Annotated in this window: 52 protein-coding genes and 1 pseudogene (1 of these 53 cut by a window edge); 40 read left to right on the forward strand and 13 right to left on the reverse strand. The window is 63.4% G+C overall.

Annotated elements, in window-relative coordinates; translation table 11 throughout:
• The first annotated feature begins 60 nt into the window (after window positions 1-60).
• From QCE63_RS22845 to poxB, 4 genes are all read left to right on the forward strand, one after another.
• The gene (locus QCE63_RS22845; protein ID WP_309836201.1) at window positions 61-714 is read left to right on the forward strand and encodes an amino acid ABC transporter permease; all 654 of its coding nucleotides are present in this window, start codon (window positions 61-63) and stop codon (window positions 712-714) included.
• The gene (locus QCE63_RS22850; RefSeq protein ID WP_309836202.1) at window positions 698-1,426 is read left to right on the forward strand and encodes an amino acid ABC transporter ATP-binding protein; all 729 of its coding nucleotides are present in this window, start codon (window positions 698-700) and stop codon (window positions 1,424-1,426) included. Before QCE63_RS22845 ends, QCE63_RS22850 begins: the two co-directional genes overlap by 17 nt.
• Before the next feature lie 77 nt (window positions 1,427-1,503).
• The gene (locus QCE63_RS22855) at window positions 1,504-2,301 is read left to right on the forward strand and encodes a transporter substrate-binding domain-containing protein (RefSeq protein ID WP_309836204.1); all 798 of its coding nucleotides are present in this window, start codon (window positions 1,504-1,506) and stop codon (window positions 2,299-2,301) included.
• A gap of 386 nt (window positions 2,302-2,687) precedes the next feature.
• Complete coding sequence (gene poxB, locus QCE63_RS22860; protein WP_309836206.1) at window positions 2,688-4,409, forward strand: ubiquinone-dependent pyruvate dehydrogenase; 1,722 nt, start codon at window positions 2,688-2,690, stop codon at window positions 4,407-4,409.
• Window positions 4,410-4,494: 85 nt separating this feature from the next.
• Here the strand turns inward: poxB and QCE63_RS22865 are convergent, their stop codons facing one another.
• The 3 genes from QCE63_RS22865 to QCE63_RS22875 form a co-directional block, all read right to left on the reverse strand.
• Window positions 4,495-5,157 (reverse strand): hypothetical protein, encoded by a 663-nt coding sequence (locus QCE63_RS22865; protein ID WP_309836208.1) that lies wholly within the window; start codon window positions 5,155-5,157, stop codon window positions 4,495-4,497.
• A 196-nt stretch (window positions 5,158-5,353) separates the two neighbouring features.
• On the reverse strand, window positions 5,354-6,148 hold the full coding sequence (locus QCE63_RS22870) for a DUF899 domain-containing protein (protein ID WP_309836210.1): 795 nt from the start codon (window positions 6,146-6,148) through the stop codon (window positions 5,354-5,356).
• 126 nt (window positions 6,149-6,274) lie between these two features.
• A complete protein-coding gene (locus QCE63_RS22875; protein ID WP_309836211.1) occupies window positions 6,275-6,784 on the reverse strand; it encodes a DUF6622 family protein in 510 nt (169 codons plus the stop codon).
• A gap of 431 nt (window positions 6,785-7,215) precedes the next feature.
• Between QCE63_RS22875 and QCE63_RS22880 the strand changes: the two genes are divergently transcribed.
• A complete protein-coding gene (locus QCE63_RS22880; RefSeq protein ID WP_309836212.1) occupies window positions 7,216-8,175 on the forward strand; it encodes a bile acid:sodium symporter family protein in 960 nt (319 codons plus the stop codon).
• A gap of 82 nt (window positions 8,176-8,257) precedes the next feature.
• Here QCE63_RS22880 and QCE63_RS22885 read toward each other — a convergent pair whose 3' ends face one another.
• Complete coding sequence (locus QCE63_RS22885; RefSeq protein ID WP_309836213.1) at window positions 8,258-8,818, reverse strand: thioredoxin family protein; 561 nt, start codon at window positions 8,816-8,818, stop codon at window positions 8,258-8,260.
• Window positions 8,819-9,455: 637 nt separating this feature from the next.
• Here QCE63_RS22885 and QCE63_RS22890 point away from each other — a divergent pair.
• The 9 genes from QCE63_RS22890 (at window position 9,456) to QCE63_RS22930 (ending at window position 19,625) form a co-directional block, all read left to right on the forward strand.
• Window positions 9,456-10,742 carry a glycine betaine/L-proline ABC transporter ATP-binding protein gene (locus tag QCE63_RS22890; RefSeq protein WP_309836214.1) on the forward strand — a complete coding sequence of 429 codons (1,287 nt, stop codon included), beginning with the start codon at window positions 9,456-9,458 and terminating at the stop codon, window positions 10,740-10,742.
• On the forward strand, window positions 10,739-11,632 hold the full coding sequence (locus QCE63_RS22895) for a proline/glycine betaine ABC transporter permease (RefSeq protein ID WP_309836215.1): 894 nt from the start codon (window positions 10,739-10,741) through the stop codon (window positions 11,630-11,632). Before QCE63_RS22890 ends, QCE63_RS22895 begins: the two co-directional genes overlap by 4 nt.
• Before the next feature lie 76 nt (window positions 11,633-11,708).
• Complete coding sequence (locus QCE63_RS22900; protein WP_309836217.1) at window positions 11,709-12,590, forward strand: glycine betaine ABC transporter substrate-binding protein; 882 nt, start codon at window positions 11,709-11,711, stop codon at window positions 12,588-12,590.
• Window positions 12,591-12,630: 40 nt separating this feature from the next.
• Complete coding sequence (glyA, locus tag QCE63_RS22905; RefSeq protein WP_404990168.1) at window positions 12,631-13,926, forward strand: serine hydroxymethyltransferase; 1,296 nt, start codon at window positions 12,631-12,633, stop codon at window positions 13,924-13,926.
• Window positions 13,927-13,971: 45 nt separating this feature from the next.
• Window positions 13,972-14,859, forward strand: a complete 888-nt coding sequence (locus tag QCE63_RS22910; protein WP_309836219.1) for a dihydrodipicolinate synthase family protein — start codon at window positions 13,972-13,974, stop codon at window positions 14,857-14,859.
• Window positions 14,860-14,865: 6 nt separating this feature from the next.
• Window positions 14,866-16,197 carry an FAD-binding oxidoreductase gene (locus QCE63_RS22915; protein WP_309836220.1) on the forward strand — a complete coding sequence of 444 codons (1,332 nt, stop codon included), beginning with the start codon at window positions 14,866-14,868 and terminating at the stop codon, window positions 16,195-16,197.
• Window positions 16,198-16,214: 17 nt separating this feature from the next.
• Entirely contained in the window at window positions 16,215-17,708 is a 1,494-nt protein-coding gene (locus QCE63_RS22920; protein ID WP_309836222.1) for an aldehyde dehydrogenase, read from the forward strand.
• 16 nt (window positions 17,709-17,724) lie between these two features.
• On the forward strand, window positions 17,725-18,492 hold the full coding sequence (locus QCE63_RS22925; protein WP_309836223.1) for a pyrroline-5-carboxylate reductase: 768 nt from the start codon (window positions 17,725-17,727) through the stop codon (window positions 18,490-18,492).
• A gap of 131 nt (window positions 18,493-18,623) precedes the next feature.
• A complete protein-coding gene (locus QCE63_RS22930; protein WP_309836224.1) occupies window positions 18,624-19,625 on the forward strand; it encodes a LysR substrate-binding domain-containing protein in 1,002 nt (333 codons plus the stop codon).
• A 6-nt stretch (window positions 19,626-19,631) separates the two neighbouring features.
• Here the strand turns inward: QCE63_RS22930 and QCE63_RS22935 are convergent, their stop codons facing one another.
• Window positions 19,632-20,084, reverse strand: a complete 453-nt coding sequence (locus QCE63_RS22935) for a YaiI/YqxD family protein (protein ID WP_309836225.1) — start codon at window positions 20,082-20,084, stop codon at window positions 19,632-19,634.
• A gap of 3 nt (window positions 20,085-20,087) precedes the next feature.
• Window positions 20,088-20,792 carry a GntR family transcriptional regulator gene (locus QCE63_RS22940; protein WP_309836226.1) on the reverse strand — a complete coding sequence of 235 codons (705 nt, stop codon included), beginning with the start codon at window positions 20,790-20,792 and terminating at the stop codon, window positions 20,088-20,090.
• 169 nt (window positions 20,793-20,961) lie between these two features.
• On the opposite strand from QCE63_RS22940, the gene QCE63_RS22945 reads away from it, so the two are divergent.
• The 14 genes from QCE63_RS22945 (at window position 20,962) to QCE63_RS23010 (ending at window position 36,221) form a co-directional block, all read left to right on the forward strand.
• Window positions 20,962-22,236 carry a glucarate dehydratase family protein gene (locus QCE63_RS22945; RefSeq protein WP_309836229.1) on the forward strand — a complete coding sequence of 425 codons (1,275 nt, stop codon included), beginning with the start codon at window positions 20,962-20,964 and terminating at the stop codon, window positions 22,234-22,236.
• Window positions 22,237-22,281: 45 nt separating this feature from the next.
• Window positions 22,282-23,598 (forward strand): MFS transporter, encoded by a 1,317-nt coding sequence (locus QCE63_RS22950; protein WP_309836230.1) that lies wholly within the window; start codon window positions 22,282-22,284, stop codon window positions 23,596-23,598.
• Between the two features lie 107 nt (window positions 23,599-23,705).
• Complete coding sequence (locus QCE63_RS22955; RefSeq protein ID WP_404990169.1) at window positions 23,706-23,891, forward strand: hypothetical protein; 186 nt, start codon at window positions 23,706-23,708, stop codon at window positions 23,889-23,891.
• Window positions 23,892-24,088: 197 nt separating this feature from the next.
• Window positions 24,089-25,687 (forward strand): ABC transporter substrate-binding protein, encoded by a 1,599-nt coding sequence (locus QCE63_RS22960; RefSeq protein WP_309836232.1) that lies wholly within the window; start codon window positions 24,089-24,091, stop codon window positions 25,685-25,687.
• Between the two features lie 11 nt (window positions 25,688-25,698).
• Entirely contained in the window at window positions 25,699-26,679 is a 981-nt protein-coding gene (locus tag QCE63_RS22965) for an ABC transporter permease (protein ID WP_309836234.1), read from the forward strand.
• A gap of 17 nt (window positions 26,680-26,696) precedes the next feature.
• Window positions 26,697-27,629, forward strand: coding sequence for an ABC transporter permease (locus QCE63_RS22970; protein ID WP_309836236.1), 933 nt, complete (start codon window positions 26,697-26,699; stop codon window positions 27,627-27,629).
• Window positions 27,630-27,641: 12 nt separating this feature from the next.
• On the forward strand, window positions 27,642-29,330 hold the full coding sequence (locus QCE63_RS22975; RefSeq protein ID WP_309836237.1) for an ABC transporter ATP-binding protein: 1,689 nt from the start codon (window positions 27,642-27,644) through the stop codon (window positions 29,328-29,330).
• Between the two features lie 39 nt (window positions 29,331-29,369).
• Window positions 29,370-30,581: an acyl-CoA dehydrogenase family protein gene (locus QCE63_RS22980; RefSeq protein ID WP_309836239.1), complete on the forward strand. Its 1,212-nt coding sequence runs from the start codon at window positions 29,370-29,372 to the stop codon at window positions 30,579-30,581.
• Between the two features lie 34 nt (window positions 30,582-30,615).
• Window positions 30,616-31,959 (forward strand): LLM class flavin-dependent oxidoreductase, encoded by a 1,344-nt coding sequence (locus QCE63_RS22985; protein ID WP_309836241.1) that lies wholly within the window; start codon window positions 30,616-30,618, stop codon window positions 31,957-31,959.
• Between the two features lie 113 nt (window positions 31,960-32,072).
• On the forward strand, window positions 32,073-32,333 hold the full coding sequence (locus QCE63_RS22990) for a hypothetical protein (protein ID WP_309836243.1): 261 nt from the start codon (window positions 32,073-32,075) through the stop codon (window positions 32,331-32,333).
• Between the two features lie 119 nt (window positions 32,334-32,452).
• Complete coding sequence (locus QCE63_RS22995; RefSeq protein WP_309836244.1) at window positions 32,453-33,427, forward strand: sulfonate ABC transporter substrate-binding protein; 975 nt, start codon at window positions 32,453-32,455, stop codon at window positions 33,425-33,427.
• Window positions 33,428-33,476: 49 nt separating this feature from the next.
• On the forward strand, window positions 33,477-34,625 hold the full coding sequence (gene ssuD, locus QCE63_RS23000; protein ID WP_309836245.1) for an FMNH2-dependent alkanesulfonate monooxygenase: 1,149 nt from the start codon (window positions 33,477-33,479) through the stop codon (window positions 34,623-34,625).
• Window positions 34,626-34,632: 7 nt separating this feature from the next.
• Complete coding sequence (gene ssuC / locus QCE63_RS23005) at window positions 34,633-35,418, forward strand: aliphatic sulfonate ABC transporter permease SsuC (protein WP_309836246.1); 786 nt, start codon at window positions 34,633-34,635, stop codon at window positions 35,416-35,418.
• Entirely contained in the window at window positions 35,415-36,221 is an 807-nt protein-coding gene (locus QCE63_RS23010) for an ATP-binding cassette domain-containing protein (protein WP_309836247.1), read from the forward strand. The genes ssuC and QCE63_RS23010 overlap by 4 nt, the downstream gene beginning before the upstream one ends.
• Window positions 36,222-36,260: 39 nt before the next feature.
• On the opposite strand, the gene QCE63_RS23015 is transcribed toward QCE63_RS23010, so the two are convergent.
• On the reverse strand, window positions 36,261-36,899 hold the full coding sequence (locus tag QCE63_RS23015; RefSeq protein WP_309836248.1) for an NAD(P)H-dependent oxidoreductase: 639 nt from the start codon (window positions 36,897-36,899) through the stop codon (window positions 36,261-36,263).
• 228 nt (window positions 36,900-37,127) lie between these two features.
• Here QCE63_RS23015 and QCE63_RS23020 point away from each other — a divergent pair, with 228 nt between their 5' ends.
• The 11 genes and pseudogenes from QCE63_RS23020 (at window position 37,128) to QCE63_RS23070 (ending at window position 49,830) form a co-directional block, all read left to right on the forward strand.
• Window positions 37,128-37,721 carry a nitroreductase family protein gene (locus QCE63_RS23020; protein WP_309836249.1) on the forward strand — a complete coding sequence of 198 codons (594 nt, stop codon included), beginning with the start codon at window positions 37,128-37,130 and terminating at the stop codon, window positions 37,719-37,721.
• 82 nt (window positions 37,722-37,803) lie between these two features.
• A pseudogene (locus QCE63_RS23025) lies at window positions 37,804-38,502 on the forward strand (GNAT family N-acetyltransferase); the annotation flags it as partial.
• A gap of 186 nt (window positions 38,503-38,688) precedes the next feature.
• Window positions 38,689-40,041 carry an LLM class flavin-dependent oxidoreductase gene (locus QCE63_RS23030; protein ID WP_309836251.1) on the forward strand — a complete coding sequence of 451 codons (1,353 nt, stop codon included), beginning with the start codon at window positions 38,689-38,691 and terminating at the stop codon, window positions 40,039-40,041.
• Window positions 40,042-40,190: 149 nt separating this feature from the next.
• On the forward strand, window positions 40,191-41,198 hold the full coding sequence (gene deoC / locus QCE63_RS23035) for a deoxyribose-phosphate aldolase (RefSeq protein WP_309836252.1): 1,008 nt from the start codon (window positions 40,191-40,193) through the stop codon (window positions 41,196-41,198).
• A gap of 27 nt (window positions 41,199-41,225) precedes the next feature.
• Window positions 41,226-43,616: an aldehyde dehydrogenase family protein gene (locus tag QCE63_RS23040; protein WP_309836253.1), complete on the forward strand. Its 2,391-nt coding sequence runs from the start codon at window positions 41,226-41,228 to the stop codon at window positions 43,614-43,616.
• A gap of 61 nt (window positions 43,617-43,677) precedes the next feature.
• Window positions 43,678-44,160: an RbsD/FucU family protein gene (locus QCE63_RS23045; RefSeq protein ID WP_309837306.1), complete on the forward strand. Its 483-nt coding sequence runs from the start codon at window positions 43,678-43,680 to the stop codon at window positions 44,158-44,160.
• Window positions 44,157-45,089 (forward strand): ribokinase, encoded by a 933-nt coding sequence (gene rbsK, locus QCE63_RS23050; protein ID WP_309836254.1) that lies wholly within the window; start codon window positions 44,157-44,159, stop codon window positions 45,087-45,089. The genes QCE63_RS23045 and rbsK overlap by 4 nt, the downstream gene beginning before the upstream one ends.
• A complete protein-coding gene (locus QCE63_RS23055; protein WP_309836255.1) occupies window positions 45,086-46,126 on the forward strand; it encodes an ABC transporter permease in 1,041 nt (346 codons plus the stop codon). The genes rbsK and QCE63_RS23055 overlap by 4 nt, the downstream gene beginning before the upstream one ends.
• Window positions 46,127-46,184: 58 nt before the next feature.
• Window positions 46,185-47,189, forward strand: coding sequence for an autoinducer 2 ABC transporter substrate-binding protein (locus QCE63_RS23060; RefSeq protein WP_309836256.1), 1,005 nt, complete (start codon window positions 46,185-46,187; stop codon window positions 47,187-47,189).
• Window positions 47,190-47,242: 53 nt separating this feature from the next.
• Window positions 47,243-48,772, forward strand: coding sequence for a sugar ABC transporter ATP-binding protein (locus tag QCE63_RS23065; protein WP_309836257.1), 1,530 nt, complete (start codon window positions 47,243-47,245; stop codon window positions 48,770-48,772).
• The gene (locus QCE63_RS23070) at window positions 48,769-49,830 is read left to right on the forward strand and encodes an ABC transporter permease (protein ID WP_309836258.1); all 1,062 of its coding nucleotides are present in this window, start codon (window positions 48,769-48,771) and stop codon (window positions 49,828-49,830) included. The genes QCE63_RS23065 and QCE63_RS23070 overlap by 4 nt, the downstream gene beginning before the upstream one ends.
• 171 nt (window positions 49,831-50,001) lie before the next feature.
• Here QCE63_RS23070 and QCE63_RS23075 read toward each other — a convergent pair whose 3' ends face one another.
• Both QCE63_RS23075 and QCE63_RS23080 read right to left on the reverse strand, forming a co-directional pair.
• Complete coding sequence (locus QCE63_RS23075) at window positions 50,002-50,724, reverse strand: DeoR/GlpR family DNA-binding transcription regulator (protein ID WP_309837308.1); 723 nt, start codon at window positions 50,722-50,724, stop codon at window positions 50,002-50,004.
• 143 nt (window positions 50,725-50,867) lie between these two features.
• The gene (locus tag QCE63_RS23080) at window positions 50,868-51,548 is read right to left on the reverse strand and encodes a dihydrofolate reductase family protein (protein ID WP_309836260.1); all 681 of its coding nucleotides are present in this window, start codon (window positions 51,546-51,548) and stop codon (window positions 50,868-50,870) included.
• A gap of 165 nt (window positions 51,549-51,713) precedes the next feature.
• On the opposite strand from QCE63_RS23080, the gene QCE63_RS23085 reads away from it, so the two are divergent.
• Window positions 51,714-52,928, forward strand: a complete 1,215-nt coding sequence (locus tag QCE63_RS23085) for a YeeE/YedE family protein (protein WP_309836261.1) — start codon at window positions 51,714-51,716, stop codon at window positions 52,926-52,928.
• A gap of 58 nt (window positions 52,929-52,986) precedes the next feature.
• Here QCE63_RS23085 and QCE63_RS23090 read toward each other — a convergent pair whose 3' ends face one another.
• From QCE63_RS23090 to QCE63_RS23105, 4 genes are all read right to left on the reverse strand, one after another.
• Complete coding sequence (locus QCE63_RS23090) at window positions 52,987-53,856, reverse strand: pilus assembly protein (RefSeq protein ID WP_309836263.1); 870 nt, start codon at window positions 53,854-53,856, stop codon at window positions 52,987-52,989.
• Between the two features lie 238 nt (window positions 53,857-54,094).
• A complete protein-coding gene (locus QCE63_RS23095; RefSeq protein ID WP_309836264.1) occupies window positions 54,095-55,789 on the reverse strand; it encodes a POTRA domain-containing protein in 1,695 nt (564 codons plus the stop codon).
• Window positions 55,790-55,905: 116 nt separating this feature from the next.
• A complete protein-coding gene (locus tag QCE63_RS23100; protein ID WP_309836265.1) occupies window positions 55,906-57,345 on the reverse strand; it encodes a collagen-like triple helix repeat-containing protein in 1,440 nt (479 codons plus the stop codon).
• A 232-nt stretch (window positions 57,346-57,577) separates the two neighbouring features.
• A protein-coding gene (locus tag QCE63_RS23105; RefSeq protein ID WP_309836266.1) for a Flp family type IVb pilin crosses the window boundary here: on the reverse strand, window positions 57,578-57,671 show its 3' portion. Its footprint extends 77 nt past the window's final position; only the last 94 of its 171 coding nucleotides appear in the window; its start codon lies off the right edge, out of view — the gene reads right to left on this strand; its stop codon occupies window positions 57,578-57,580.

Below are 57,671 nucleotides of genomic sequence, written 5' to 3' on the forward strand. Positions count from 1 at the left end.
GGCCGGCAAGGCACCGCCCGATCCGCAACGGATCGATACGGTGATACCCGGGGGTGCGGCATGAGCGGCGGTTTTACGGCTGCGCACCTGGCCTATCTGGTGCAATCGATCGGCTGGACCGTGGTGTTGTCGCTGCTCGCGTTCGTGCTGGGCGGCATTGGCGGCTTCGTCGTGATGCTCGCGCGCATCTCGCCGCGCACATGGCTGTCGCGCGTCGCGCTGGTTTATATCGAAGCCATTCAGGGCATCCCGCTGCTGATCCTGCTGTTCATCGTGTACTTCGGCCTGTCCGTGTATGCCTATCAGGTGCCTGCGCTGATCGCGGCGGGCCTTGCCCTGATGGTGTATTCGAGCGCGTATCTCGGCGACATCTGGCGCGGCTGCATCGAGGCGATGCCCAAGCCGCAATGGGAAGCCTCGGAGTGCCTGTCGCTGTCGCGCTGGCAGACCTTGCGGCTCGTGATCATTCCGCAAGCCATGCGCCTCGCGTTGCCGCCCACGGTCGGGTTTCTCGTGCAGTTGATCAAGATGACTTCGCTCGCGTCAGTGATCGGGTTCATCGAACTGACGCGCGCGGGTCAGATCATCAACAACTCGATCTTCCAGCCGTTCCTGATCTTCGGTCTGGTAGGCGCTTTTTATTTCGTTCTGTGCTATCCGCTTTCGCGCTGGAGCCAATCGATGGAGAACAAGCTCAATGTCAGCAATCGTTAAGGTCGACGATATTCACAAGAGCTTCGGCTCCAATCATGTCCTTAAGGGCGTGTCGTTCGAAGTCAACAAGGGCGAGATGATTGCTGTGATCGGCGCGAGTGGCTCGGGCAAGAGCACAGCGTTGCGATGCATTGACCGGCTGGAAACCGTCGATCAAGGTCAGATCGAGGTATGCGGCATACGTGTCGACGATCCCAAGGTGGATCTTCATCATCTGCGCCGCGAAGTGGGCATCGTGTTCCAGAGCTATAACCTCTTCCCTCATCTGACGGTGGAAGAAAACATCATGCTTGCGTTGCGTCACGTGAAGAAAATGTCCCGCGACGAGGCACGGCGCATCGCTTTGAATGTACTGGAGCAGGTTGGACTCGGGCCGAAGGCGGACGCATATCCCGAACAGCTGTCCGGCGGGCAGCAGCAGCGCGTTGCGATTGCGCGCTCTCTGGCGATGTCGCCGAAGGTGATGCTGTTCGACGAAGTGACATCGGCGCTCGATCCACAACTCACGGGCGAAGTGCTTCGCGTCATGGAAGATCTGGCCGCGGACGGCATGACCATGCTGCTGGTCACGCATGAAATGGCCTTTGCCAAGCGCGTGGCGGACCGCATCATCTATATGCATCAGGGGAAGGTCTGGGAAGTCGGCGACGGCAGCATGCTCGATTCGCCGCAGACGCCGGAGCTACGAGCCTTTCTCGATAACGGGCTGTGATTCCTGCTGCATGCATGCAAACACGCATTCGATTCACGCATCAATCCACGCAACAACCATAACGACGGAGACGTAACTTGAAAGCCAAGACAATCTTTGCACGCGCGGCTCTTGCCACGCTGATGCTGGCAGGCGCGGTTCACAGCGCAATGGCCGACCAGCTCGACGACATCAAGAAGGCCGGCGTCGTGCGCGTCGCCATCGCAATGGGCACGCCGCTCTTCAGCTATGCCGACGAGAACCTGAAGCCCGCTGGTTCGGACGTGGATACGGCAGCCGCGCTCGCCAAGGACCTCGGCGTGAAACTCGAACTGGTGCAGATCACCAATGCAGCGCGCATACCGACGCTGCAAGCCAAGCGGGCGGACCTTGTGATCGCGGACTTGTCGATTACTCCGGAACGCGCGAAGGTGGTTGATTTCTCGACGCCTTATGCGGTGATCACGATTATCGTCGGCGGCTTGAAAACGATCAAGGTGAAGGACTATGCCGACCTCGATGGGAAGACCATTGGCCTCACGCGCGCAACCGTGAACGACACGCTCACGACTCAACAGGCGAAGGGGGCGCAGATCCAGCGGTATGAAGACGATGCAACGCTCATCACCTCGATGGTGACCGGGCAGATCGACGTGTTCTCGAGCACGCCGTCGAACCTGCAGGAGATGCAGCACCGTGCGCCTCAACGCAACATCGAGATGAAGTTCGAGCAGAAGAATTTCGATCTCGGCATCGCGATGAACAAGGATCAGCCGCGTCTCAAGGAGTGGGTGAACAACTGGGTTGGCACGAACATGAAGAACGGCAACCTGAACACGATCTATAAGAAGTATCACGGCCGCGATCTGCCGGACAACGTTCGCAAGGGCGCCTGACGCATAGCGTCGCGGTAGTCCGTGGGTCCCCCAGGGCCCTGAAGAAGGGCGGATGGCGCGGGGCGATGAGCCTCGACGTTATTCGCCCTTTTACATTTTGCACGCGGAAGGCAATCGGGCTTTACGTATTCAAAATGCCGGATGCATCGGTCTTTTCGATCGTCGCGCAAGGTGAGCTCTCGCTGTGAGCGGTGAAGCGCTGTGAACACGGTACAAGACAAGATTCACAGACCGGGCATACACTTGCGTCTGCATTTTGCATCGTGCATTCAAAGAGCCGTTGCTTGTGCGTGGCGCATCGACACACGAAGCTTCGTGTCTCTCGCCCCCTGAATCTGCACGACTGCGCCATCTCCCGGAACCATTCCCATGCATGGAGCTGCAACATGGCCACGAAAACCATTGCCGATTACCTTGCAAGGACGCTTGCCGCCGCCGGCGTCGAGCGCATCTGGGGCGTCACGGGCGACAGCCTTAATGGACTCGCCTTCAGCCTGGATCGCGTCGGTTCGATCCGCTGGATGCATACCCGGCACGAGGAAGCCGCCGCGTTCGCAGCCGGGGCCGACGCCGCGACGACCGGCAAGCTGGCCGTCTGCGCGGGCAGCTGCGGGCCGGGTAATCTTCATCTGATCAACGGGCTCTACGACTGTCATCGCAACCATCAGCCGGTGCTGGCCATCGCCGCGCACATTCCCTCGACGGAAATCGGCCTCAACTATTTCCAGGAAACGCATCCGCAGGAGCTGTTCAGGGAGTGCAGTCATTTCGTCGAACTCGTGTCGAACGCATCGCAGTTTCCACGCGTGCTCGAACGAGCGATGCGCGCGGCACTGGATCAGCGCGGCGTCGCGGTGATCGTGCTGCCCGGCGATGTTGCGTTGAGCGAGGGCCCAGGTATCGAGCCTCGCTGGACGGCGAGCGCACCGGGCGCGATCGTTCCTTCCGACACCGAACTCGACAAGCTGGCCGGCCTGCTGAACAGTTGCGAAGCGGTGACGATCATGTGCGGCAGCGGCGTTGCAGGATCGCACGATGAAGTGGTCACCTTGGCGGACACGCTCGGTGCGCCTGTCGTGCATGCGCTGCGTGGCAAGCAGTTCATCGAGTACGACAATCCATTCGATGTCGGCATGACAGGGCTCATCGGTTTCAGCTCCGGCTATCACGCGATGATGAACTGCGACACACTGCTCCTGCTCGGCTGCGACTTTCCTTATCGTCCGTTCTATCCGCCGAACGCGAAGATCGTCCAGATCGACTGGCGCGGCTCGCAACTGGGGCGACGCGCGCAACTGGAGATGGGCGTGGTCGGTACCGTCAAGGAAACGCTCACGGCGTTGCTGCCGAAGCTCAGGCGCAAGGATGAACGACGCTTTCTCGACAATGCGCTCAAGCACTATGCGAGCGCCCGCAAGGGACTCGACGATCTCGCGACGCCTTCCGCGCCGGGCCGGCCGATTCATCCGCAGTACCTGACCAAGCTGATCGACGACATCGCTGCCGAAGACGCCATCTTCACGGCGGACGTCGGCACGCCAACGCTGTGGGCTGCGCGCTATCTGACGATGAACGGCATGCGCCAGTTGCACGGCTCGTTCAACCACGGCTCCATGGCCAATGCGATGCCGCAGGCGCTCGGTGCGCAAGCGGCGCATCCGCAGCGTCAAGTGGTGTCCCTGTCGGGCGATGGCGGTCTGGCCATGCTGCTCGGCGATCTGCTGAGCGCCGTGCAGCTCGACTTGCCGATCAAGGTCGTCGTGTTCAACAACAGCCTGCTCGGGTTCGTGTCGCTGGAACTGAAAGCGGCGGGCTATGTGGATACGAACGTGGACCTCAGCAAGACCGATTTTTCGCAGATCGCAAAGGGAGCGGGAATCTGGTCAGTGCGCGTCGAGGAGTCGGAACAACTCGAGAGTGCGCTGCGAGACGCATTTGCGCACCCGGGGCCCGCGGTCGTGGATGTGGTGACGTCCAAGCACGAACTTTCGCTTCCGCCCGCCATCGAGCTCTCACAGGCGAAGGGTTTCAGCCTTTATATGCTGCGAGCCATCCTGAGCGGCCGCGGCGACGAGATCATCGAACTGGCGCGCACCAATCTTCGTTGATCCCGGACGACGAGCGAAAGCCGGGCGCGCATGAAAAGCGCGCCCGGCTCGGCACATCAGCGTGAGAGCAAAGCGCGACCCGCGCTCAGAAGCGATACGTGACGCCGACCTTGACGATCGGGAAGAAGCGCAGCTTGTCCGCCTTGTTCTGCAGATCCTGTTTCTCCGCATCGACGTTTGCCTGTCCTGCTTCGGCGACGATATCGGCGGGCACGTCGAAGTCGATGTGCGGACGGCCGTACGCGACGCCTGCACCGAAGAATGCCGAGAAGCCCTTCTGCGCAACCGGCGTATGGCCGAAGCCAATGCCGATATAAGGACGGACCGTCGGGAAGCGCGCCTTCGCGTGAATGCTCTGCCCGAGTGTCGAGTACTGCACGCCATTGATCGTGTAGGTGCCGCTCATGCTGGTCGCAGTGGCATCGACGTTATCGCCGCCGACGAGCGCGCCGGCCGTGATACGAAAACCAACCGTGTCAGGCGCCGGAAAAAAATCGAAATACAAGCCGCCGTGATAGATGCTCGCCGTTCCGTCGTAGTGCAGGCCGCCGGCATTGAAGCTATGCGAAAAGCGGAATCCATTGAACTCGGCGCGTACATTGTCGCGGGTGCCAAGCGGCTCGGAGTAGCCGAGGCCGACGCCTTCGGTGCCGATCTGGCCATAGATTTCGCGAGCGTGCGCGAGCGGCGTGGCGAGGGCGGCGAGCACGCCGGCGAGGGCCGCGAGCGCGGCCAACGATGTCTTCATTGCAGAAAAAATTCCAGGGATGGATTGGACGGAAGGGCGTCCTGGCGAAAGCGGCGGAGGGTGCCGGCTGGTGCGAGAGGGCCATGCGCGATGAGCTTGCATCGCGGATAGTTTCGATAACGGAAACGTTTGGCGGATTCTTTAGACGAAAAAGGGCGGCTATGAAGCCGCCCTTCTCGTAACCGGTATTTTCGACTTAGTTTCTTTTCTTGGCGCTCTCCGCACGGAACGCGGCTTCGCCCGCGTCCGACACTTCCACCCATTTCTTGTCGGGCTGGGCATCCGCCACGTAGCTGTCATGCCAGTTCCACCACTTATAGGTGGGCGTCTGCGGATAGCCTTCGGGCGAGTCTTCCCAGAGCTCCTGCCGCCCCAGCGGCGTGATGTCGAGATAGTTCCACGTATTGCCCATCTGCTCATCGCCGCGATTGTTGATGAAGTAGGTTCGATACAGGCTGTCGCCGTCGCGGAAGAAGACATTCGTGCCGTGCCATTCGCCCACGGCGAAGTCCTTGTCGAACTGATCCGTGATGGTGACCCACGGTATCTCCCATCCCATACGTTGCTTCAGTCTTGCAATGTTTTCCTGCGGCGCGCGCGATGCGAACACCAGCGTCGTGTCGCGCGCATTCAGGTGTGCAGGATGCGCGACCTGGTCCGCGACCATCGAACAGCCGCGGCAGGCATGCTCGGGCCAGCCGAACACATCGGGCTCGAAGAACGCGCGATAAACGATTAATTGACGGCGCCCATCGAAGAGATCGAGCAGGCTCAGCGTACCGCTCGGGGTTTCGAACCGGTAATCCGTCTCTACAGCCATCCAGGGCATGCGGCGACGCTCGGCGGCAAGCGCATCGCGTGCTCGAGTGTGTTCCTTTTCTTTCACGAGGAGCCGCTCGCGCGCAGCCTCCCATTCAGCCGGCGAGACAACCGCCGGCGTTTGCATGCCCGCTTGCGGGCCATTCCCTGCTGTTTCGTCCGATGCAGTCATGACTTGCGTCTCCTCCTGAACAAGAACGTGAGCGTTGCGCCAGTGTGAGGCTGCGACGCGCGGTTCGGGAGTAACAAGTGTGACGCCATTTGCATCGGACTGTCTGGAGGATGGCGGCGCGTACGCTCACGCGGCGGCTGGCCGGCATGCGCCGAGTCCGCGCCAGTAAGTGATGAAGCGCCCTCCGAACATGCCTGCAACAAGTCCCGATATGGCCGCATCGAGCAACGCATAGTGGACGAGCGAGGTGGCAAGCATCGTCGTGGCCATTTCGAAGCCGATCCAGAACTTGGCGATGAAGATGACGGCGATCAGCACAAGCGGAACGAAGGAGCCCGGCAGCATCACGGTGCGAGCAATCGGATCGACGATGAAACGCGTACGGCTCGCGGTGAACATGCCGCCCGCGATACCTGCTCCGACACCGATGATCCACGCCAGGACGGCGCTCCACCCCGCGTACGGGTCCGACATCAGATGCGCGATACCCAGGCCGGCAAAAATCAGCGGCATCACGGCGAGTTTCGAAAGCGGCGCGGTGTTGGTCTTCAAGGCCCTGATTCCGCGATACAGAAGAAATGCGAGCAGCACCCAGACCCAGGTCGGCGTGCCCTGAAGGATTGCAATTGGCGACATGACGATCTCCTTGTTGTGGTCACGGGACGACTCATGGGGCTGGCATTCGCGCCATGAGTCTTCGTTCTTGCGCAGCATGAAGGAAACGAATTAGCGCGAAATTAAAAAGCGGAACGGCCCGTATCGACGCAAGCGGCGTCGGAATTAAGCGAATTCAGAATAGAACCGCGCTGACAGGTAAAATGCGGCGCCTGATTGATTTTTCTTGCCGCACCGCGCGCGATCCGCGCCTGACGGCACGGCGATCAGGCGGCCCAGGTGCCCAGGCGGCCGCCCCACGAGGGCAATCTTGCTGCACATGGGCCCATTTGTTTCGCGCGAGATCAGACGATCGTTCCTGCGCAGCCGGCACCCCCGGCGCCGCGGCAGCCACCGCGGTTCCGCCAGTAAGGCACGACACGCTACCCACACGACTTTCGAGGATTGTTTCCATGCTTGCCCGCATCACCCGCCTTTTTCCGCTCTGGGCCGTGCTGGTTTCCATCGCCGCCTACGCCGAGCCTTCGTCCGTGACGGGCATCGCACCGCACGTCACGACGCTTTTGACCATCATCATGTTGTCGATGGGCGTCACGCTTTCCCTCGACGATTTCCGGCGCGTGTTCACGCGTCCCGCGCCCGTGATTGCCGGCATCGTTCTGCATTACCTCGTCATGCCGCTCGCCGCCTGGGTGATCGCCAAGGCGCTGCGCATGCCTCCCGACCTGACGGCCGGCATGGTGCTGGTGGGCAGCGTCGCGAGCGGTACGGCGTCGAACGTGATGATCTATCTGGCGCGCGGCGACGTGGCGCTGTCAGTCACGATCAGCGCACTGTCGACGCTGGTCGGCGTGTTCGCTACGCCGCTGCTCACGCGCCTTTACGTCGATGCGTCCATCGTGGTCGACGTGCACGGCATGCTGATGAGCATCGTCCAGATCGTGGCGCTGCCGATCGTCGTCGGTCTCGTCGTCAATCATCTGTTCGGCAAGATCGTGCGCAAGATCGAGTGGGTCTTGCCGCTCGTGTCGATGGTGTCGATTCTGCTGATCATCGCGGCGGTCGTCGGCGGTACGCAAAAGAGCATTGCCTCGGTCGGTCTCGTGGTGGCTCTGGGCGTGGTGCTGCACAACGGCATCGGGCTGCTGGGCGGTTACTGGGGCGGACGTCTGCTCGGTTTCGACGAGGCTGTCTGCCGCACGCTTGCCATCGAAGTCGGCATGCAGAATTCGGGTCTTGCCGCGACGCTCGGCAAGCTGTACTTCACCCCGATCGCCGCGCTCCCGGGCGCCTTGTTCTCGGTGTGGCACAACCTGTCAGGTTCAGTGCTGGCTGGCTATTGGGCAGGCCGTCCCGCCAAGGGCGCGACGCGGGATGAGGATGCCGACGCTGCTGTCGCTCGACATGGCTAAGAAATAGCGGAACCACTTGTTCCGGATAGAAGGCGTGCCGCAACTTGCGGGCACGCCTTTTTTGTACAACCGTGCCTGGTGCTCACGCTCCCAGCAGTTCCCTGATCTTCGCCTCAGTCTCCGCATAACGGCCTTCCCCATAGTGCCGGTACACGATCCTGCCGTCCTGGTCGATCAGGTAGAGCGCGGGCCAGTACTGATTGCCGTAGGCGTTCCACGTCGCGTAGGCATTGTCCTGCGCAACGGGAAAGTCGATGCCGTAGCGTTGAATCGCCTTCTTCAGGTTTCCGGTGTCGCGCTCGAAGCCGTATTCGGGCGTATGCACGCCCACGACGACGAGTCCCTTGTCGCGATAACGCGCATACCAGTCCTTCACATGCGGCAGCGTATGCGCGCAGTTGATGCAGTCGAAGGTCCAGAAATCGACCAGCACGACTTTTCCGTGCATTTGCTTCAGATTCAGTGGCGCGCTGTTGAGCCAGTTGTCGATGCCGGTGAATTCCGGCGCCTGGACCGCGATCTGGCGCGCCGGATCCGGTTCGGACGACGCCCCCGTCGATGCGAAGGCGGTCAGCGCGGCCACCGCTCCGAAGGCGGCAATCATGGCGGCAGCGAAGGCGGCGATCTTGATGCGATCGAACATGAGGATTCTCCTTTCCGGTTGGCGTGGAGCGTATTGAAGCGCGCGGATGTATCGGGCGCTTGTCCCGGCAGGGGTCCTTCGGCATCGCTGTGTATCCGAGGGTGTTGCAGATACATGGCGATACATGGAGCGGGTTCGTTCCGCTATTTCCAAGGCAGTCGTTGCAATAAAAGACCGAACGTTTCAGACCGGTTTTTTCCGGAACGCGGGGCGATTATCGTCACCGCGAGGACCACGTTCGCGCGCGGTTTCCGAGCCCTCAACCTCACGAAAAGTCATGCAGGACAGCCCGTCTAGGTGCATTCCCTAGCGTCGCCGCATCAGCCTCACTCCGCCAGACCCATCTCCGCTCAAGTTCGACGCCCGCAAAGCCGCATCCACACACGCTTCCAGCGATTCACCCGCCCTTGCACCGTTTTCCCGCATCGTCTGCACCACGGGAATCCATTACCAGAAGTATCGGAAAGGGCGCAGAAAATGTCGGTGGATGATCGAAATTGACCAGTTACGCTTCATTCCAACGCAACGAACGCCGGAATGTGATCGGCGCTGTCGACCCGGATCGTACTCGAAGGACGCCCATGGCAGACGTCCCCAACGTTCCGGTTTTCTCGAACTTGCCAGCTGGAATGAATCGATGATTCCGAACCTAACGCTCGCACCGGGCGACCTGTCAAAAGCGGTTTCCGCAGAACCGGACAGCCTGTCGCCGGCCCGATCCGTCGCCGCTTCGAAGACCGAGATCCTCACGGTCAAGAATCTCTCGAAGATCTTCGGCGCCAAACCCGAGCGTGCGCAGGAACTCCTGAACCAGGGCCTCGGCCGCAACGAAATCTTCGCGCAGACCGGCAACATGGTCGCGGTCGACGACGTCAGCCTCGCTGTCAATGCAGGCGAAATCTTTGTCATCATGGGACTGTCCGGCTCGGGCAAGTCCACGCTTGTTCGCTTGCTGAATCGTCTGATCGAGCCGACCTCGGGGCAGGTGATTCTCGAAGGCCGCGACATCGCGCCGATGAACGTGAACGAATTGCGCGCGGTGCGCCGCGAAAAAATGGCAATGGTGTTCCAGTCTTTTGCGCTGCTGCCGAACCGCTCGGTGATCGACAACATTGCATACGGACTCGAAGTCGCCGGCAAGAAAAAATCGGAACGATATGACATTGCCCGCGCCGCGCTGACGCGCGTCGGTCTGGCTTCCTACGAAAAACTGCTGCCGAGCGAACTGTCGGGCGGCATGCAGCAACGCGTCGGACTGGCGCGCGCGCTCGCGGTGAATCCCGCGGTGCTCCTGATGGACGAAGCGTTCTCGGCGCTCGACCCGCTGATCCGCTTCGAGATGCAGAACGAATTGCTGCGCTTGCAAAAAGAGGAGCAGCGCACGATCGTCTTCATCTCGCATGACATCGAGGAAGCCGTGAAGATCGGCGGACGCATCGGCATCATGAAAGATGGCCGATTGATTCAGGTCGGCACGCCCGCTGAACTGATTCAGTCGCCCGCCGACGATTACGTCCGCGACTTCTTCCGCAACGTCGACGTGTCGCGCTTCCTCGCTGCATCCAGCCTGCTCACGAAGGTCGAGCGCGGCCTGATTGCCTGCGACGGCGGCGCACCGTCGGAACGCTATCTGAACAGCCTGATCGACAGCGGCGCCGACTGCGGTTACGTCTGCGATGAAGCCGGACGCTATCAAGGATGTGTGACGCCTGCATCGCTGCACAAGAGCGGCGCGCGTCCGATTCGCGAAGCCATGTTGCGCGACGTTGCCGCCGTGCCGCTCGACGCCGATCTGCATCGGCTCGCGGCCATCGCACTCAGTCAGGAACACGACGTGCCCGTCACCGACGCACAAGGCCGGCTCGCCGGCGTCGTCTCGTGCCGCACGATTCTCAAGCAGGTCATGGAGCGGAGGGCAGCATGAACGGTTCGAGCAGTTCTATTTTCGGCAAGTTCGCCGAGGACGCGGTCAATTTCTTGTTCTCGCATTTTCGCGGCGGCTTCGATGCATTTTCTGCCGCGCTCGGCGCGGTCATCAAGGTGCTCGAAGATGGCCTGGGCGCGGTCCCTTTCATCGCGATGCTGGTGATCCTGATGGCGCTCGCGCTGTGGCGCAAGGGTGTGGTGTTCGCGGCGTTCGTCGGCGTGGCGCTCTATGCGATCAACTACATGGGGCTCTGGGCGCAGACGGTGTCCACGCTCGCGCTGGTGATCGCGGCCACCTTCTTCAGTCTCGTGATCGGCGTGCCGCTCGGCATCTGGGGCGCGCGCAGCAATCGCGCCGAAGTCGTGCTGCGCTCGCTGCTCGACTTCATGCAGACGATGCCCGCGTTCGTCTACCTGATTCCCGCCGTGATCCTGTTCGGTCTCGGCCGCGTGCCCGCGGTGATCGCGACCATCGTGTTCGCCATGCCGCCCGTCGTGCGCCTGACCACGCTCGGCATCCGCCAGGTGCGTGAAGAGCTGCTCGAAGCAGGCCGCGCGTTCGGCAGCACTGACACACAACTGCTGTGGAAGATCCAGTTGCCCAACGCACTGCCGTCGATCATGGCAGGCGTGAACCAGACCATCATGATGGCGCTGTCGATGGTGGTGGTCGCATCGATGATCGGTGCGGGCGGCCTCGGCGAGTACGTGTTGAGCGGTATCCAGCGTCTCGACATCGGCATTGGCTTCGAAGGCGGTCTCGGCGTCGTGCTGCTCGCGATCATCCTCGACCGTCTGACGGAAAGCTTCGGCGTCAAGGCCAGGAAGGCAAAGAAGAAGAAGGTCATCTCCACGCCGGTCACGCCCTCCAAGGCCGCGCAGACCTGACCGAAGAAAGGCGCCGGCAACGACCGGCGCAATAGCAAACCAGACCACACACTGACACACCCCATCCGGAGTCGAAATGAAGAACCTGTCCATCAAGGCAATGCTCGCGAAGGTGCTGATGCCTGCTGTCGTCGCCTTCGGCGTGGCGTCCGCTCCCGCCATGTCCGCCGAGCCGCTCAAGATCGCCGTCACCAACTGGGCCGACGTGCTCGCCGTCGCCAATGTCGCGAAGTATGTGCTCGAGACGCAACTGAAGCAGCCGGTGCAGTTCGTGCAGGCGGACATCGGCATCCAGTATCAGGGCGTGGCGCGCGGCGACCTGGACATCATGGTGGGCGGCTGGTTGCCAGTCACGCACGGTCAGTATGTGGCGCGCTACAAGAACGATCTCGATGACGTCGGCATCATCTACACGGGCGGCAAGAACGGCTGGGCCGTGCCGGCGTATGTGCCCGAGTCGCAGGTGTCGTCCATCGAGGACCTGAAGAAGCCCGACGTGCAGAAGCAGCTCAACGGCGTGATCCAGGGCATCGAACCGGGCGGTGGACTGATGCAGGCATCGGAGAAGACCATCAAGGCCTATGACCTCTCCGGTTATCACCTGCAATCCGCAAGCGAGGCGGGCATGCTCGCCTCCATCCAGCGCGCCTATCAGTCGAAGCAATGGATCGTCGCGACCGTGTGGAGCCCGCATTGGCTGTTCCAGAAATGGCAGATGCGCTATCTGAAGGATCCGAAGGGCACGCTCGGCGGCGAAGAACAGGTGCATGCATTCGCGTCCAAGCAGTTCGCAGGCAAGTTCCCGCGCGCCGATGTCTTCTTCAAGCATCTGAAGCTCGATCTCGCGGATGTGGAAGCGATCGAGTTCGAGGGCAACAGCACGAACGACTATGCGACGGCCGCAAAGAAGTTCGTCGATGCACACCCCGACAAGCTGAAGGCATGGCTGGCGCAATAACGCCCTGCAATTTGCTGCACGATCCACGCGGAGTCTTCTTGTGAACGCATATGCGCGTTTCTTTGGCGAGAGCTTGCAGAGCCACGATCCCGTCATCGCCGCGGAGATCGCGCTCGAACTGCGTCGTCAGCAGAGCCAGATCGAACTGATCGCATCGGAGAACATCGTGTCGTCGGCTGTGCTCGAGGCGCAGGGCACGGTGTTGACGAACAAGTACGCGGAAGGCTATCCGGGCAAGCGCTATTACGGCGGCTGCGAGCATGTGGATCGCATCGAGGCGCTGGCCATCGATCGCGTCAAGGCGCTGTTCGACGCGGGCTTCGCCAACGTGCAGCCGCATTCCGGCGCGCAGGCGAACAGTGCGGTGATGCTTGCGCTGCTCGCACCGGGCGACACCGTGATGGGCATGTCGCTCGATGCAGGCGGCCATCTTACGCACGGCGCGCGTCCGGCGCTCTCGGGCAAATGGTTCAACGCCGTGCAGTACGGCGTGAGCCCGGAGACGCTGCGCCTCGATTACGACGCGGTGCGGCGTCTTGCCGAGACGCATCGGCCGAAGCTGATCATTGCCGGCTTCTCCGCGTATCCGCGTGCGCTGGATTTCGCCGCGTTCCGTGAGATAGCGGATCGCGTCGGCGCGATGTTGATGGTGGACATGGCGCATTTCGCGGGGATCGTCGCGGCGGGCAAGCATGAGAACCCGGTGCCGTTCGCCGATGTGGTCACGTCGACGACCCACAAGACACTGCGCGGCCCGCGCGGAGGCTTCATCCTGACCAATCACGCAGAGCTCGCGAAAAAGATCGACGCAGCGGTGTTTCCAGGCGCGCAGGGCGGTCCGTTGATGCATGCGATCGCGGGCAAGGCAGTGGCTTTCGGCGAGGCGCTGCGGCCCGAATTCGGCGCCTACATCGAGCGGATGCTGCGCAATGCACAGGCGCTCGGCAGGGTGTTGCAAGCAGGCGGCCTGAGTCTCGTCACGGGCGGCACCGACAACCACCTGCTGCTCGTGGACCTGCGTAGCAAAGGCCTCACCGGCATGCAGGCCGAGAAGGCGCTGGAGCGCGCCGGCATGACCTGCAACAGGAACGGCATCCCATTCGATACCGGGAACCCGACCGTCACCTCCGGCATTCGCCTCGGGACGCCGGCCGGCACCACGCGAGGCCTGGGTGTCGCGGAGTTCGAAGAGATTGGAGGCATGATCCTGCAAGTCATCGCGGCGCTCGTGCGCGATCCCCGCGGCGACGAGCAGGTGGAGCGTTCAGTGCGTGCGCAGGTGCGCGAACTGTGCGCGCGGTTCCCTATTTACACGCGTGCGGAAGCACTGGTCTGACGCATCGCAAACGACGACACACGAACCTACTTCAGAGAGACGATCATGAGCTTCGAAGGCGTACATACTGCGCTGGTTACCCCGTTCAAGGCCGACGGCGAAATCGATCACGACATGCTCGGAAAGCATGCGGCGAGTCTTGTCGGGCGGGTGACGGGACTCGGCGTGGGCGGCACGACGGGCGAATACTATGCGCTGAGTTTCGACGAGCGCGTCAAGACATTCGATACCGTGGCGCAAGCGGTGGGCGGCAAGACCTGGCTCACGGCGGGCATCAATGCAACCACCACGAGCGAAGTGCTGCGTCTCGGTCACGAGGCGAAGCGCGCGGGCTACGACGCGTTGCTGGTGGCCGCGCCTTACTACGTGCAGCCGACACAGGACGAATTGCTGACGCATCTGCTGAAGATCGACGATGCACTCGATCTGCCGGTCATGCTCTATAACTTCCCGGCACGCACCGGCACCGCGATCGGCGATGAAGTGCTCACGAAGCTGCTCGAGCGTCCCAACTTCGCTGCAATGAAGGAAAGCACCGGCGATATCGCGCATCTCCATCATCTCGCGACGCAACTTCCCGACCGCTTCGTCCTCAGTTGCGGCATGGACGACCAGGCGCTGGAATTCTTCGCGTGGGGCGTGCGGAGCTGGGTCGCGGGCGCATCGAACTTCCTGCCCGAAGCGCATACGGAATTGCTCGAAACCTGCGTGAAACAGGGCGATTTCAACAAAGGGCGCACACTCATGACGCAGCTCTTGCCCGTGCTCGAACTGCTCGAACGCAGCGGCAAGTTCATTCAGTACGTGCGCTATGGCTGCGAGCTTGCGGGCACGCGTGTGGGTCATGCGCGCGCGCCGCTCGGCACGCTCACCGACGAAGAGCGCAACGCTTTCGCGAAGCTCGTTCAACCTCTGCTGCGCAACGCTCAGTAAACCTGCATGGCCTCGAAACTGGATTTCGCGCATCTGCCTGCTCCGGATGGCGTCAACGGCTGGTGGGAAAGTCTGCCGCCGGCCGCGCCCGCGAGGACCGTGACGGGTGAACTCACCTTCGACTACGTCGTGGTGGGCGGAGGCATTACCGGATTGTGCGCGGCGCGGCGCCTGGCCGAACTCGCACCGGACGCGTCGGTCGCCTTGGTCGAGGCCGACCGCATCGGCCGCTCCACGGCGGGCCGCAACTCGGGCTTTTTCGTGGACCTGCCGCACGACATCAGCAGCGAGAGTTATTCGCGCAGTGTCGAGGCCGACAAGGCCGATGTCCGTCTGCAACGGCACGGCATCGACTATGTGTGTTCGATCGTGAAGCAGCATGGCATCGATTGCGACTGGCGCGACGACGGCAAGTATCACGCGTCGGTCAACAAGAAGGGACATGCAGCGCTCACGCATTTCGCGGAAGGTCTTGCACGCATCGGCGAAGCGTGCGAATGGCTCGATCGAAGCGCCATCGAGAAGGTGACAGGCACGCCGTTCTATGAAAGCGCGCTCTTCACACCGGGATGCAGCACGGTTCAGCCGGCCGCGTTGATGCGTGGCCTCGCAGCGACGCAACCGCCGAACGTGACCGTGTTCGAGCTGAGCGCGGTGAAGGGCATGGATTCGCGCGGCGCGACGAAGCTGCTGAAGTTCGCGGGCGGCAGCATCACGACACCGCGCGTCGTGCTCTGCACCAACGCCTATGCGGCGACCTTCGGCGGCCATCCAAATGGCCTCTTGCCGGTCTATACCTTCGCGTCGATGTCGCGGCCGATGAACCCCGACGAAATCGCGCAGCTTGGCGGCATGCAGTCGTGGGCGCTGATTCCCGCCGACCCGATGGGCACGACCGTGCGCCGGCTCGCGAATCACCGCATCTGCATTCGCAATCACTTCGCGTTCCGGCCGAACCTGTCCGTCTCGGACAGCGATCTCGCGAAGTCGCGACAACTGCATCAACGTTCGTTCGAACGCCGCTTTCCGATGTTGAAGAACGTCGATCTGCAATACACCTGGGGCGGGGCGCTGTGCCTGTCTGCGAACAATGGCGCGCTGTTCGGGCAGCGCGAGCAGGGCGTGTTCGAAGCGATCGGCTGCAATGGTCTGGGACTGAGCCGCGGCTCGGCGTCGGGCAAGCTGATTGCCGAATATGCGCTCGGCGAATCCCATGCGTTGATCGATCAACTGCTGCGACAACCGCATCCGCGTTCCTTGCCGATGCGGCCAATCGCCGACGTCGCGGTGAGCGCCGCGATCTGGATGAAGGAATTCTCGGCGGGCGCCGAGCTTTGAATTGAGAGGATAGACACATGACGACGCATCAGGAATGGCAAAGCAAGGCACACGGTCTCGCGCTCGATGGCAGGGCCCTGATTGCCGGGGTCCGCTGCAACGCAGCGTCGAACGAAAGCTTCGACACGCTCAATCCATCGACGGGCAAGGCGCTCGCCGCGATTGCGAAGTGCGATGCAAAGGATGTGGACCGCGCGGTCATGGCCGCGCGCGAGGCCTTCGAGTCGGGCATATGGTCGAAGGCCGCGCCGTCGCATCGCAAGGCCGTGTTGCAGCGTCTGGCGCAACTGATCGACGACAACGCCGAAGAACTCGCGCTGCTCGAAGCGCTCGAAGCGGGCAAGCCGATCAGCGAATGCATGGGGCTCGACATCCCCGAATCGGCGGCGTGTATCCGCTGGCATGCGGAAGCCACGGACAAGCGTTATGACGCGCTGTCGCCGTCGGGCGCAAGCGTCGTGAGCATGATCACGCGTGAGCCGATCGGTGTCGTCGGCGCGGTGTTGCCGTGGAATTTTCCGGCACTGATGCTGGCCTGGAAGATCGGGCCGGCGCTCTCGGTGGGCAACAGCGTGATCGTGAAGCCGGCCGAGCAGACGTCCCTGTCTACCTTGCGCATCGCCGACCTCGCGCTCGAGGCGGGCCTGCCGTCCGGCGTGCTGAGCGTGGTCACGGGGCTGGGCGAGAGCGCCGGGCAGGCGATCGGCTGTCATGACGACATCGATCTCGTGGCCTTCACCGGTTCAACCGAGACGGGCAAGCGCTTCCTGCGCTATTCCGCCGACACCAACCTGAAGCGCGTGGTACTCGAATGCGGCGGCAAGAATCCGCAGGTGGTGCTGCCGGACGTCGCCAATCTCGATGCAGTCGCGGAACAGGCCGTCGCCGCCGCGTTCTGGAACATGGGCGAGAACTGCAGCGCCGGGTCGCGCATCATCGTGCATGCGAGCCACAAGGAGGCCCTGCTGCACAAGATGCAGGCCGTGCTGGAAGGCTGGAAGACCGGCGACCCGCTCGATCCCGAAGTGAAGCTCGGCTCGCTCATCGAGGAAGCGCACTATCGCAAGGTGCTGGGACACATCGAGAAGGCGCGGGCCGAGGGTGCGCGCGTGGTGTGCGGCGGGCAGGCGACGCTTGCGGAGTCCGGCGGCTGGTTCGTCGAGCCGACCATCATCGACCAGGTCACGCCCGAGATGAGCATCGCGCGCGACGAGGTCTTTGGCCCGGTCGTGTGCTTTATCGAATATGCTGACGTCGACGAGGCCGTGCGCATCGCCAACGATACGTGTTATGGCCTCGCGGCATCGCTGTGGACCGACAACGTCAATCACGCTCACAAGGTGGCGGCGCGCATTCGCGCGGGCACCGTGACCGTGAACTGCTTCGGAGAAGGCGACTTGACGACGCCGTTCGGCGGCTTCGGGCAGTCGGGCTTCGGGGGACGCGACAAGTCGATCTACGCGCACGATCAATACTGCGAGCTGAAGACCACGTGGCTTAAGCTCGACTGACTACAGACGAGGAAGTATGCGGATTGGATTCGTCGGCACCGGCGCGATCACGCGGGCGGTCGTGACCGGGATGATCAGGTTCGAGGTGCCTTTCGAGCGTATCGCGTTGTCGCCGCGCAATGCGGATACGGCGGCGGAGCTTGCGCAACTGGACACGCGCGTGAAGGTCTGCGCCAGCAATCAGGCCGTGCTCGATTCCTCGGACGTGATCTGTCTCGCGGTGCGGCCGCAGATTGCCGCCGATGTGCTCCCCACGTTGACGTTCGAGCCGCGCCATCATGTCATCAGCTTCATTGCCGGCAAGTCACTTGCGCAAGTGCGCGAGTGGATGGGCGACGTGGCCGCGGTGATTCGCGCCATCCCGCTGCCAGCGGTGTCGGAAGGCAAGGGCAGTACCGCGCTGTGTCCACCGGATGCGGTCGCGCGCACGCTGTTCGCGCCGCTGGGCGCGGCCGTGGAAGTCGAGGACGAACATCAGTTCGATGCGCTGTCCGCCGCCACCGCGACCATGGCGAGCTACTTTGCCTTGCTGGAAGAGCAAGCCTCGTGGCTCGTCGCGCAAGGTTTGCCGTATGCATCGGCGCGCTCGTTCCTGTCAGGGTTCCAAGTGGGCCTCGCGCATGAAACCACCAAGGACGCCCGGCCGTACTCGGAATTAATCGGCGAAATGTGTACGCCGGGCGGGCTCAACGAGCAGGTGACCAACGAGCTCGCGCAGCGAGGCACCTACCAGCATTACATCGAAGCGCTCGAACGGATCTTGAAACGCGTGCAGGGACGTTGACGGACGTTGACGGGCGGGCAGCGGGTCGCCATCACCATCAAGACAGGCAATAAAATCAATAAAATGACTCATCAGCGGCGTCCGGTACCGGGCGCTTGCAGATGCCCGCAGGCCCTTCGAAGGTGATCCCGATGCAGAAGAAACAGCAGTTCGCCGACCGGCTGCTCGCGCAGATGCCCTCGTTGCGCGCGCTCCGGTGCTTCGTCACCGCCGCGCGCTACGAAAGCTTCACGCAAGCCGCGGAGGTGCTGTGCGTGACGCAGGCGGCCGTCAGCCGGCAGATCAAGGAACTCGAGGACACGCTCGAAGTGGCGCTGTTCGAGCGCGCGGGCCGTCATATCGCGCTGACCGATGCCGGGCGCATCCTGTACAACGCGTCGTATCTGTCGATCATGAATATCGCGGAGGCGGCGCAGGCTGTGCGGCGCGTGGATCGTCACGCGCTCACGCTGTGCATCTCGCATACATTTTCGGCGCTGTGGCTGTCGGGCCGATTACCTGACTTTCGCCGCCGCTTTCCGGAAATCCGCCTGCACGTGATGGTGACCGAGCAGTTCATGGAACTGGACGATCTCATGGAGCCGGACGTCATCATCACGAAAAATCCGCCGCGCGAAGCCGAGTACGAAGTCGAACCGCTCTTTCACGACATCGTTTATCCGGTATGCAGCGTTCCGTTTCATGAGCGCCATTTCCATGGCCGCACGCTCAAGCCGCTCGATCTGCTTCAGCATCCCACCCTGAGTCTTTCTCTGCTGGGGCGGGCGCAGGTGTGCGAGCACGTCGACTGGCGCGTGTGGAAGAACTGGTTTCAGCAGGGCGACGGCTCGGAACGGCTGGGTCAGAACGATAACTTCGAGAGCAACGACTACCGGCTGCTGGTGGCGCAGGCCGAGGCGGGCGAGGGCACGCTGCTCGGCTGGCATCATCTCGTGCATCGTCAGGTGGAACAGAAAAAACTTGTACGGCCCGTCGATGATGCGCTCGTGTTTCACGACCGCCATCATTATTTGATCACGCATCGCAATGCGCGGGCGCGGCCGGAGTACATGCAGTTCCGTCAATGGCTCGACGATGAAATCGGCGCGATGATGCAGGGCTGGCCGTCCGAGCAGGCGAAGGTCGCGCAGTGATCCGTTTCAGCCGCGCGCGTGCCGGGCAAGAAACCGGTCGAGCTGCGCGGCGAACTGCTTGCCGTCGCGCGGGCTATAGGGTGGCGGTCCGCCTGTCGCGACGCCGCTGCTGCGCAACTGGTCCATCATCGAGCGGATCGAAAGACGCTCCTCGATATTTTCTTCACTGAACCATTCGCCGCGCGGGTCCAGTGCGTGAGCTGTCTTGGCGAGTACGGCTGCCGCGAGCGGAATGTCGGCCGTGATGATGAGGTCGCCCGCCTGCGCCAGCTCGACGATGCGCGCGTCCGCCACATCGAAACCCGCGGGCACCTGGATCGCCCGGATGAATGGCGAAGGCGGCGTGCGCAGGAACTGGTTGGCCACCAGCGTGACAGTGACCTTTACGCGCGGCCCCGCTCGGAACAGGATGTCCTTGACCACGCTCGGGCAGGCGTCTGCATCGACGAGGATTTGCATGCGTCAATGGTCCGTCAGGTAGTCAGGATGGCTCGCGCGGATTTCATCGAGCTGGCTGAGCGTGCCGGACAGATGCGCGCGCAGGGCGGCATCGGCGGCATCGGCGTTGCCTTGCTCGATGGCGTCGACGATGGCGGTGTGGTCGCGCACCACGGCCAGCGTCTTGCCTTCCACAGGTAGATGCAAGCGCCTCAAGCGGTCGATGTGCCCGCTCAGCCGGCGCACCAGATCCCAGAGTTGCGGCACGCCCGCGGCTTCATACATCTGCCGGTGAAACGCATGATCCAGCAGCGCGAACTGCTCGACGTCCTGCGGTTCCAGATAATCCATTTGTTCCGCGATCGTCGCGCGCAACCGCGCGACCAATGACGCCTTGTGCGCATGCGCGAGCGTGCGCACGATTTCGAGTTCGATCGACCGGCGCAGAAAGTGCGCCTGCAACGCCGACGCAACGCTGATCTGGCTCACGACGGTGGCGTGCTGCGGAAAGATGTCGACGAGCCCTTCTTCACCCAGCTTGATGAGGGCGTCACGCACCGGGGTCTGGCTCAGGCCGTAGCGCGTCGCGAGTTCGCTGCGCGACAGTACCGTGCCCGGCGCCAGTTCGAGCGACAGGATCAGTTCCCGCAGACGTTCGAAAACCTGCGGCGCCGCGTGACGCGAGCGGTCCAGGCGATGGGCTGCGCGGGGGGCATCGATATTACTCATATGAATGATAAAGCGTGCTGAAACATTAGTACTATAGCCTGCCTATGCGTCCGTGCGGAGCGGCGCAAGACCATTGGGACGCTTGGTGATTTCCCTACTGACTCACTAATGTATTAGTGCTTTACCATGGCTTCACTCTCGCTTCCGTCCATTCGCAGGAAATATCGCCATGACCCGACAGATCGCCATTACCCACGTGCGCATCACGCCGATCGCCTTCCGCGACGGCCCGCTCCTCAATGCCGCGGGCATTCACGAGCCTTGGGCACTGCGCGCGATCGTCGAGCTGGAGACGAATGACGGACGCGTCGGCATCTCTGAAACGTATGGCGACGAGCCCATGCTGCGCGTGCTGCAACAGGCGAAGGACCTCGTCATCGGCCTTTCCCCGTTTGAACTGAATCAGATGGAAGAGCGCGTGCGCGCGACCATCAGGGCCACGCCGGGCGCCGTGGAGTTCGAACTCGCACCGGGCTCGCACGCCGCGAAGAATGCGCCGAAGGTCATCAGCACGCTGGAAGTGGCGATGCTCGACCTGCAGGGGCAGATTGTCGGCGCGCCCGTGGTGGATCTTCTTGGCGGCAAGGTGCGCGACGCCGTGCCGTATAGCGCCTATTTGTTCTTCAAGTACGCGGAACACATCGACAAGCCTTATGCGCCGGATGCGTGGGGCGAGGGCATCAGCCCGGAGCAAATCGTCGCGCAGGCTCGCCGCATGATCGATCTGTACGGCTTCCAGAGCATCAAGCTGAAGGGCGGCGTGTTCGAACCGGCGCATGAGATTGCCTGCATGCAGGCCCTTGCCGAGGCGTTTCCCGGCATGCCGCTGCGTCTCGATCCGAACGCGAACTGGACGCTCGAAACGAGCATCAAGGCCGCGCCCCAGCTCGACGAGATCCTCGAGTATTACGAAGACCCGTGCCCCGGTCTCGTAGGCATGGCCGAACTGCAAAAGCATACGAAGCTGCCGCTCGCGACCAATATGGTCATCACGACCATGGACGACTTCCGCAAAGGCTGCGAGATGGGTTCAATCAAGGTGCTGCTGTCGGATCACCACTACTGGGGCGGATTGCGCGCCACGCAGACGCTCGCGCGCATGTGCAGGCTATGGGGCTTCGGCATGTCGATGCATTCGAACTCGCACCTCGGCATCAGCCTGATGGCGATGACCCACGTGGCGGCAAGCGTGCCGAACCTGACCTATGCATGCGATACGCATTACCCATGGCAGGAAGAAGAAGTCATCAAGGGCGGCCGCGTGAAGTTCGACAACGGAGCGGTGCGGGTACCGGTCACGCCGGGACTCGGCGTCGAGCTGGATCGGGAAAAACTCGCCGAACTGCATCAACAATATTTGTCATGCGGCGTGCGCAATCGCGACGACCTTTCCCAGATGCGCAAATATCAGCCGGAATTCACCGGTAAAAATCCGCGCTTCTGATTCGAATAAAAAGGCGTTCGCAGCGCTACTCCAGGAGACATCTTCATGAGCACTTCCAGCGCGCTGTCGAGCGCCGTCAGCAAGATCAAGTGGCACGTGTTGCCGCTGTTCGTCGTGATGTTCATCGTCAATTACATCGACCGGGTGAACATCGGCTTCGTGCGTCAGCATCTGAGCGCGGACCTGGGTATCGGCGCCGCGGCCTATGGGCTCGGCGCGGGTTTGTTCTTCGTCAGCTATGCGGTGTTCGAAGTGCCCTCGAACATGCTGCTGCAACGCTTCGGCGCGAAAGCGTGGCTCACGCGCATCATGGTGACGTGGGGACTGGCTGCGGTGGGCATGGCCTTCGTGAAGGGCGAAACGTCCTTCTACGCGATGCGTCTGCTGCTCGGCGCGGCCGAAGCGGGCTTCTTTCCGGGCGTCGTCTTCTACTTCACGCAGTGGCTGCCGCGCGATCAACGCGGCCGGGCCATGGCGGTTTTCCTGAGCGGCTCGGCGCTTGCATCCGTCTTCTCCGGGCCGATCTCCGGCGGCCTGATGCTGATCGAAGGCGCAGGCCTGCATGGCTGGCAGTGGATGTTCATCATCGAAGGCATGGCCTCCGTGGTGCTTGCGGGCTTCGTCTGGTTCTGGCTGGACTCGAAGCCGCGTGACGCGAAGTGGCTCACGCGCGAGGAACAGGATGCGCTCATTGCGGAAGTGGAAGCGGAACAGCGTCAGCGCGATGCCGCGCATACCGTGAAGCCCTCGTCGTGGAGCCTGTTGCGTGATCCGCAGATCCTGATCTTCTGTCTGATCTATTTCTCCGTGTCGCTGACCATCTACGGCGCCACCTTCTGGCTGCCGAGCATCATCCGCAAGATGGGGCATCTGAACGACTTGCAGGTCGGGCTCTTCAATTCGATTCCCTGGCTGATCTCGATCGTCGCGATGTATCTGTTCGCCGCTCTCGCTGGACGTTTCAAGTTCCAGCAGGCGTGGGTGGCATGCGTGCTCCTGATCGCAGCGGCGGGCATGTATGCCGCCGGTCTGGGCAGCCCGGCGTTCTCGTTCGTCGCCATCTGCTTCGCGGCGATCGGGTTCAAGGCGGCATCGTCGTTGTTCTGGCCCATTCCGCAAGGCTATCTGGATGCGCGCATCGCGGCGCCCGTGCTCGCGCTGATCAACTCGATCGGGAATCTCGGCGGCTTCGTGGCGCCCGCGGCCTTCGGCTTTCTCGAGCAGAAGACCGGTTCGATCCAGGGCGGTCTGACGGGCCTGGCGATCATGTCGGTCGTGGCCGCGGTTATCGTCTTCCTGGCGCGCATGGCGCCGCGCGAAGGCCGTGCCGCACTTGGACTCCAATCTCGGCCCACGAAATAACTCGTGACGGCCGGGCGCATTAGCTAAGAGCAAAGCCTTGGTTTGAAGGTCGCGGCACGCGTATTAGCATGAATCGCATCGGGCGCCTTTGCCCTCTGGAAAGCCATATGCGATACAAGGGATACGATGTCGCGCCCTCGGCGCATGCATTGCCGAGCGGCCTCTTCGCCGCCAACCTCATTATCGAAAGCGGCGCGTCGCCGCATGCCGCGTCGTTCACCTTCGACGCGCTCGACTACTTCTTCGAAGCCGATCACGCCGTCGCCTACGCCGCGCGTTGGGCACGGCTGTAGATCGATCAACGAAAGCGCGGATAAGCAGAACGTACCCCCTTCGCTCGTTTCCTCATAAGCTTTTCGCGCCGCCGTGCTTTTGCATATGCGGAACGCTTGGTTCTCTTGCATGTGATGCCGTTCTATCGTGAGCGGCGCGGCAGCATCATGTCGCGCCCCATTCGAACGACCACGGCACACAAGAGGAACGGCAGCACATGGCAGGTTTCAATCGGCGGGACTTCCTGGTTTCATCGGGCGCGGCGCTCGCGTCCGCAAGCCTGTCTTCACTGACATTCGCACAGGGCGCGGCGCCGAAGCGGGGCGGCACGCTCAACATGCTGATCAATCCCGAGCCGCCCGTGCTCGTGTCGATCTTCCAGACCACGGGACCGGCGCTCGTCGCAAGCTCGAAGGTGCTGGAAGGCTTGCTTGCCTATGACTTCGATCTCAAACCGCAGCCGCAACTCGCTACCGCTTGGAAGGTCAGCCCGGATGGCCTCAAGTACACGTTCACGCTGCGCCAGAACGTCAAGTGGCACGATGGACAGCCTTTCACATCAGCGGACGTCGCGTTCTCGATCGAACTGCTGAAGTCGATTCATCCGCGCGGCCGCAGCACCTTCGCGAATGTCGTGCAGGTCTCGACACCGGACGCGCGCACCGCGGTCATCGAACTGTCGAAGCCCGCGCCTTATCTGCTGAAGGCGCTGTCGGCCGGCGAGTCGCCCATGGTCCCCAAGCATCTCTATGCCACGGGCGACCCGTTGTCGAACCCGCATAACAACGCGCCTGTCGGCACCGGCCCGTTCCGCTTCAAGTCGTGGACGCGCGGCGCGAACATCGTGTATGAGCGCAATCCGGACTACTGGGACGCAGGCAAGCCGTATATCGACGCACTCGTCTTCAAGGTCGTGCCCGATGCCGCCGCGCGCTCGGCCGCCTTCGAAACCGGCGCGCTCGATCTCGGCGGAGAGAACCCGGTGCCGTTGTCGGATTTGCCGCGTCTCACGCAATTGCCGCAACTCGCGGTGGAGACGCGTGGCTATCGTTTCCTCGAGCCGCTCTCGGAAATCGACTTCAATCTCGATCATCCGATCCTGAAAGACCTGCGGGTGCGTCAGGCTATCGCGCACGCGGTGAATCCTCAGATCGTGCAGAAGACGATTGCGTATGGTTATGCCGATGTCTCGCCTACACCCATCACGCCTGCTTCGCCGTATCACGATGCGAAGCTTGCGCCTTATGCATTCGATATCGCGAATGCGGAGAAGCTGCTGGACGCGGCCGGTTATCCGCGCAAGAACGGCGGTCCGCGCTTCCAGCTGACGCACGACTATCTTCCCTATGGCGACATGTACCGGCGTCAGGCCGACTATGTGAAGTCCGCGCTTGCGCGCGTGGGCATCGAAGTCACGGTGCGCTCGCAGGATCTGCCGTCGTTCCTCAAGCGCGTGTATGCAGACCGTCAGTTCGATTTCACGAGCATCGGTGTGAATACGTTGTTCGATCCGAGTGTGGGCGTGCAGCGTCTGTACTGGTCAAAGAACATTCGTCCGGGCGTGCCGTTTTCCAATGCACCGCACTACAACAACGCGCAAGTGGATAGCTTGCTCGAAGCTGCCTCGATCGAAACCGACGAGAGCAAGCGCGTGGCGTTGTATCAGCAGTTCCAGCAGATCGTGTATCGCGATCTGCCCATTCTCAATCTCGTCGCGCCGCGGATGGTCACGCTCGCGAACCGTCGGGTACGCAATCACACGGTGTCCGCGCAAGGTCTCGAAGGCAATCTCGCCGATGTATGGCTGGCTGCATGAGGAGCGATGCAATGAACCGCCGCAGCCGCTTCGCCGCGATAGCCAGACGCACGGCATGGCAGGCGCTGCCGCCGATGCTCGCAATCGTGATCGCCAACTTCTTCTTGCTGAAGCTGATGCCCGGCGACGCCGCCGACGTGCTGGCAGGCGAGTCCGGCTCCGCCACGCTGGAAACGGTGCAAGCCCTGCGGGCGAAATTCGGCCTGGACCAGCCGCTGCTGCATCAACTCGGCGCATACCTTGGGCATCTTGCGCACGGCAGCCTTGGCTATTCGCCGCGCTATGACGCGCCCGTCATGCAGTTGATTCTGTCGCGCCTTCCCAGCACGCTGATCCTGATGGGCACGGCGCTCGCGCTGGCGATCATTGCGGGGATCGTACTGGGCGCGGTCATGGCGCATTGGGCGGGCAAATGGCCGGACCGTGTGCTCTCGGTGCTCGCGCTCCTCTTGTATTCGACACCGGGCTTCTGGATCGGGCTGCTGGCCATCGTGCTGTTCTCGGTGCATCTGGGCTGGCTGCCGAGCGGCGGTGATGTGACAGTGGGCGCGAACCTGCATGGCTTCGCTCACCTCGCCGATCTTGCCCGGCACGTGCTGCTGCCGGCCGCGACGCTCGGCTCTTTCTTCGTCGCGATCTATGCACGGCTGACCCGCAGCGCGATGCTCGAAGTCACGCGTCAGGACTTCGTTCGCACCGCGCATGCGAAGGGGTTGCATCCTCTGCGCGTGACGGTGCGCCATGTGTTGCGCAACGCCCTCATGCCGCTCACGACGATGGTCGGCATTCACTTCGGCACGCTGCTGGGCGGCGCGGCCGTGACGGAGACGGTATTCAGCTGGCCGGGCCTTGGCCGGCTCGCGCTCGATGCCGTCATGGCGCGCGATTTCAGCGTGTTGCTCGGCGTGCTGCTGCTGTCCTCGTTGCTGGTGATCGTCGCGAACGTCGTCGTCGATCTGCTTCAGGCGTGGCTCGATCCACGCATCGCTTGACTCACTCACTCTCACGCATGGCTACTCATTCAACCCATTCCGCCTGGCGACGCCAGCTCGCGGGCGCGTTATTCGGCTCGCGCCGTGCGCAGCATGCTCCGTCTTCGGCGGGTTCGCGTGGCGCATGGCATGCGTTGCTGCGCAATCCCTCCGCGCTCGCGGGCCTCGCGCTGCTGGCCGCCTTCATCGCACTCGCGCTTGGCGCGCCGCACTTTTTCCCGGGCGACCCACTTGACATGGTCGCAGCGCCGTTCGAATGGCCGGGTGCTGATCCGCTGTATCGCCTCGGGACCGATTCGCTTGGCCGCGACGTTGCTGCGGGCGTCGCGCATGGTGCGCGCGTGTCCTTGCTGATCGGCGCATCGGCGGCGGCGATCGGACTCGTGATCGGCACGCTAGTGGGCGCGCTCGCCGGCTTCTTCGGCGGGCTGATCGATGACGTGCTCGTCCGCGTCACCGAATTGTTCCAGACGGTGCCTTCATTTCTGCTGGTGATCGTGATCGTTGCGATCGGCAATCCGGGTGTCACGGTCATTGCGTTGGCGATCGGTATTGCCTCATGGCCGACGGTCGCGCGGATCGTGCGCGCCGAGTTCCGCACCTTGCGACAGAGTGATTTCGTACTGGCCGCGCGCAGTCAGGGCTTTAGTCATACGCGGATCATATTCGGGGAAATATTGCCTAACGCATTGCCTCCGGTGATCGTCACGGCGTCGGTGATGGTGGCGAGCGCGATCCTGATCGAATCGTCGCTGTCGTTCCTCGGCATGGGCGATCCGAACGTGGTGACGTGGGGCGGCATGATCGGCGCGGGCCGCGATGCGCTGCGCACCGCGTGGTATCTCACCGCGATTCCCGGGGCGGCGATCGTGCTGGCCGTGCTTGCGCTGAACCTGCTCGGCGACGGTCTCAACGACGCACTCAACCCGCGCATGCGGCCGCTTTCCTGACGAGGTAAAGGCTTGACTCAACTTCTTGAAGTGCGCGGTTTGCACGTGGATTTCGGCGCGTATCGCGCGGTGCGCGGCATTGATCTGGATATCGCCGCCGGGGAGACGCTGGCGCTCGTCGGTGAATCGGGCTGCGGCAAGTCGGCCACCGCGCTCTCGCTGATGCGGCTGTTGCCAGCATCCGGGCGTGTGACGGGAAGCGTGCGTTTCGACGGACGCGACATGCTTGCATTGAAGCCGCGCGACATGCGCGCATTGCGTGGGCGCGACATCTCGATGATCTTCCAGGAGCCGATGACCTCGCTGAATCCGGTGCTGCCGGTCGGCGCGCAGATTGTCGAGACCTTGCGCCAGCATGAATCGCTGTCGCAGCAGGCGGCGCAACGGCGCGCGGTGGAGTTGCTCGATCTCGTGCACGTACCCGAGCCGCAGCGGCGCGTGGCGGATTATCCGCACGAGCTGTCGGGCGGGCAGCGGCAACGCGTGATGATCGCCATGGCGGTGGCATGCCGTCCGCGTCTCCTGATCGCCGATGAACCGACCACTGCGCTCGACGTCACCATCCAGGCGCGCATCCTCGAATTGCTGGACGAATTGCGCCGCGAACTGTCGATGTCGCTATTGCTCATTACGCATGACCTCGGCGTCGTCGCGCAGCACGCGGACCGCGTCGCCGTGATGCTCGCCGGCGAGAAAGTGGAGGAAGGGCCGGTGGAACAGCTATTCACGCGGCCGCAGCATGCTTATACGCGCGGGTTGCTGGGCGCGTCGCTGAATCTGTCGAACGAGGTTCACTATCGCGAATGGAAGCTGCCGGAGATCCGGCACGCGGCTTCTCCCGACGGCAAGGCGGCCTTCAACGTAACACCACTGGTGCGCGTGAACACGCTGCCCGAAAAGCAGGGCGAAGGCGAACCCTTGCTGTCGATAAGCGGCCTGACCGTGGACTATGCGCATCGCCACGGCAAGGGCATGGCGCGCGCGGTGGATGGCGTGTCGTTCGACATCGGACGCGGCGAAACTGTGGGCCTGGTCGGCGAGTCGGGGTGCGGGAAATCCACGCTCTCGAAAGCGATCATGCGCCTCGTGCCGGTCTCGGACGGCGCGATCCGGCTGCGCGGCACGGACCTCGTGCCGCTCGGCGAACGCGCTTTGCGCCCGCATCGGCGGCATGTGCAGATGGTGTTCCAGGACCCGTATGCATCGCTGAATCCGCGCCGCACGGTGGGCGCGATCCTGGAGACGGTGCTGGCGGTGAACGGCGTAGGCGACGCCCGTGCGCGCCGCGTGCGTGCCGCCGCGATGCTCGATCGCGTGGGTCTGCCGAGTACGGCGCTCGCGCGTTATCCGCACGAGTTTTCGGGCGGCCAGCGGCAACGCATTGGCATTGCGCGCGCGCTCATTCTCGAACCCGCGTTGCTGATCTGCGACGAACCGGTTTCCGCGCTCGATGTCTCGATCCAGGCGCAGATTCTCAATCTGCTGGTGGAGCTGAAACGCGATCTGGGACTGGCGTATCTCTTCATTTCGCACGATCTTTCGGTGGTCCGCTATATCGCCGATCGCGTACATGTGATGCATGGCGGTCGCATCGTCGAAAGCGGCCATCACCGTGAAATCTGGCGCGCGCCCCGGCATGCCTATACGCGCATGCTGCTCGATGCCGTGCCGGCCCGACACTTCGACGCGCAGGCCGCCTGACGGCCGGCCGCGCGCCATTCAAAAAAACAGGAAAGAACGATGTCACAAGACTCTCAAGCCCGCAACGCACTGAACGACGCATTGGCCGCATTGCCCACGCTCGCGGAAGCGATCGGCGCGGACGCCGCTGCGCGGGAAGTGCGCCGCGATCTGCCGTTCGAGGCCTTCGCACTGTTTCGCCGCTCGGGCCTGGGCAAGTTGCGCCTGCCGGTGGAGTGGGGCGGACTTGGCGGCTCGCTCGAAGATGTTTTCCATGTGATCTCGACGCTCGCCGCGCACGAGAGCAACGTGGCGCATGCGCTGCGCATCCATTTCGACCAGACCGAAGCGTTGTTGTTGTCGCCGCGCACACCGTTCAACGAAGTGCAGATCCGGCGCGTGGCCGAGGGCGCGATTTTCGGCGGCGCGTCGACCGAAGCCGCCACCTCGCGTCCCGGTGAGATCACGACGCAGCTGCGTCGCGAAGGTAATCAATATCGCCTGAGCGGCCGGAAATATTACTCGACAGGCACGGCGTTCTCGGACTACGCGCGGCTCAACGTGCAGGACGAGCACGGCGATTCGGTCAGCGCGATCGTGCCGGTGCAGCGCGAGGGGCTGCGCGTGATCGACGATTGGGACGGCATGGGGCAGCGCATGACCGCGAGCGGCAGCCTGGAGTTCGACAACCTTGTCGTGCACGAGGACGAAGTCGCGCCGCGCGTGCAATCGACGCTCGTCGGACGTCATGGAAGCGCGTTGCGGCAACTTCATCTGGTGTCGGTCGCGGCGGGCATCGTGCGCAATGTCGTCACCGACGCGAAGCGCTACGTGTTGAAGCATGGGCGTCCCGTGCTGCACAGCGCAGCGCCGAGTGCGCGCGAGGATGGGTTCATCCAGCAGGTCGTCGGCGAGCTATCGGCGCACAGCCACGCGATCGATGCGCTGATCGCCGAGAACGCGCGTGTGCTGGACCGAACAGCTCGCGCCGTCCGCAATGGCGCCGCCGATGCCGAAGCGCACGTGCTGGAAGGCTCGCTCGCGACGGCTCGCACGCAGATCGTCGTCAGCAAGCTCGCGCTGCACGCTGCGGAACGCCTGTTCGAGGCGGGCGGGGCGTCGGCGACTTCGCGCGCGCACAACTTCGACCGGCACTGGCGCAATCTGCGCACGATCTTCAGCCATAACCCGCTGTTGCATAAATCGCGGGTGCTGGGCGACTACGAACTGAACGGCGTGACCACGCATCTGACCGAAGGCCGCGTTTTCTGAACCGGATGTTCCGAATTTTTCTGGAGTTTCATTCATGAGCGCCGCTGCTCCGCGCCAGTTGCACCTGAACATCAACGCGCTGCATTCCGGTTTTGTGCCGTCGGCATGGCGTCTCGCCGATGCCGACCCCGCCGCGTTCATCGACGTGAATCACTACGTGCGGCTCGCGCAGTTTGCGGAACGCGCGTGCCTCGACGCGATCTTTCTCGCCGATAACGCCGCCATCGCCGACCAGCTCGACATGCGGCCGATCACCGCGCTCGAACCAACGCTGCTGCTGACCAGCGTGGCTGCGGCGACCGAGCATCTGGGACTCATCGCGACCGCATCGACGAGTTATAACGAGCCGTACAATCTCGCGCGCCGTTTCGCGACGCTCGATCTCATCAGCGGCGGACGCGCGGGCTGGAACATCGTGACGACGGCGGACTTGCCGTCCGCGCGCAATTTCGGTCTCGACGCCGTGCCCGATCATGCGCAGCGTTACGCACGCGCCGACGAGTTCGCGACGCTCGTGAAGACGCTGTGGAATAGCTGGGAGGATCACGCGCTGATCGCGGACAAGGCCAGTGGCCGCTTCGTCGATCTTGCGCGCGTGCATCCGGCGGCGCATCGTGGACGCTTCTTCGGTGTGCAAGGCGCGCTCAACCTGCCGCGCTCCGCGCAAGGTCATCCGGTGCTGGTGCAGGCGGGCGCGTCCGGCGATGGCCGCGAACTTGCGGCACGTCATGCGGAAGCGGTCTTTTCGGCCTCGCAATCGTTCGATGAATCGCGGGCGTATCGCGAAGATCTGAACCTGCGCGCGGCGCGTCATGGGCGCGGACCGGACGCTGTGAAGGTGCTCGCGGGGCTGACCACGATCATCGGCGGAACTGAAGCTGAGGCGCTGCGCAGGCGCGACGAACTCGTCGACCTGATTCCATGGCGCTACAGCCTGCACCGCCTGGCGGGCACGCTTGGTGTGCCGGCCGATAGCCTGTCGCTGGACCAGCGTTTGCCCGACGACCTTCCGCCGCCGAATAACGGCAACGGCAATCACACTTTTTTCAACGCGACGCTCGCCCAGGCGCGCACGCACGGCTATACGGTGCGCGAACTGGTGCGCGCGCTTGCGGGCGGCGGCGGGCATCGCGTGATCGTGGGCACGCCGGAGCAGATCGCGGACGACATCGCCAACTGGTTCGAACATGGCGCCGCCGATGGCTTCAACCTGATGCCCGATGCGTTGCCGGGCGGGCTGGAAGCATTCACGGAAGGCGTGGTGCCGATTTTGCAGAAGCGCGGGATCTTCCGCCGCGCGTACGAGGGCAAGACGTTACGCAGTCATCTCGGGCTGCGTGTGCCGGAGGGGCGCCATGCGGCGGAGAAGGCGGCCTGAATCGATCCGTGCGCCGAAATCGAGACGTTGGAATGCATTGCAGAAAAGTTTGTTTGCCGGAATTTTTGCAACGGTCTAGATTCGAGATATCGACGCCACGCGGGAGCGCAGCCATGCAGCACATCCTGACTCGTTATTGGCAAACTCTCTCGACTTCCGTGCGGGAGAGGCGCGATCGCAGCCGGATGCGCGCATTCCAGCGTGTGCGCCAGGACTGCGCATGCGGAACACCGTCCGGCAAGGCGCAGCATGATGATCCACCGAGCCGCACCGAGCGGCTGGAAACCATTGCGCTGTATGCGCGCGCGGGCTACTTCAACATGGGCTATACGGTGGACGTGTTTCAGTCGCCCGCCGATCATCCGCCGGAGTGATGCCATTTTCCTGAATTGATTATGACGATTGCTCGCTTAGCGATGGCTGGACGCGTTGCTAAGATCGATGAACCCAGACGGCATCACCGATGTCACCGTTCATCGCCAGAGGAATCCTCATGTTCGTTCCGGAAAATGTGTCGCGCCGCCGCGCGCTTGTCAGGCTCGCCGCGCTGGGCGCGGGTATGACGGGGGCCTTTAGCGCCGGCGGCACGCTTGCCGCTGACGCATCGAAGACCTTGCGTATCGGCTATCAGAAATACGGCAACTTCGTCGTCTTGAAGGCGCGCGGCACGCTCGACAAGCGTCTCGCGGCGCAGGGCGTCACCGTGCAATGGCTCGAGTTTCCAGCCGGGCCGCAATTGCTGGAAGGACTCAATGCAGGCGCGGTCGATATCGGCACGGTGGGTGAGACGCCGCCCATCTTCGCGCAGGCGGCGGGCGTGGACTTTGTCTATATCGCCAATGAACCGCCCGCTCCCAGGGCGGAGGCCATCGTCGTGCCGCAGCAATCGCCGCTTCGCTCGGTCGCAGACCTGCGCGGCAAGAAAGTGGCTTTGAACAAGGGGTCGAACGTTCACTACCTGCTGGTCGAGGCGCTGAAGAAGGCGGGCCTCGGTTATGCCGATATCCAGCCCGTCTACCTCGCCCCCGCCGATGCACGCGCGGCCTTCGTGCAGGGAAGCATCGACGCATGGGTCATCTGGGATCCTTATCTGGCCGCCGTCGAGAAACAGGCGCATGCGCGGCAGCTCGTCGATGGTACGAACCTCGTCAGCAACGTGCAGTATTACCTCGCGACACGCAAGATCGCGAGCACGCAAGCGCCGCTCGTGCATGCGGTGCTCGATGAACTCGATCAGGTCGATCGCTGGGCGCGCGACAACGTGCCCACGGTAGCGGCGCAACTGTCGCCGCTCGTGGGTCTCGACGCGGACATTCTGAAAACCGCGCTCGGGCGGACGGCATACGGCGTGCAGCCGGTCACAAGCGCCACGCTTGCGTATCAGCAGCGGATCGCGGACGTGTTCACGAATCTCAGGCTTATTCCGAAACAGCTCGATGTGAGCGCGGCGCGCTGGAACGTCGCCTGACGCGCTTGCACCGAATAAAAAACGAGACGCTTACGCAAGGTTTATCGCAATGAATGTTTTCTGGTTTATTCCTACACACGGCGACAGCCGCTATCTCGGCACCACGCAAGGCGCACGTGCAGCGGACTACGACTATTTCCGGCAGATTGCAACGGCCGCCGACACGCTCGGCTACGAAGGCGTGCTGCTGCCCACCGGACGCTCCTGTGAGGATGCATGGGTGGTGGCGTCGAGTTTGATTCCGGCGACGAGGCGTCTCAAGTTTCTCGTCGCGATTCGTCCGGGCCTGAGTTCGCCGGGTCTGTCGGCGCGCATGGCCGCCACGTTCGACCGGCTGTCCAACGGCCGCCTGCTGATCAACGTGGTCACGGGCGGCGACCCGTCGGAGCTCGCGGGCGACGGCGTCTTCTACGACCACGATACGCGCTACGAACTCACCGATGAATTCCTGAGCATCTGGCGCGGCCTGCTGGAAAGCGCGCACGAGAACGGCAGCTTCGACTTCGACGGCAAGCATCTGCGCTCGCAGGGCGGCAAGGTGCTGTATCCGCCGGTGCAGAAGGCGCATCCGCCGTTGTGGTTCGGCGGGTCCTCGCCGGCCGCGCACGAGATCGCCGCAAAGCATGTCGATACCTATCTGACATGGGGCGAGCCGCCTGCGGAAGTCGAGAAAAAAATCAACGACATTCGCCGCCGCGCTGCCGCAGCCGGCCGCGACATCAAGTTCGGCATCCGGCTGCATGTGATCGTCCGCGAGACGGAGCAGGAAGCGCGGGCAGACGCGGATCGCCTGATCAGCAAGCTCGACGACGAAACCATCCGCCGTGCACAGGCTTCGTTCGCGAAGATGGATTCGGAAGGCCAGCGGCGCATGGCCGCGCTGCACGGCGGCAATCGCGACGCGCTCGAGGTGTATCCGCATCTCTGGGCCGGCGTCGGCCTGGTGCGCGGCGGCGCGGGCACGGCGCTCGTCGGAAATCCGGAACAAGTGGCCGGATTGATGAAGCAATATTCGGAACTCGGCATCGACACTTTTATTCTGTCAGGTTATCCGCATCTCGAGGAGTCGTATCGCTTCGCCGAACTCGTGTTCCCGCTGCTGCCGCGCGGCCAGAAGGCCAAGTCCACGGGTCCGTTGTCGGGGCCCTTCGGCGAAGTGATCGGCACCTCGGAGCTGCCGCGTGCGGCGCAGGGCTGAACGGGCGATGAAAATCGAAAAAAACATCACCCGTCATCTGTTGCCATGGGCCGTGCCCGTGCTGATCCTGATTGCCTGGGAAAGCGCGGCACGCAGCGGCGGGCTGTCGGTCCGCGTGTTGCCCGAACCGCTTGCGGTCGTGAAGGCGGCATGGACCCTGATCCTGTCCGGCGAACTGTGGGCCAACGTCAAGGTCAGCGCATGGCGGGCGCTCGCCGGTTTTGCGATGGGCGGTTCGGCGGGCTTCGTGCTCGGGCTGGCAACCGGTCTCAGCAGACCCGCGGAAATCGCGCTCGACTCAACCGTGCAGATGATCCGCAACATTCCCGCGCTCGCGTTGATTCCGCTCTTGATCCTGTGGTTTGGCATCGGCGAGGAAGCCAAGCTCGTGCTCGTTGCGCTGGGCGTGTTCTTTCCAATCTACGTCAATACGTATCACGGTATCCGCTCGGTGGATCGTGATCTGATCGAAATGGCGAAGAGTTATGGGCTCTCCGGATGGGCACTGTACTGGCATGTTGTCCTGCCGGGCGCATTGCCTTCGATTCTCGTCGGCGTGCGCTTCGCGCTGGGGCTGATGTGGGTCATGCTGATCGTCGCGGAGACCATCTCGGCGCAATCGGGCATCGGCTACATGACGATGAATGCGCGTGAGTTCCTGCAAACCGATGTCGTGCTGGTCGGCATTCTGCTGTATGCGCTGCTCGGCAAGCTGGCTGACACGGCCGCTCGCCTCATCGAGCGCGCGACGCTGCGCTGGCATCCGTCCTGGCAGAACGAGGCGCGATCATGAGTTCAGTGAAATCGGCCGCCAGTCGGCAAGCGGACCCGCCCGTGCAACCGGCGCCGCGCACGTCGCCGGGTTCACGGCTGCCGGTCGGGCGCGACAATGCGGGCGCCCAGCGCGGCGGAGGCAAGCACTTCGGCGAACGGCGTGTGCTGCACGATCTGGACCTGTCGATCGAGCGAGGGAGCTTTGTGTCGATCGTCGGGCGCAGCGGTTGCGGCAAGTCCACCTTGCTGCGTCTGATCGCGGGGCTGGAGGACAGCTCGACTGGCGTCGTGCAACGTCATGCCGCGACGCCCGGCGACACCCTCGGCATCCGCATCATGTTTCAGGACGCGCGGCTATTGCCGTGGAAAAGCGTGCTTGACAACGTGATGCTCGGCCTGCCGCGCGGCGCTCGCGAGGACGCACGCGCGACGCTCGCCGAAGTAGGTTTGAGTGGTCGCGAACGCGACTGGCCCTCGCATCTCTCCGGCGGACAGAAACAACGGGTGGCGCTTGCGCGAGCGCTGATGCATCGGCCGGACCTGCTGTTGCTCGACGAGCCGCTCGGCGCGCTCGACGCGTTGACGCGCATCGAGATGCAAGCGCTGATCGAAAAACTGTGGCGTGAACATCGCTTCACCGCCTTGCTGGTGACGCACGACGTGCAGGAGGCGGTGTCGCTGGGAAACCGGATCGTGCTGATCGAGGAAGGGCACATCACGCTGGATACGGAGGTGGCGCTGCCGCGGCCGCGCAGTCGCACGGCCGAACGGTTTGCGGAACTGGAGGAAGCGGTGCTGTCGCGGGTATTGCGCCGGACGTGATGATGAGTCGAGACAGGACGCTGTCTCGACTGGACCGGGTCAACCTTGCACGATGCTCACTTCACGCTCCACCGCGTGATACGCGTCGCCGTCATGCGCGCCGAAGGCCAGCGCGAAGTTCGCTGCCTGGCGGCCCACGGTGCGCAACTGTTCGAGCACCTTCGGGTCCGAGCACGTATCCACCGTCTCGAAGCGCGTCTCCAGCGTGTTGACGGTTGCACCGAAAGGCGTGGGCCAGCCACGCAGCGCATGAACGATGGAACGCAAGGAGGTCAGCACCGTGCCCGCGGCCTGCCATCCGTATGCCGTGACAATGCAGCCGACGGCGCGGCCGTCGAGATACGGACGTTCATCGCTGCGCAATTCCTCGAGCGTGTCGAGTGCGTTCTTGACCAGCCCCGAGACGCCGCCGTGATAGCCGGGCGTGGCGATGACGAGGGCGTCGGCGCTGCGGACAGCCTCGATCAATTCATGCTGCTCGTCCGTGAGCTGCCGTGTTTCTGGCGCGTAGTGCGGCAGGCCATGCAGGAATGCGCCGCCGAACAGTTGCACGCGTGCGCCAGCTTCCTGTGCGCCCTTCAATGACAGGGCGAGCGCGCGCTCCGTGGACGAAGCAGGCCGTGTCGTGCCGCCGATTCCAACCACGAACGGGCGGCGCGATGAGTGTTGTCGAGTCAAGATCGATGCTCCAGATGAACGGGCGGTCCGCCACGCAGCGCATGACAGTCCCGCGGATCATTCATGATAACCAGTGGTTACTCGCACAGGAACGCATGATTTTCGCTAAGGTTATGCATCGAACGTTTCATTCCGCTTTTTATCTACTTGAGACGCTTTGCTTGGGGCCAAGGGATTTCCAGGCGAGGCGCTTAAGCTTTTTCATCTCAACTCGCTTACGCATACACCATGACGGATCGACCCGCACAAACCGACCTTCCCATCCATTCGCTGCTCGCCGAACGCTGGAGTCCGCGCGCCTATTCTGACAAGGCCGTCGCACACGATCAGGTTCTCGCGCTCCTCGAAGCCGCGCGCTGGGCGCCCTCGGCGTTCAATGCGCAGCCCTGGCGCTTCGTCGTGTTCGAGAAGGCGGTGGATCCGAACGCCTTTGCGCGCGCCTTCACCACGCTCATTCCGTTCAATCAGACGTGGAATGCGCCGGCTCAGGTGTTGATCGCCGTGCTGGCGGATACGCTGACTTCGAAGGGCACTGTCAACGCGACTGCGAGCTACGACGCCGGCGCCGCCGCCATGGCGCTGTTGCTGCAAGCTCATGCGCTACGGCTCGCGGCGCACCCGATGAGCGGCTTCGACGCCCCGGCCTTTCAACAAGCCTTCGATATTCCCGAGCGCTATGTGCCGCTCAGCATGATCTCGGTCGCGCATCATGGTGACGCCCAGGCGCTTCCCGCCCAACTTGCCGAGCGCGAAGCCGCGCCGCGTGCACGTCTGCCGCTCGAGGGGATCGCGCATTTCGGCGGCTGGTCGGGCGCTGCCTGAATCCGGCGGGCGCTAGGTCCATGGCAAGGTTTGCGGTACCTTAGCGTACCGAGACCCTTTCACGGCCAGGAGCGCCCGACGTATGACGAGAACCAACGAACATCAGCAGCCGATCGGCGATGCGGTGAATGACTGGACGCCGCGCGAGCGGCCGGCCCGCATCGTTATCGAAGGGAAGCATTGTCGCCTTGAGCCGCTCGACGTGGACCGTCACGGCGCCGATCTCTTCGACGCCTATGGCCGCGCGGCGGACGGACGCGACTGGACCTATCTGTTTGCAGGCCCCTTCACGGATGCCGACGCCTTTCGCGACTATCTGACGAAGGCCGCGGCATCCACCGATCCGCTGCACTACAGCGTCATCGATCTTTCCAACGGCAAGGCGGTCGGCACACTTGCGCTGATGCGCATCGAGCCGGTGCATGGCGTCATCGAAGTGGGCAGCGTGACGTTTTCTCCGCTGTTGAAACAGACGCGCATCTCGACCGAAGCGCAGTTTCTGCTGATGCGTTACGCATTCGATGACCTCGGCTACCGCCGCTATGAATGGAAGTGCGACAGCCTGAACGCGCCCTCGCGCAAGACCGCGCTGCGGCTCGGCTTCGAATTCGAAGGCATTTTCAGGCAAGCGATTGTTTATCGCGGACGCAATCGCGATACCGCGTGGTACGCGATCATCGACCGTGACTGGCCGCGCGTGCGCCGTGGTTTCGAGCGCTGGCTGGCGGACGATAACTTCGCCGCGGACGGCAAGCAACGCGCGTCGCTTGCGCAGTTGCGAGAGGACTGATTCCTGCGCGGCGTGCAATGCATTTCACGCGCCGCGCGCTGAGCTATGCAGTTTTGCTTCGTTTGAAGGCCCTTCGCCGGGCTTGAGAATCGGGGAGCGTGACGCGGCCAGTCGCCAGGGCCGCCGTTTCGCTCCCTGGGCTCTCAAGCAAGTTATCAAGCGAAGGACGATTCCGGCATGACTCGACGAAGCGGGCATCTGCATCTTGGCGCATTTCTCTATCCCACCGGTCATCACATTGCGGCATGGCGCCACCCTCAGGCGGTGGCCGACGCAGGCAGCAACTTCGCGCATTACGCGCAGCTTGCCCAAGCCGCCGAGGCGGCGAAATTCGATCTCGTGTTTCTCGCCGATGGCTCCGGCACGCGCGGCGACGACGCGCCGTTCCTCAGTCGCACCGCGCACAGCTACGTGGCCCAGTTCGAGCCGCTCACGCTGCTTTCGGCGCTGGCAGCGGTGACACAGCGCATCGGTCTGGTCGGCACCGCGTCCACGTCGTTCAACGAGCCGTATCACATCGCACGCAAGTTTGCGTCGCTCGATCACATCAGCGGCGGGCGTGCAGGATGGAATCTCGTGACGTCGTCGAGCGAACATGAAGCGCGCAATTTCGGTCACGACGAACACTTGCAGCACGCGCACCGTTACGAACGCGCCGCCGAGTTCGCCGACGTGGTTGCCGGGCTATGGGACACCTGGGACGAGGATGCCTTTCCGCGCGACAAGGCCTCTGGAATCTTCTTCGATCCCGGCAAGCGCCGCGTGCTGAATCACCGTGGCGCGTTCTTCAACGTGCGTGGACCGTTGAACGTCGCACGCGCGCCGCAGGGACATCCGGTGCTCGTGCAGGCAGGATCGTCGGAGGCGGGCAGGACGCTCGCGGCGCGCACGGCCGAGGTCGTCTTCACGGCGCAGCAGACACTCGAAGACGCAGTGGCGTTCTATGCGGACGTGAAGGGCCGCATGGCGCATTTTGGCCGGCATCCGGATTCGCTGAAGATCATGCCGGGCGTGATGCCGATCGTCGGCCGCACGGAAGCGGAAGCGCGAGACAAGTTCGAGGAATTGCAGGCGCTCATCGATCCTGTCGTGGGCCTGGCGATGGTTTCCACGCTGACAGGCGGTTTCGATCTCTCGTCTTTCCCCCTCGACGGACCGATCCCCGAACTGCCTGAAACCAACGCAAGCAAGAGCCGCCAGTCCCTGATGATCGAACTCGCGCGCCGCGAGAATCTGACGATCCGCCAACTCTATCGCCGTATTGCGGGGGCGCGCGGACATTGGCAGATCGTGGGCACCGCCGCGCAGATTGCCGACGAACTGGAACAGCGCTTTCAGCATTTTGGCGCCGATGGGTTCAACATCATGCCGGCGTTGCTGCCCGGTTCCCTGCATGATTTCATCGACGCGGTGTTGCCGGAACTGCGGCGACGCGGATTGTTCCGCAGCGAGTACGAAGGACGCACCCTGCGCGATCATCTCGGCCTGGCGAAACCGCGCGTTCCACTAAAAAGTGGAATCGCAGCCTGATTTTTTCTGCAAGGGCGCCACAACATGCCGAGCCTGTCAAAGCACCCCCGAACTTTCCCTATGTTACGATCGTAACAAAATTGATATAAGCTGAGATCAATCTATCAAAACATGTTGTGCGTCGCACAAGACGCCGGCACACCGATCTCATGCTGGAAACTGCATCGAAGTCCATCGTCGCGTGGCCTGGGAAGGTTCAGGACCACGCTGGCACGCGTAACCCCGGCGTGCCGTTCGACCTTGCGTGGCTGGATGGGCTGCGCGTCAATCAGTCGGCCGTGGCGCGCCGCGCGTCCACACTCGGCACGCGACGGGCCGTGAAGAAAGACGCGCAGGCGGCGTGGCTGCTGAAGGCCATCACCTGCATCGACCTCACCACGCTGAACGGCGACGACACCCACGGCCGCGTCGAGCGATTGTGCGCAAAGGCGCGCCGGCCCGTGCGCGACGACCTGCTTGACGCGCTCGGCATGCCGCCCGCCTCGATCACGACGGGCGCAGTCTGCGTCTATCACCGCTATGTGAAGACCGCCGTGGACGCGTTGCAAGGCAGCGGCATACCGGTTGCCGCCGTGTCCACGGGCTTTCCCGCCGGCCTCAATCCGCATGAATTGAAGCTGCGCGAGATCGAGGCATCGGTGGCGGACGGCGCAGCGGAGATCGATATCGTCGTCACGCGCGAGCACGTCCTGACAGGAAACTGGAAAGCGCTGTACGACGAAATGCGCGACTTTCGCGCGGCCTGCGGACCGGCGCACGTCAAGGCGATTCTCGCGACGGGCGACATCCGCACGCTGTCGAACGTCGCCAAGGCCTCGATGATCTGCATGATGGCCGGCGCCGATTTCATCAAGACCTCGACGGGCAAGGAAGGCGTGAACGCCACGCTAGACGTCTCGCTCGTCATGGTGCGGATGATCCGCGACTATCTGGCGCGCACCGGCGTCCTGATCGGCTTCAAGCCGGCGGGCGGGGTCTCGACGGCCAAGTCCGTGCTCGAATACCAGATCCTGATGAAAGAAGAGCTCGGCCGCGAGTGGCTCGAACCCGAACTGTTCCGCGTCGGCGCATCGAGTCTGCTGGCGGATATCGAACGCCAGCTCGAACATCACGTGAGCGGACGCTATTCGGCGTTCAATCGTCATCCCGTCGCCTGATCCGCACGACTTCACATTCCAAGCCTCATGAGCGTTGCCGACTATTTCTCCTCGATGGACTACGGACCCGCACCGGAAGACGATCGCGCCGCGCGCGCCTGGCTCGATCAACATGAAGGGCGCTTCGGTCACTTCATCAACGGCGCCTGGCGCGACAGCGATGCCGCCGAGCGTTTCGATTCAAGCGAACCCGCCACGGGCCGCGTGCTCGCATCGGTGGCGCAGGGCGAGCAGGCCGATATCGATGCCGCCGTACAGGCCGCGCATGCGGCGCTCGAAGGCTGGCAGGCCATCGGCGGCGCCGGGCGCGCGCGTCATCTGTATGCGCTTTCGCGCATGGTGCAGCGGCATGCGCGCCTGTTTGCGGTGCTCGAATCGCTCGATAACGGCAAGCCGATCCGCGAGTCCCGCGACATCGATATACCCCTTGTAGCAAGGCACTTTCTGCATCACGCGGGATGGGCCCAGTTGCAGGACAAGGAGTTCGCCGACTGGACGCCGCTCGGCGTGATCGGCCAGATCGTGCCGTGGAACTTTCCGCTGCTGATGCTTGCATGGAAAATCGCGCCCGCGCTCGCGCTCGGCAACACGGTCGTGTTGAAGCCGGCCGAGTTCACCTCGCTCACGGCGTTATTGTTTGCTGAACTCGCACACCGCGCGGGCTTGCCGAAAGGCGTGCTCAATGTCGTGACCGGCGACGGCCGCACCGGCGCCGCGCTCGTCGAACATCAGCGGGTCGCGAAGATCGCGTTCACCGGATCGACCGAAGTGGGCCGCCTGATCCGCGCGAGCACGGCGGGCTCGGGCAAGTCGCTGACGCTCGAACTCGGCGGCAAGTCGCCGTTCATCGTGTTCGACGACGCCGACCTCGACAGCGCCGTGGAAGGCGTCGTCGATGCTATCTGGTTCAACCAGGGGCAAGTGTGCTGCGCCGGTTCGCGCCTGCTCGTGCAGGAAGGCATCGAGGCGCGCTTCGTCGAGAAGCTCAAGCGCCGCATGGACACGCTGCGCGTCGGAGCGTCGCTCGACAAGGGCATCGACATGGGCGCGGTCGTCGACGACATCCAGCTCGAACGCATCCGCGCGCTGGTCGCGAAGGGCGCGAGCGAAGGTTGCGAGATCCATCAGTCGACGCGTGTCGGCGTGCCGGAAGGCGGCGCGTTCTTTCCGCCGACACTGGTCACGAAGGTCTCGCCCGCCTCGACGCTCGCCCAGGAAGAAATCTTCGGCCCCGTGCTCGTGACGATGAGCTTCCGCACGCCGGAAGAAGCCGTCGCGCTCGCGAACAACACGCGCTACGGGCTTGCCGCAAGCTTGTGGAGCGAGAACATCAGCCGCGCACTGGATGTCGCGCCGCGCCTGCAGTGCGGCGTCGTGTGGATCAATGCGACGAACCTGTTCGACGCGGCCGTGGGCTTCGGCGGCTATCGCGAGTCGGGCTTCGGCCGCGAGGGCGGACGCGAGGGCATTTACGAATACCTGAAGCCGCGCGCGTGGGCGAAGCTCCCGCTGCGCAGCGAGAGCAAGGCAGCGCCGGCCGAGCCGGATTCACTGACCGATGCGGGCAACATCAGCGCGCTCGACCGCACGGCGAAGCTCTTCATCGGCGGCAAGCAGGCGCGTCCGGACAGCGGCTATTCGCGACTCGTGCGCGCGCCTTCGGGAGAGATCGTCGGCGAAGTGGGCGAGGGCAATCGCAAGGACATTCGCAACGCAGTAGCGGCCGCGCGCGGCATGACGAAGTGGACGTCGGCGAGTGCGCATAACCGCGCGCAAGTGCTGTACTACCTCGCGGAGAACCTGAGCGCGCGCGCCGATGAATTTGCCCGGCAACTCGTGCAGCGCGCCGGCGCCAGCGAACGGGATGCGAAGCGCGAAGTGGAAGCATCGATCACGCGCTTCTTCACATACGCCGCGTGGACCGACAAGTTCGACGGCGCGGTGCATGCGCCGCCGCTGCACGGCGTGGCGCTGGCGATGCACGAAGCGCTGGGCGTGATCGGCGTGGTGTGCCCGGACGAGGCGCCTTTGCTGGGCTTCGTGTCGCTCGTCGCGCCTGCGCTTGCGCTCGGCAATCGCGTGGTGGCGGTGCCCAGCGAGACGTGTCCGCTGATGGCCACGGACTTCTATCAGGTCGTCGAGACCTCGGATGTGCCGGGCGGCGCGCTCAACATCGTCACCGGCGATGCGCGTTCGCTGACGCAGACGCTCGCTCAGCACGACGACGTCGACGCGCTCTGGTGCTTCCATGGCGCGGCGCTTTCGGCGCTTGCCGAACGCGAGTCGGTCGGCAATCTGAAACGGACCTTCGTCGATCAGGGCCGCGTGTTCGACTGGCACGATGCCGCAAGCGAAGGGCTGCCGTTCCTTCGTCAGGCCGTGCAAGTGAAGAACATCTGGGTGCCGTACGGAGACTGATCAAGGAATTGACCGGGCGTAGATCTCGACAGGAGACGCGCCCATGCATGGAGGAGACGCTGTGCTGAAGAACATCGATCCGCTCTTGAACGCCGACATCCTGCACGCGCTCGCCGCGATGGGTCACGGCGACGAAGTGGTGATCTGCGACGCTCATTTTCCCGCCGATTCCGTGGCGCGCAAAACCGCGCTCGGACGCGTGCTGCGCATGGACGGCGCGAGCGCGCCGCGTGCCGTGCGCGCGGTGCTGTCGGTATTGCCGCTCGACACGTTCGTCGATGACCCCGCGGGCCGCATGGAAGTGGTCGGCGACGCCGCCACGCTGCCGGCCGTACAGCGCGAGGCACAACGCGAAGTGGACGACGCCGAAGGCCGCGCGTTGCCTTTTTCTCCAGTCGAACGTTTCGCTTTTTATGACCGCGCCAGACAGGCTTTTTGCGTGATCGCGACGGGCGAAGCGCGCGGCTATGGCTGCTTCATCTTCAAAAAGGGCGTGCTGCTTGCGCCCGATGCACCCCAAGTTTCAGACGGAGGCTCGCGATGAAGAGCGTCGTCATTCTTGGCATCTACGTGACGGACCTCGCGTTTCGCGCGCAACGCATGCCCTTGCTCGGCGAGACCGTGGCGGGCTCCGCGTTCAAGATGGGGCCCGGCGGCAAGGGTTCGAATCAGGCAGTGGCCGCCGCGCGCGCGGGCGCGGACGTGATCTTCTGCACGCGCATCGGCGCGGATGCATTCGGTGACATCGCGCAGGCCACCTGGTCCGCGGAAGGCATTACGTCGCGGGCCACAGTCATGCAGGATGCCGCTACAGGCGCCGCGCACATCTATGTCGATGAAAACACCGGCGGCAACGCGATCATCGTTGCGGCGGGCGCTGCCGGCACGCTTGTGCCGGAGGACGTGGAGGCCATCGAAGAAGATATCGCGCGCGCGGGCGTGTTCGTCACGCAACTGGAACAACCGATTCCGGCCGCGCGACGCGGGCTGGAACTCGCGCGCAAACATGGCGTGATCACCGTGTTCAACCCGGCGCCTGCGCTGCCGCTCACCGACGACATCTATCCGCTGTGTGACTACATCACGCCGAACGAAACCGAAGCGGCGGCATTGACGGGCGTCGAGATCGCATCGGTCGATGACGCGCGGCGTGCCGCTGACGTGCTGCTCGAGAAGGGCGCGCGTGCCGTGATCGTTACGCTCGGTGAAGCCGGTGCGCTGCTGCATACCGCGCAGGAATCGACGCTCGTGCCGGCGTTCAACTGTGGCCGCGTGGTGGAAACAGCGGGCGCGGGCGATGGCTTCACCGGCGGCTTCGCGGCGTCGCTCGCGCGTGGCGACAGTCCGCTCGATGCGGTGCGTTTCGGTTGCGCGCTCGCGAGCCTTTCGGTTACGCGGCCAGGCACCGCGCCTTCGATGCCACGCCTCGACGAGATCACCGCGGTGCTCGAGCAAAGGAGCGTCACGCAATGAAAGGAGCGAAGTGGCTCGCTGACCGCCAGTTCAATTTCCTGATCGGCGTGAACATTCTGGTCGTGCTGGTCGCCACAGGGTTGTCGCACGGCCAGTTCCTCGACATCGACAATCTCCAGTCGATGGGCGGACAACTGCCCGAGCTCGGCTTGCTCGCGCTCGGCATCATGCTCTCGATGGTATCGGGCAATGGCGGTATTGACCTGTCGGGCGTGGGACTCGCGAATCTCTCGGGCATGGTCGCGGCGCTGCTGCTGCCGCACATGGTCTCCGCCGATGATTCCCCTGCGCTTTATACCGGCGTGTTCGCATGCATCGTCGTGATCGTGGGGCTGCTCGGCGGCCTGTTGAACGGTGTCGTGATTGCCAGGCTCAGGCTCACGCCGATTCTCTGCACGCTCGGCACGCAACTGCTGTTCACGGGCATTGCCGTGGTGCTGAGCAACGGGGCATCGGTGCGGGTCGAATATGTCGATCCGTTGTCGAACATCGGCAATGGCACCTTCCTGCAAGTGCCCATCTCGCTGTGGATCTTCATCGCCGCCGTGCTGGTGCTCGGCTGGGTCCTGAAGCGCACGCCGTTCGGCCTGCGTCTGTACCTGATGGGCACGAATCCGAAGGCCGCGTTCTATGCGGGCATTCCGCGCGCGCGCATGCTGATCGTCACGTATGGACTGTGTGGCGTGCTCGCTTCGCTTGCCGGGTTGATCAGCGCGACGCATACGTCCAGCGCCAAATGGGACTACGGCAACTCGTATCTGCTGATCGCGATCCTGATCGCCGTGATGGGCGGCGTGAATCCGGCAGGCGGTTATGGGCGCATCGTCTGCGTGTTCCTTGCGGCGACGGTGCTGCAATTCCTGTCGAGTCTGTTCAATCTGCTCGGCGTATCGCAGTTCTTCGGCGATTGCGCTTGGGGCTTTCTGCTGCTCGCGTCGCTCGCCTTCGCTGGCGGCGAACCGGTGCGCGCGATCTTCGGCATCGGCGGGGCTGCGCCCAAAAGCAAAGCGCCGCCGCCCGCATCGACCGGACGCTAGTGTTGCGTGTGACATATCAAAGAAGCCAATTCAATCGATACCTGAAGGAGACAACGCAATGAAGCTCAACAAGCTCGCCCCCGCGCTGACCGCGGTCGCACTCGCCGCTGGCGCCATCGCCGCGGCGCAGGCCGCGACCAACGAGACCATCGTGACGGTCGTCAAGGTGACCGGCATCAACTGGTTCAACCGCATGGACGAGGGCGTGAAGGAGTTCGGCAAGGAGAATCCGAACATCAACGCCTATCAGACAGGACCGGGCCGCGCCGATGCCGCGCAACAGCTCAAGATCATCGAGGATCTGATCGCGAAGAAGGTCACCGCCATCGCCGTGGTGCCCTACGATCCGCCGACGCTCGAACCCGCGCTCAAGAAAGCAATGGACCGCGGCATCAAGGTTGTCACGCATGAAGCGGACAACGCGAAGAACACGATGGTCGACATCGAAGCCTTCGACAACACCGCCTACGGCGCGGGCCTGAACGAACGGCTCGCGAAGTGCATGGGTCAGCAAGGCAAGTGGGCGGTGCTGGTCGGCTCGCTCGGCAGCCGTTCGCAGGTGCAATGGGCCGACGGCGGCATCGGCAATGCGAAGGCCAAGTATCCGAAAATGGATCTCGTCGAGCCGAAGCTCGAGACCAACAACGACGGCGAGCGTGCCTATCAGGTCGCCAAGGAAGTCTTGCGCAAGCATCCGGACCTGACCGGCTTTCAAGGGTCGTCCTCGCTGGATGTGATCGGCATCGGCCGCGCCGTTGAAGAGGCGGGCAAGGTCGGCAAGATCTGCGTGTACGGCACGGGCTTGCCGACGGAAGCCGCCAAGTTCCTCGAAAGCGGCGCGGTCAACGGCATCGCGTTCTGGGATCCGAAGCTCGCGGGCCTGGCGATGAACAAGGTCGCGCAGATGCTCGTCGAGGGCAAGGAAGTCCAGAACGGCACTGACCTCGGCATCACCGGCTACAACAAGGTGACGGTCACGAAGGGCCCGGGCAAGGGCGTGATCGTGCGCGGCACCGGCTGGGTCGATGTCGACAAGACGAACTACAAGCAATACAACTTCTGATGTGACCTGCGCGGCGTGCTTTTGCGGAAGCGCGCCGCGTGCCCTGGACAGACATGACCACCACGACACCGCTTCTCGAAGTCGTCAACATCCACAAGCGCTTTACCGGCGTGTATGCGCTGCGCGGCGTGAGCCTTGCGTTCGAACGCGGGCAGATCTATCACTTGCTGGGCGAGAACGGCTGCGGCAAGAGCACGCTCATCAAGATCATCTCGGGCGCGCAGCCGCCGGACGAAGGCGAACTCGTGATCGAGGGCGCGCGTCACAGCAAGCTGTCTCCGCTCGAATCGCTTTCAGCAGGTATCGAGACCGTCTATCAGGATTTGTCGCTCCTGCCGAATATGAGCGTGGCGGAGAACGTCGCGCTGACTGCGGAGCTGGCCACGCATCAGGGCAAGCTGGCGCGTACCTTCGATCGCCGCGCGCTCGCGCAGACCGCAGCGCGCGCGCTCGAAGCAGTAGGCCTGCCGGGCGACGCCGCGTTCCAGAAAACGCTCATCGAACAGCTGCCGCTCGCGACGCGTCAGCTCGTTGCCATCGCGCGAGCCATTGCCAGCGAGGCGAAGTTCGTCATCATGGACGAACCGACCACCTCGCTTACGCAGAAGGAAGTGGACAATCTGATTGCCGTGCTCGCGCGGCTGCGTGCGGACGGTGTGGCCGTGCTGTTCGTGAGCCACAAGCTGGACGAATGCTATGCGATCGGCGGCGAGGTGATCGTATTGCGCGACGGCCAGAAAATGGCGCAAGGGCCGATCGAGCACTACACGAAAGCGCAGATCAGCGAGCTCATGACGGGCAAGCATCTTTCGACCGAGCGCTATCGCGCGGAAGGCGAGGACAGTGCGCAGCAGGTCGTGCTCGACGTGCAGGCGCTTGGCCGCAAAGGTCAGTTCGCGGATGTCTCGTTCAAGTTGCACAAGGGCGAGATTCTTGGCGTGACCGGCTTGCTCGATTCGGGCCGCAACGAACTCGCGCGGGCACTGGCCGGCGTGGCGCCCGCCGATCACGGCAGCGTTACGCTCGACGGCATGCGCGTGCGCTTGCATTCTCCCGCTGACGCGAAATTGCAGCGCATCGGCTATGTGCCGGAAGATCGTCTCAACGAAGGGCTGTTTCTCGACAAATCGATTCGCGACAACGTCGTCACCGCCATGATCGCGAGCCTGCGCGACCGTTTCGGCCAGATCGACCGCAAGCGCGCGCAGGAACTCGCGGAGCGCACCGTCAAGGATCTGCAGATCGCGACGCCGGATGTGGACAAGCCCGTGCAGTCGCTTTCGGGCGGCAATCAGCAGCGCGTGCTGATTGGCCGATGGCTCGCCATCGATCCACGCGTGCTGATTCTGCATGGCCCGACCGTGGGCGTGGACGTGGGCTCGAAGGACATCATCTACCGCATCATGCAGCGGCTCTCGAAGGAGGGCATCGGCATCATCCTGATCAGCGACGACCTGCCGGAATTGCTGCAGAACTGCGACCGCATTTTGATGATGAAGAAAGGCCGCATTGCGAGCGAATATCGCGCGGACCGGCTCGATGAAGCCGGTCTCTATCACGCGCTACTATCAGAGGCAGCATGAGCATGAGCGAATCCATCCGCCGCACGGGGAGCGAGACGACGCCGCAGCACGTGGCCGAAGTCGCACCGCGTGTGCGCAAGGGCAATCTTTACGCGCAACTGATGCGCAATCCGGAGTGGTTCACGGTCGGGCTGATCGTGGTGACGTGTCTGGTCGTGGGCGGCCTCAACCCGCGCTTTTTCCAGTTCGCGACGCTGTTCGACATGCTGCATTCCGCCACTACTGTTTCGCTCTTTGCGCTCGGTACGCTGGTGGTGCTCGCCTCGGGTGGCATCGACGTATCGTTCACGGCGATTGCAGCGCTTACGATGTATTCGATCACCAAGGCCGTGTTCGCCTGGTGGCCCGATTGCCCGTTCGCGCTGATCCTGCTCGCGGGCGCTATCGGCGGCGTGATCCTTGGAGTGGTCAATGGCATGCTCGTGCACCGGCTCAAGGCGCCGTCGCTGATCGTCACCATCGGCACGCAATATCTGTTTCGCGGGTTGCTGCTGACGTTCGTCGGCACGCAGTTCTTCATGAACATTCCGCACAGCATGGATACCTTCGGGCGCCTGCCGCTGTTTTTTTATCACACCTCCGATGGCCTGCGCGCCGTGCTGCCCGTTTCGGTGCTGGCGCTGGTGATTGCCGCGGTGGTCACGTGGTGGCTGCTGAACCGGACGATGATGGGCCGGGGTGTTTATGCGATGGGTGGTTCGCTTGCGATCGCGGAGCGGCTCGGCTACAACCTCCGCACGATCCATCTGTTCGTGTTCGGCTACACGGGTCTGCTGGCAGGCGTGGCGGGCATTCTCCATGTTTCCACCAACCGGCTCGCGAATCCGTTTGATCTCGTGGGCACGGAACTGGATGTGATCGCCGCAGTGATCCTCGGCGGCGCGCGCATCACCGGGGGCACTGGAACGGTGGCGGGAACGCTGCTTGGCGTGGTGCTGGTGACGCTCATCAACAGCGTGCTGATTCTGATCGGCGTGCCGAGCACCTGGCAGAAGGTGATCATCGGCGCGTTCATTCTGGTGGCAGGGACGCTGTTCGCGCTGGGGCGGAGGCAGTAGGTCCGCAGGCCTCTGGGGACCGTTTCACGGCTGGCGTTCAGCGAAGGATCCTGAAATCCGAAATGGGAAAAGGCTCGTTCAAGAACTGAACGAGCCTTTGCGTTTTTTATCGGAACGCGGCTTTCCATTGATAAGCGGAACGCCGCTTTCTGCTTTTAATCGGAACGCAGGTCAGGTACGCGCGCGCTGCGCCTGTCCCTCTTCGGTGATGACCGAATCGAACTCCGAAAGCTGCGAGAAGCGCACGGCCTTGACCTTGCCGAACTTGCTCGCATCGACAACAAGATACCGTTCGACCGCGCTCGCCATGGCAGCTTGTTTGATGGCTACCTCGTGGAAATTCCAGCAGGTGACGCCGCGGGCTTCATCGACTCCGCCCGCCGACATGAACGCCTTGTTGATCCCCATGCGTCGCAAGGTTTCGACGCTTTCGTCGCTGGCGAACGATTCCGACGAGGGCACATAGACGCCGCCGAGCAGGATCATGCGCACGTTGGGCTTGCGCCGCAGGATTTCTGCGACGTTCAGGGAATAACACACCACCGTGAGATGCATCTCGATCGGGATCTGCCGCGCGAGCGTGGTGAGCGTCGTGCCGCAGTCGATGAAGATGGTTTCGCTGTCTACGAGCAGCCGCGCCGCATGGTTCGACGCAATCGCCTTGGCCTGTGCAAAGTGATCCTTTTCCTCCTCGATGGTGTAACCCGCGTTCGGTACGTCCGCCGCGCTGACGATATAACCGCCGAGATAAGTGAACTGATGCGGATGGGCAGCGATATCGCGACGGACCGTCATTTCCGATACGCCGAGCAACGCGGCCGCATCGCGCAGACGCATCACATTTTGTTTTACAAGCGCGCCGGAGAGGGTGCGCAAGCGGTCGTTTTTGGCCATCGGGGCGGCGCGACAACGCGCAGTGAGGCTGGCGGCTATCGCGCGGAGAGTGTTAGATTTTGGTCGTTCGTTGAAAGGATTATAACAACGCAGGCCGCGTTTTTTGCGGCTTGCTCGCATCGGAGCGGGTAAATCCCGAGGCGTCAGTCAGCACGTGAATAACGCACCCAGACCACGTCGTGATCCAGTTTTTCGACCGATTCCAGTTTCAGGTAGGCCGGGTTCTTCCACTGTTCCATCGACACTTCGAACGAGGATGTGTGCGCCTCGCGGCCATCGACGAGCGGAATCAGCAGCACGCTGACTTCGTCGGCCAGGCCTGCATTGACGAACGCGCCGGATACATGGCCTCCGCCTTCCACGATCAACTTGCCGATCTTCAATTCACGCTCAAGAGTATCGATGACCCGGTTCAGTTCGATGTCTTCCTTGCCGCCGAATACATACGACACGCCGATCGATTGCAGATACGCGAGATAGTCATCCTCGACGCTCTCCGCCACCACTTCGACAACGTGTGAGTCCAGTGCCGTGTTGTTCTTCCAGGCGACGCGCCCCTTGGGATCGATCGAGATGGCGTACTGGCTCGCATTGCGGGTGGCGAAATGGTCGGTGCGGGGAAGCGGGCCTTTTGCCATGCCGCGCGGATAGTCGCGGTCCTTGCCGTGCGAGATTTCCTGCATGGTGACGCGGCCGCAGACCCAGGCGTCCGCCTTGAAGTTCGCGGCGGTTTCCTCATAGGTGGGTGATGCGTAATCGAGATTCCAATTGTCGGTGAGACTGCGGCCGTCAATCGACGACATCATGTGACAAACGATGTGCATGTGGTTCTCCAGTGCGTGAGAGCAGTTGACTTTCTGCTGCAAGCACCGTGCCGCGTACATGTCATTCCGATAAAAAACGCAATGGCCGCCTGCGGATTTTGCTTAAACACGCGACAATCCCGGGTTGTCTCGTCTTTTTTCAATTTCCGGATTCACTTTTTTGTCATGTCAGATCTCGCCACTTCCCTTTCACGCCGTACCGACATCGATCCAAAGCCGCTCGGCATCGCCGCGCTGCTGATCGTGCTCGGTGTGGTGTACCTCGGGCAAACCGTCGGGGCGCGTCAGGCCGCGTTGTATGCAGTCGGCGCACTGCTCGGCATCACGCTTTATCACGCCGCGTTCGGCTTTACTTCAGCCTGGCGTGTCTTCATCGCCGATGGCCGCGGCGCCGGACTGCGTGCGCAAATGCTGATGCTCGCGGTCGGCGTCGCGTTGTTCTTTCCCGCGCTGGCGGCCGGCTCGCTGTTCGGCATGCCGGTCACGGGACTGGTGTCGCCGGCGGGGACGTCGGTGGTGGTGGGCGCCTTCCTGTTCGGCATCGGCATGCAACTCGGCGGCGGCTGTGCGTCGGGCACCCTGTACACGGTCGGCGGCGGCAGCACGCGCATGATCGTGACGCTCGTCGCGTTCGTCGCCGGGTCGGTCATCGGCACCGCGCACATGCCATTCTGGACCTCGCTGCCGCAATTGCAGCCCGTGTCGATCGTCAAGACGTTCGGCGCAGGGCCGGCGCTCGCGCTCAACTGGCTCGTCTTCGCGCTGATCGCCGCACTGACGGTGGTGATCGAGAAGCGCCGTCATGGCAGGCTCGTCGCGGCGCACGTGCAACCGGCGCACACATCACCGTGGCTGCATGGTCCGTGGCCGCTGATGGCGGGCGGCATCGCGCTCGCCGTGCTCAATTTTGCAACGCTGGCGCTGTCGGGACGGCCGTGGGGTATTACGTCGGCGTTTGCGCTATGGGGCGCGAAGGCGGCGGCACTGATGGGCGTCGATACCGCGAGCTGGCCGTACTGGATGAGCAAAGCCAACGCAGCCGCCCTGGCCGCGCCAATTTCACGCGACGTCACGTCGGTGATGGACATCGGCATCGTGCTCGGCGCCATGCTCGCCGCCGCGCTCGCGGGCCGCTATGCGCCCGTGTGGCGCCTGCCGCTGCGCTCGCTGGTGGCGGCCATCGTCGGCGGCCTGCTGCTTGGTTATGGCGCTCGGCTCGCCTATGGCTGCAACATCGGCGCGTACTTCAGCGGCATCGTTTCGGGCAGCCTGCACGGCTGGTTGTGGCTCGTCGCTGCGTTCTTCGGCAATGTGCTGGGCACGCGCCTGCGTCCCTTGTTTGGCCTCGAAGTGGAACGCGTGCGGCCGACTTCCTGCTGATTATTCCTGCAAGCGCGGCCGTTCCGGCGGTCGCGCATCACCGCAGCGAAGATCGGACTCAGTCGTCCAGCCGCGCCTGGCGAAACAGCAGATATGCGCCGATTCCCTGCATGACGACGGCGGCGTAGACGAGCTTTCTGCCGAGCATGTCGGTCCACATCGAGTCGAAATATTCCGGATTGAGCACGATGACGGCGCAGCCGAGCACCACAGGTATCAGCGCGGGCATCCATGCCAATGCGCGGAGACCCGTCGGCGCCTGCTCGACCGGTTCGAGATCGCGCAAGGTCGACGCCATGCGTTCGAGCACTCGCTCCGAGCCTCCGCCGAATCTCATCGAGACTTGCAGCACCGCGCCGATCAGTTCAAATTCCTGAACGCGATAGGTGCGCGCGGCTGTCGCCAGTGCCTGATCGATGTCCGCGTCGATGCGCAATTGTGGAACGACCCGTTGCAGACATGCGGAAAGTGGCGCCTGCATGCTCGCGGCGGCCGCCTGGAACGCGACCGGAATACTGTGACCCGTATCGACCCGTCGCGTGATCCCTTCGAGGAACGCGGGCAACTGACGCACGATATGCCGCTGGCATTGCCGCGCACGCCAGGCGAGCCACGCGTAGCACGTCAGCGTCGAGGCTGCGAGGGCGAGGGCGGCCGCCAACGGCGCATCTTGCGTGACGCAAAGAATGGCGATTGCCCCGGTAACGAGCGCCCACAGCGCCAGCGCCAGACCCGGATGCCGCACGTTGGAGCGCTGCATCAGATCGTCGAACTCGCGCAACAGGTAAGCGGGCGACGCGAGACATGGTTCGAGGATGCGCTTCGCGAGTCGTGCGTCGTGCCTGAACGCACCGCAGATCCACATCATGACGGCGCTCGCCGCGCACAGCATGGCGAGCGTGAAGATCAACACGATTCCAGTGGGCACCGACGCCTCCGGCAAATGCGCTGCGGCCCGCAAGCGGGCGATTTGTATAGTCGATCAGGCTTTTGCGGTACCCGTCTCCCCGAGAGTCGCGCTTTCACCGCGAAGCAAAGCCTGTCGATCTGGACGATACCGGCGATCGTCTTCGCGATCTGTTTTCTCACGCTCATTTCCATGCGTCGACATTCGGCGTTTCCCGCCAGCTCGAGCGAGGTGGCGGGAAACGCCCGGGCGGGACCGCTCAATACAGCTGATACGAGAACGTCGCATTCACGCGCGGACTGCGTGACGGGCTCTCGATCGGCGCATCGCCGATGGCCCGCGCCACCGACAAATCGATGCTGTAGTGCTTCGCATCCGACACGCGAAAGCCCACGCCTACCGACGACAGCCGGCGCGGATTCGGCGTGCCGCCATGCAGGTAGACGCGCGCCGCGTCGATCGACGCATACGGCGTGAGCGATTTCAGATATGTCCATTCGAGCGCGATCGGGCGGTTGACCTCGAACGACGCACCCCAGCCCGAATCGCCCGATACCTCACCCGGCTGATAACCGAGCGCGAAACGTTGGGCGCCGAACGCAATCTGCTCGGACGTGGGCAGCGTGTCGGGCGAAAACTGGCCTGTCATTGACACCACCGAGCCGATCTTCCAGGGCCATTCATTGGTCTGTGAGAAGCTCGCGCCGGTGCGCAGGAACGTGAGCGACACCGGATTCGTCAGCGCCAGTCCCGTGATATTGGTTTCAGCCGTCTTCGAGGCGCCGAGGATGTTCATCGCTTTAGCCACGTTCAGGCTGGCGCGGCGCGTCATGCCGGTGTCGATGCCCGTGTAGTCGAGCGACAGTTGCGCCACGCGAATCTGCGAGCGGTTCGTGAGCTGCGGATTGCTTGCCACCGCGACGTTCTTCAGGCGATCTTCGTCGTGGGTCGCGTAGACGCTCGCTGTGCCGAGCAAGCTGCGCTTGTTGCTGAGCACGAACGGATAGACCGCCGAGAAAGCGAGCTTGTCGTTGATGACCGTGCGCTCGATGTACGACGGCAGGCCCGGGTTGTCGACCGGATGACCGTAGTAATGCGACGCGTCCACCTTGAAGGCGAAGCCGTCGGCGCCCACGGGCACCATCGCGTTGACGCCGTAGTAAGTCTGATCGTTGCGTCCCGGGGGCGCGAGCGCCGATGCGGTGATCGATTCGCCCAGACCGAGCAGGCCGTTCTCGGTGGCGCTGAAAATGCCTTGCACGCCCGGATGATTCACGTCGATGCCGCTCGACAGATTGAAACGCTTGCGCGTGACGTTGAGTTCGAGGGTAGTCTTGCCATCGGTGTTCTGCGGCGGCGCGATGGTCGCGTCGATCTTCGCGCCGGGAATCATGCCGAGGAGGTTGATCGTGCGCTCGAAGGTGCTCTGACGCAGCGGGCGATCCGCGGCGATATGCTGCGCGACCGCGCGGATCCGTTTCTCCAGGTTGCCGGGTTCGCCCTTGATCTTGATGTCGGCGACGTAGCCTTCGACGATCGTCACACGCACGACGCCGTTCTCGAAGGTCTGCGCGGGCACGAACGCAAACGACAGCGCATAGCCCCGCTCCTTGTAGAGGGCGGTGACGCCGTTGGCCGTCTCCATCAGTTGCGCAATCGTGATGTCGCTGCCGACCAGGCGCTTGAAGCGTTGCGCGACTTCATCGAAAGGCAGGGACTTCACGCCTTCGATCTGGATCGACTGCGGCGTGATGTGCCGCGCGAGCAGGTTCTGGAGTTGTTGCTGCGGCGCCTGCACCTCCACCTCGATCGCCGGCGCGCGTGCCGGCGCGTTGACCTGAGGCAGGGCTTCGAGCGGATTGCCGCCGACACTCGGGCGCGGCGCGTTCTGCGCATGCGCGGCTTGGACGAACGCGAGCGTCGCCGCAACTGCGGCCGCTTTCCAGTTGAACATTTTTTTAGCTTGGATCGTGATTGATTTTTTTTGCAACGCACGGCCCGGACGCCGCACGTCGAATGCGTCATGTCGCGTTCGACGTGCGAGGAACCGGGCCGCTGTGCGCCGTTGCCTTACTTCTTGATTCCGCCGCCGCCGAGAACGCTCCCCAGCGTCGACGTCAGGCCGCCGAGCAGGCCTGTCGGGCCGCTCGTGCCGCCCGTCGTGGTGCTCGCCGTGAGTGCCGTCGTCGCCGAGACGGTAGAGGTCGTGGTCGTGGTTGCGGTTGCCGGGACCGGCGCGGCCGTCGTCATGGTTGCGGGCGCTGCCGGCGCTTTCACGCCGGTCGTTACCGTGTTGACGAGCGACGTGACCGGCGCGAGGGCGCCCGCCAGTGCCGTCGATCCCGTCACGGCCGATACCGCGCCATTGACGGCGCCCGTGACTGCGCCGAGCACCGGCGCCGTGCCGGTTGCCGTGGTCACGCCGGACACGACACCGCTGACCGCAGCGGGCATCGAAGTCGCCGGCGTGCCGCCGACGAGCGTGCCCGCCGATGCCACCGTGGTGCCCGTCGCCGAGACGAGCGAGCCGACGCCCGATGCAACCGGATTGCCGCCGGAGGACAGTTTCTGGCCGCCGCTGACGAGGCCCGCGCCGACGTTCGACAGCAGCGTCGAGACGGGCGCACCAAGGCCGGTCGCGGCGCCGACGGTCTGCGTCGTCGTGCTGACAAGCGAGGTGATCGGCGTGATGGTTGTGCTGACCTGTTGCGTCAACTGCTGCACGGGGGCGCTCGTGAGCGCGGTCGTCAGATTGCCGCCCAACTGGTTCACGCCCGTGCCGACGCCGCTGACCAGCGCGCCGACCGGGGTCGTCACGGCGGCGAGCGGGGCGAGGGCACCCGTGTTCAGGCTCGTCACGGCGTTGCCACCGCTCGTGACCGCGTCGCCGATGCGTTGCACGACGCCGCCGACGCTCGCCACCGTCGTGCCGACCGGATTCGTCGTCGCGCCAATCGAGCCGATGCCGTTGCCCACGCCGTTGCCGAGCGTCGTCACAGCCGCGCCCAGGTTCGAGACCACGCCGCCGAGGTTCTTCGTGGTGTTGTCGCCGAGACCGGTGAGCTTCGTGTCGCCGAGCGCGTTGCCGAGATCGGTCACCGTGCCGCCCGCGGCCGTCACGATGTTGCTTGTCTTGTCGACGACCTGCGCGATCGGTTGCGCGGTCGGACCGGTCTTGATGACGGGCGTGCCGCCACCGTTGCCGCCGTTGCCGCCGTTGCTCGTAGTGGTCGTGACTGGCGTCGTCGGCTTGCCTGCATCGTTGCCGCCGGTGCTGGTTTCGAGCGTCGTGCCGTTGCCGTCGGTGCCGGCCATGCCGGCCGTGTCGCGTGCGCCCGAAGCGGACGAGCCATCTGCGCCAGTGGTGCTGGCGGTATGATTTGCCGCCCCACCAGTCGATTTGTTGACGGAGCCCGAACCGCCGCAGGCTGACAACGCGAGGAGCGCCGCTACAGCCCCGGCCAAGGCAGTCATGCGGATGGTTTCGCTATAAAACGTGGGTGTCTTCATTTCTCAGATATCTGTTTATTGTTTGCTGCACCAATTTCTTCCCGGCATACGCCGAAGAAGACGGCGGACTGCGTAAGAGCACGAATATCAGGACCAGTCGGTTCCTTAATGACGTGCCGAGATAACCGCGAGCCTGCCTGTGCGATTTACACAGGCGAGCGCGGTCCCCCGCGACTTGTGATCGCGGTTTGCCCGAAGGCGAGTTAGTTACCGGCAGGCGCTTTAAAGCGAATCAAACGCTTTTTAGCGCGGTCGAGATATTCTGGAAGGTGCTTTTGAGCTGGTCGGCCACTCCGCCCACGGCAGTCATGATGCCAAGAGCCAGC

This window comes from Caballeronia sp. LZ065, assembly GCF_031450975.1.
GTDB lineage: Bacteria > Pseudomonadota > Gammaproteobacteria > Burkholderiales > Burkholderiaceae > Caballeronia.

Bases quoted from the DNA above. Each gene is read 5' to 3' on its own strand.
- QCE63_RS23085 (WP_309836261.1), top strand. From the start codon at position 51,714: ATGTCAGATCTCGCCACTTCCCTTTCACGCCGTACCGACATCGATCCA.
- QCE63_RS23080 (WP_309836260.1), bottom strand. From the start codon at position 51,548: ATGCACATCGTTTGTCACATGATGTCGTCGATTGACGGCCGCAGTCTC.
- QCE63_RS22850 (WP_309836202.1), top strand. From the start codon at position 698: ATGTCAGCAATCGTTAAGGTCGACGATATTCACAAGAGCTTCGGCTCC.
- QCE63_RS23030 (WP_309836251.1), top strand. From the start codon at position 38,689: ATGACTCGACGAAGCGGGCATCTGCATCTTGGCGCATTTCTCTATCCC.
- QCE63_RS22940 (WP_309836226.1), bottom strand. From the start codon at position 20,792: ATGAGTAATATCGATGCCCCCCGCGCAGCCCATCGCCTGGACCGCTCG.
- QCE63_RS22865 (WP_309836208.1), bottom strand. From the start codon at position 5,157: ATGAAGACATCGTTGGCCGCGCTCGCGGCCCTCGCCGGCGTGCTCGCC.
- QCE63_RS22980 (WP_309836239.1), top strand. From the start codon at position 29,370: ATGTCACAAGACTCTCAAGCCCGCAACGCACTGAACGACGCATTGGCC.
- QCE63_RS22935 (WP_309836225.1), bottom strand. From the start codon at position 20,084: ATGCAAATCCTCGTCGATGCAGACGCCTGCCCGAGCGTGGTCAAGGAC.
- QCE63_RS22915 (WP_309836220.1), top strand. From the start codon at position 14,866: ATGGCCTCGAAACTGGATTTCGCGCATCTGCCTGCTCCGGATGGCGTC.
- QCE63_RS23010 (WP_309836247.1), top strand. From the start codon at position 35,415: ATGAGTTCAGTGAAATCGGCCGCCAGTCGGCAAGCGGACCCGCCCGTG.
- QCE63_RS22895 (WP_309836215.1), top strand. From the start codon at position 10,739: ATGAACGGTTCGAGCAGTTCTATTTTCGGCAAGTTCGCCGAGGACGCG.
- poxB (WP_309836206.1), top strand. From the start codon at position 2,688: ATGGCCACGAAAACCATTGCCGATTACCTTGCAAGGACGCTTGCCGCC.
- QCE63_RS22985 (WP_309836241.1), top strand. From the start codon at position 30,616: ATGAGCGCCGCTGCTCCGCGCCAGTTGCACCTGAACATCAACGCGCTG.
- QCE63_RS22885 (WP_309836213.1), bottom strand. From the start codon at position 8,818: ATGTTCGATCGCATCAAGATCGCCGCCTTCGCTGCCGCCATGATTGCC.
- rbsK (WP_309836254.1), top strand. From the start codon at position 44,157: ATGAAGAGCGTCGTCATTCTTGGCATCTACGTGACGGACCTCGCGTTT.
- QCE63_RS22995 (WP_309836244.1), top strand. From the start codon at position 32,453: ATGTTCGTTCCGGAAAATGTGTCGCGCCGCCGCGCGCTTGTCAGGCTC.
- QCE63_RS23055 (WP_309836255.1), top strand. From the start codon at position 45,086: ATGAAAGGAGCGAAGTGGCTCGCTGACCGCCAGTTCAATTTCCTGATC.
- QCE63_RS22955 (WP_404990169.1), top strand. From the start codon at position 23,706: ATGCGATACAAGGGATACGATGTCGCGCCCTCGGCGCATGCATTGCCG.
- QCE63_RS23100 (WP_309836265.1), bottom strand. From the start codon at position 57,345: ATGAAGACACCCACGTTTTATAGCGAAACCATCCGCATGACTGCCTTG.
- QCE63_RS22880 (WP_309836212.1), top strand. From the start codon at position 7,216: ATGCTTGCCCGCATCACCCGCCTTTTTCCGCTCTGGGCCGTGCTGGTT.
- QCE63_RS22900 (WP_309836217.1), top strand. From the start codon at position 11,709: ATGAAGAACCTGTCCATCAAGGCAATGCTCGCGAAGGTGCTGATGCCT.
- QCE63_RS22910 (WP_309836219.1), top strand. From the start codon at position 13,972: ATGAGCTTCGAAGGCGTACATACTGCGCTGGTTACCCCGTTCAAGGCC.
- QCE63_RS22925 (WP_309836223.1), top strand. From the start codon at position 17,725: ATGCGGATTGGATTCGTCGGCACCGGCGCGATCACGCGGGCGGTCGTG.
- QCE63_RS22960 (WP_309836232.1), top strand. From the start codon at position 24,089: ATGGCAGGTTTCAATCGGCGGGACTTCCTGGTTTCATCGGGCGCGGCG.
- QCE63_RS22875 (WP_309836211.1), bottom strand. From the start codon at position 6,784: ATGTCGCCAATTGCAATCCTTCAGGGCACGCCGACCTGGGTCTGGGTG.
- ssuC (WP_309836246.1), top strand. From the start codon at position 34,633: ATGAAAATCGAAAAAAACATCACCCGTCATCTGTTGCCATGGGCCGTG.
- QCE63_RS22945 (WP_309836229.1), top strand. From the start codon at position 20,962: ATGACCCGACAGATCGCCATTACCCACGTGCGCATCACGCCGATCGCC.
- QCE63_RS22930 (WP_309836224.1), top strand. From the start codon at position 18,624: ATGCAGAAGAAACAGCAGTTCGCCGACCGGCTGCTCGCGCAGATGCCC.
- QCE63_RS22920 (WP_309836222.1), top strand. From the start codon at position 16,215: ATGACGACGCATCAGGAATGGCAAAGCAAGGCACACGGTCTCGCGCTC.
- QCE63_RS22870 (WP_309836210.1), bottom strand. From the start codon at position 6,148: ATGACTGCATCGGACGAAACAGCAGGGAATGGCCCGCAAGCGGGCATG.
- QCE63_RS22965 (WP_309836234.1), top strand. From the start codon at position 25,699: ATGAACCGCCGCAGCCGCTTCGCCGCGATAGCCAGACGCACGGCATGG.
- QCE63_RS23065 (WP_309836257.1), top strand. From the start codon at position 47,243: ATGACCACCACGACACCGCTTCTCGAAGTCGTCAACATCCACAAGCGC.
- QCE63_RS22845 (WP_309836201.1), top strand. From the start codon at position 61: ATGAGCGGCGGTTTTACGGCTGCGCACCTGGCCTATCTGGTGCAATCG.
- QCE63_RS23070 (WP_309836258.1), top strand. From the start codon at position 48,769: ATGAGCATGAGCGAATCCATCCGCCGCACGGGGAGCGAGACGACGCCG.
- QCE63_RS22890 (WP_309836214.1), top strand. From the start codon at position 9,456: ATGATTCCGAACCTAACGCTCGCACCGGGCGACCTGTCAAAAGCGGTT.
- deoC (WP_309836252.1), top strand. From the start codon at position 40,191: ATGCTGGAAACTGCATCGAAGTCCATCGTCGCGTGGCCTGGGAAGGTT.
- QCE63_RS22950 (WP_309836230.1), top strand. From the start codon at position 22,282: ATGAGCACTTCCAGCGCGCTGTCGAGCGCCGTCAGCAAGATCAAGTGG.
- QCE63_RS23075 (WP_309837308.1), bottom strand. From the start codon at position 50,724: ATGGCCAAAAACGACCGCTTGCGCACCCTCTCCGGCGCGCTTGTAAAA.
- QCE63_RS23020 (WP_309836249.1), top strand. From the start codon at position 37,128: ATGACGGATCGACCCGCACAAACCGACCTTCCCATCCATTCGCTGCTC.
- QCE63_RS22970 (WP_309836236.1), top strand. From the start codon at position 26,697: ATGGCTACTCATTCAACCCATTCCGCCTGGCGACGCCAGCTCGCGGGC.
- QCE63_RS23040 (WP_309836253.1), top strand. From the start codon at position 41,226: ATGAGCGTTGCCGACTATTTCTCCTCGATGGACTACGGACCCGCACCG.
- QCE63_RS23060 (WP_309836256.1), top strand. From the start codon at position 46,185: ATGAAGCTCAACAAGCTCGCCCCCGCGCTGACCGCGGTCGCACTCGCC.
- ssuD (WP_309836245.1), top strand. From the start codon at position 33,477: ATGAATGTTTTCTGGTTTATTCCTACACACGGCGACAGCCGCTATCTC.
- QCE63_RS22990 (WP_309836243.1), top strand. From the start codon at position 32,073: ATGCAGCACATCCTGACTCGTTATTGGCAAACTCTCTCGACTTCCGTG.
- QCE63_RS23095 (WP_309836264.1), bottom strand. From the start codon at position 55,789: ATGTTCAACTGGAAAGCGGCCGCAGTTGCGGCGACGCTCGCGTTCGTC.